The sequence below is a fragment of the Vibrio sp. IB15 genome, from assembly GCF_016406055.1.
GTDB lineage: Bacteria > Pseudomonadota > Gammaproteobacteria > Enterobacterales > Vibrionaceae > Vibrio > Vibrio chagasii.
Genome location: NZ_JAEFCE010000040.1, coordinates 1 through 49,654, shown reverse-complemented (window position 1 = coordinate 49,654; position 49,654 = coordinate 1). Strand labels below are relative to the sequence as shown.

Genomic DNA, 49,654 nt, shown 5'->3' with positions numbered 1-49,654 from the left:
AAAGACTCGCTACCCAATTAATCGCAAAGCAGCTCCGCTTAAGTGAACTACATTGTCCAATGTGAGGGCTTTTTTACGTCTAAAAATCGTTGTAAACACACTGGGCGTTGATGTGAGAAAAAGCAGACTAAATCAAAGAGTTTGGTATATTGGCGTTTGATTAATATTTATGTGTAAGGATCGCTACGTGAAACCAGTAAGTCGAGATTGGGACGAGTTCTGTTACCCGTTTATTTATGAAGAAAGCCCTATCTGTGATTTTGAGATTCTGTCGGATGAGCTTTGTTGCCGAGTTGGATTGGTTCTTTCATTGGAATTGGAACCACAAGTTCGCGAGATCCTGCAACGCCTGCAGCCGAACATCTATCATTTGAATGGTTCCGTACGTGGGAAGTTAGCGATTACTGAATCCGAACTGGTCGAGCTTAAGCAAGATTACCACCGCATCCGTGAGCAGTTAGAAGGTGGCTTCAAAGGGTTCGTATTACCTGGTGGGAATCGAATATCGAGTGAGCTTCATTTGTGTCGTTGCCAGGCTAAGAAAGTGGTGCGAGCTTTGGTGAGCATTGAGCATCATGAAAGTAAAAAGTCACCGGATCCGATTCTTTTTAAATACGCTAACTTAGTTGCGAACACACTGTATGCATTGGCGTCTTTCACCAATCATGTCAATGAAGTAGAGGAAGTGGAATTCGTGAGTAAGAGCTATTCTATGCCCAAAAGCTCTACGCAGAAAAAGAGTGGCTAGCGATTAGCTCTATTCTTATTGAGATTTGAAGAAATAAGAGACTTAGAAGCTAAACCATTGAGCATGATGCTGGTTTAGCTTCGTGAAGAGCCCTAAGCAACCGTAGAGGCGTCGTTTAAGACCTTTGCGCCGCGTAGCATGGCTTCGATTAACTCACCCGCATTGAACTTTTCAAGCGCTTCATGGGCACCCACCTGATTCGCACGATCAACACAGATCTCACTCGATAGTGAGGTATGTAAAATACAGTAAGCATGACTCAATGCACTGTCGTTTTGTACTTCAAATGCAAGTTCGTAACCATCCAATCCCGGCATTTCAATGTCACTGACAAGAAGGTCAATCGCTTTGCCCACGCTAGCTTGGCGTCGCATTAGGTCAATCGCATCCAAACCGTTATTACAGATGCTATAAGGAATGTTGATGCTGTCGAGAGCGTCAGATAGCTGCTTACGCGCAATCAAAGAGTCATCCACCAATAAGATGTTTAGTGCCTTGAGGCGCTCCCTTTCTACGTCGGTCAGCATTGGAATATGCGCGTTCTCGTAATCTGGGTAGATCTTAGAGAGCAGTAGTTCGACATCGAGCATTTGCACGATACGATCTTCAAAACGAGTAATGCCCGTCACAAATACATTACGACCGACACTCGCAGGTGGCGATTCAATACTCTTCCAATCACATTCAATGATTTTATCGATTGAGCGAACTAAGAATGCTACGACCGTTCTTAAGCAGTCGGTCACGATGAGTACACAATCATTGTATTCAGCGGGAGTGATCGGGCGAAAGCCAATCGCTGCAGACATATCAATCACTGGAACCGTAAGGTCGCGAATGGTCACGGTGCCAATCACATGGTGGTGAGAGTAGGGAATTTGGGTCATTGGTTGAAAAGGCACGATTTCCCTGACTTTAAGCGTGCCAATCGCAAAACTTTGAGTGAGGGACAATTTGAACATCAACATTCCCTGTGACTGACTCGCTTTACTGATCGGTTTGGCCATAATTGGCTCCTATTTACTACACGCTTAATTTATAAAGAATAATTTAAAGGGAAATAGCAGTCGCGGCAAGTAACTCTACTGTTTTTAGGGGCTTTAAGGCGGTTGTTTTCGGTTATAGAGTGAAGAATGGTGTTTCTTGGGTTAAAATCACGCTAAATACTCGCTGTCGACGAATGCAAGTCGGCAAGCAGACAGCAACAAACTGAGAGTTATTATGGCAAGAACAGCAGCAGCGCTTCATATTTTGGTGAAGCACAAAGAACAAGCAGAAGACATCATCAAGCAGCTAAAAAAGGGCGCTAAATTTCAAACATTAGCGAAGAAGCACTCAACGTGCCCATCGGGCAAAAAGGGCGGCGATTTAGGCGAGTTCCAAAAAGGTCAAATGGTGCCTCAGTTTGATAAGGTTTGTTTTTCTGGCGAGACGCTGGTCCCACATCTTGTTAAAACGAAATTCGGCTGGCACGTGGTTAAGGTTCTTTATAGAACCTAGTATAAGATATGTGTTAGATGGAATAGAAAGGAGCGTATATACGCTCCTTTTTTGTAACTTATCAGTGAATAATGGCTGAGTATTCATCCCAGACGTTATACGATAATTGTTGCTACGCCCTCAACTATCCGCCGTGACTAATCGGCAGGAGGATGAGGGTTTTTAATGAGTAACTCATATAATAAACACCATTCTTGAGGAAATTTAAGCAGCTTTGCCTTTTAGCCTTTGCCTTGATCTAGGGCGTGTTGATCTTTCGAGCTGATTTTTGCAGCGAGTTGCTGGGTATTTATACAAGGCAGAGGCTTGGATGTGTAGTTAGCCTACATGAGAAGCCGATAACGTAGTAGAAATGACCAGCAAACGCTGCCCGAAGGGTTCGAGCTGGGCGCCCCCGCAAAAAGCGTTTTACTCTTTGTTGAGGGAGATTTGCTTAGAATGACTAGGTTACTTCCCCCTCGCCGCTATTAAAACGCTTTTATCTCGAACAAAATTTAACCACGAAAGGTCAACACGCCCTACAAAGCTGTAAACGAGTTTGGTAGGAGAACAACATGGAGAGTTCAGCTATGTTAAGCAACCCAGCGACAGATGTTATTTTGCATGCCTTTGACTGGTGCTACGCTGACGTAATGAAGAACGCCCCACTGATCCAAGAGTTGGGTTATAAATCAGTTTTAGTTTCACCAGCGATGAAGTCGTTACGCGGCCCTCAGGGCGCTGATAGAGCGTCTGGCACTCAATGGTGGCAACGTTATCAGCCACAAGATTATCGTGTGATTGATAATCAGTTGGGTGACACACACGATTTTAAAGCGATGGTAGACACGTTAAAGCAACATGGGCTGCGTACCTATGTGGACGTGGTGTTCAACCACATGGCAAACGAGTCTGACATCCGTAGTGATCTGACCTATCCAAATGAACAAGATATGGCGTCTTACCAAAAAGACCCTGAATACTATGAATCTATCCGTTTGTTTGGTGATCTTTCTGAGTCGTTATTTAATGAAAATGACTTCGTAGAAGCGTTTGGAATCAAAAACTGGAAAGACACATGGGAAGTGCAGAATGGACGTATTACTGGCGGAGCCAGCGATCCGGGCTTACCAACCCTGTTAGACAACGACAATGTGGTTGAACAGCAGCGAGCTTACCTAAAAGCTATGAAAGCGATTGGTGTGAAAGGCTTCCGCATTGATGCTGCAAAGCACGTGACACTGTCACACTTGCGCAAGGTGTGGACGGATGATATCTGCGAAGAAATGCACATCTTTGGTGAGATCATCACCGATGGTGGCGCGACAGAGGAAGAGTACCAACTGTTTCTTGAGCCCTACCTAAAGCACACTCGTTTAGGAGCTTACGATTTCCCACTGTTCAATACTATCTTCAAAGCCTTTGAAGAGCAGGGCAGTTTTAAATCTTTGATTAACCCGTACTGTTTTGGGCAAGCTTTGTCGAACATGAGAGCGATAACCTTTGCAGTAACCCATGACATTCCAAACAACGAGGTGTTTTTGGAGCATGTAATGGATGAAGTGGACGAGCGTTTGGCTCATGCCTTCATTCTTGGTCGAGATGGCGGTGTACCACTGGTTTACAGTGAATTAAGCACAAGTGGTATCCTGGATCAGAATGGTCAGCCTCGTTGGCTCAATGATTGGCAAGCGCCTTACATGAAAAGCATGATTCAATTCCACAATCATGTTCATGGTGAAGCGATGCGTGTGGTTGAAGCAAATGATGACTTAATGGTGTTTGTTCGTGGAGATAAAGGCATTGTTGTGATCAACAAGTCGAAGCGCAGCAAAACTGCTTCGCTGACTTGGACTGGGCCTGTAACGGATTTATTGTCCGGTGATGTGATTGAGTGTGTTGATAACACCGTTACGATCAAGGTTGAGTCTAATCAATGCATGATGTTGATAACCAACTAATCTGAGCCTCATAAAGATCAATAGATCAGGCAGAAGGTGAAAAGACCAAAAGAAAGACCCGCATACTCGAGTGAGTAGCGGGCCTTTTTAATTTGAAGCTAAGAACCTAGTTCCTAGCAGCCAAAAGTAACTACACCGTAAACTTATTCAATAGCTCGTCTTGCTGGCGAACATTGTCGGTTTGTACTTGCATCGCGGTATTCGCTTCTTGAGCAGCAGTCGACACTTGTGTTGAAAGGTCTTTGATCTTAACTGTGTTGTTATTGATCTCTTCCGCTACTAAGCTCTGCTCTTCTGCTGCTGAAGCAATTTGAATGTTCATATCAGAGATACGCTGAATCGCGTCACGGATACGGTCCAGTGAAGAGTTTGCTTGCTGAGCACTTTCAACGGCATCGGTGGCAGTATCTTTACTTTGATTCATCGCGTTAGATACTGAGCTAGCACCGGCTTGTAGCTGTTCAATCATGTTACGGATTTCAGTTGTCGACTCTTGAGTACGCTGCGCTAGAGTTCGAACTTCATCGGCTACGACTGCGAAACCACGACCAGACTCACCCGCACGTGCTGCTTCAATTGCCGCGTTCAGTGCCAGTAGATTGGTTTGGTCAGCAATATCGTTGATAACTTTAAGAATCGTCTCGATGTTAGCTGTTGCTGATTCTAGAACTTGTACTTCAGCGACTGCTTGGTCGATACGCTCAGATAGGTTATCAATCGCTTGAGTGGTTTCACTTACTACAGAAGTACCGTCTAGTGTTGCGTCGTCGGCTTCACGAGCTGCTGCCGCTGCGCCTTGAGCATTGTTGGCTACTTCTGTTGCCGTTACTGCCATTTCGTTCATTGCGGTCGCTAGCTGTTCTAGCTCTTGCAGTTGCGTGTTCATCGCGCTTGCTGATTCTCCTGCACCTTTTACTGTGATTTCAGTACCACGTTTAATCTCCACACCAATCGCTTTCGATTGAATGATTTGATTTTGTAGGTTTTCAGTAAAGGTATTGAAGCCTCTAGCTAGGTCAGAGAACTCTTTATCTGTATTGGTATCTAGACGCTTAGTTAGGTCACCTTGGCCACTAGCCACGTCTTGAATCGCTTGGTTAAGAGCATCGAGTGGACGCATTAGCACACGAATCAGAACCGTGAGTGCAACGATACTAAGAATCACAGCGATCAAAGAATAGATCATTGAGCTGTTTTTCAAGTCTTCGACCGTTTGGTAAGCGATCTCTTCATCAAGGATGGCACCAATGTACCAATCTTCACTTGGGATATGAGTGAAGTTAACTAGGAACATTTTACCGTCGACTTCGATCTCTTGAGAGCCTTCGCGAATGGTTGCTTGTGGCATGTAGCTTGAAAGCTTTTCGCCGTTATTCTCAGCGTTTGGATGGGCAATCGTTGTGCCATCAGCAGTCACAAGGAATAGGTAACCGGCATCGAATAGGTTTACTTGGTTAACCAAGGTTGCCAGGTTTGTAAGCTCCAAATCGTAGAACATACCTGCTGTGAAGCGTCCGTTATCTTTAACTGGTGTACCAACCGAAATAATTACTTTTTTGCTTGATGCGTCCACATAAGGAGCGGTAACAACTAAACTGTTTTGGGATTTAGCATCAATATACCAAGGGCGAATTCGAGGGTCGTAATCCGGACCTGCTTCCCAACCGTCATCATTCTCGATAACGAAACCGTTTGCTTCATAACCAAAACCAACTGCTAGAAAGCTGTTTTTCAGTTTTGGTTTTTCTAGAATAGTTTTAACGTAGATGCGGTCTTGAGGGTTTATCTCGATGACTTCAGTCGTCGATTGCGCCAATGCTTTTTTGGCGTTCATTTCTGATACTACGGTGTTTTTTACACCAGATACCATTTCTTCTAGGCTCGCATTAACGTTGTTTTGTACAGCACTTCTCACAGTGTAAAGTTGTTGTATTGAAAGCAATGATACTGTCACTAGCAGCAAGGCTGATGATGCAGCAACCACCTTATGGCTAAATTTCATTGAATTTTCCCCTTCTCACAGGCTTTGCGAAGACTAAAGTTAATTGTGTTTTTGTATTTATATGTATCGACAGGATGGAAATTTACTTGAATGTAAATTCACAAAATAGACCACAAAAACACAACAATCTAAACAATACAAAATTCACTAAATCACATATTTGTTACTTTTAGTAATTGCTTCAATGAGTTGAAGAATAAGCAAACTGGGTGTTTAAGATGAAATTAAAAATGTATTAATTTTGCACTTATGCGTTTGGTTTTCTATATAAGGTAGGCATTTTAGATAAAAGATATGAACTTAAATGATATGCCATTTTTAAACATAAATGGGTTTGAATTTATAATTTGCCCATATTTTGGACAATAAAAAGCCCCACAAAAGTGAGGCTTTATAATTCGGGTTGCTTACTTAATTATATAAGTAGTATCTAATTTAGAATATTAGATGAGCAACGCCTGCAATAACTGGAAGTGTAATTAATGTACGCAGAATAAAGATAATAAACAGTTCTGCGATATTGACAGGAATCTTACTACCTAGAAGTAGAGCACCAACTTCAGACATGTAAATCAACTGAGTTACCGACATTGCTGCAATTACAAAGCGAGTCATTTCGTTATCGATAGACGCTGCAAGGATCGCTGGGATGAACATGTCTGCAAAACCAACCACGATGGTTTCTGATGCCGCTACCGCTTCAGGGACGCCTAATAGCTCAAGGAACGGAATGAAAGGTAGACCTAAGAATGAGAACACAGAAGTGTACTCTGCAATGACCAACGCCATTGTACCAAGACCCATAACCACAGGTAGTACACCAAATACCATGTCCACTGCGTTACGAACGCCTTCGCTAAATACAGACTTAACTGATTTAACTTGTGATGCTTTGTTTACTGCTAGCTCAAGGCCCCAAGAGAACGTTGAGTGACCTGCAGGGATTGCATCTGCGTCTTTCTCTGGCTTGCTGCCATCGATGAAAGTGTCTTTCTTCATGCTCAAAGGTGGTAGGCGAGGGATGATTACCGCCGCAACGATACCCGCTAGACAGATTGCTGCATAGAAAGGTAAGAACAGGTGCTCTAGCTCTACTTGAGCAATAACCACAAGACTGAACGTGATAGATACCGCTGAAAAAGTCGTACCTACAACCGCAGCTTCACGCTGTGTGTAGAACTTCTTCTCGTACTGTTTGCTTGTCAGCAGGATACCAACGCTGCCGTCACCTAACCAAGAAGCCATACAGTCGATAGCACTACGACCTGGCAGGTTGAAGATAGGGCGCATGACTTTACTTAGTAGTGTGCCGAACAATTCTAATAAACCAAAGTTAAGTAGAAGAGGCAGTAACAGGCCAGCAAAAATGAACACTGAAAATAGTGTAGGTAGCAGGCCTTCTAGCACTAAGCCGCCGGTGTTCTCTTCCCAAATAAACTCAGGACCTACTTGGAAGAACGCCATGAACGCTGCTGCACCGCCAATCAAACGAACCAACAACCACAGGGGAGAAGGGTTGAAAAGACCGTTTAAGAATGAATTCGATGTGATGAATGTAGGCTTGAAAATGGTGCTTAAAACGGAAGCTACAGACATGAAAGCGACGATTGCAGTGATAATTGAGACTAGGTATTCACCGAAAACTGCTTGAATTGACTTGGCTAGGATAGCAACAGGGATAGTGAGATCGCCTTGGTAGCTAATTGGAGCCATGAAAAGGAATAAACCAATCAATGATGGGATTAGGAAAACCCAGAAACTGCCTTTAGATTTCTCTGTTTGAGCAGTATTCGTGTTGTTAGACATGTTATTGTTCTCGAATTTCTACACGTAAAAAAGCCACTTCCTTGGCATTTTTATTCACTAAACGTCCGTGTTTTCTTAATGGATGCAAGATTACCCAGTATTAATATTGCTTGCAATACTATTCATCAAATATCGCTAAATATTCATGCTGGTTATTCTGCTAACCATTAAGAGTTTAGAATAAAGTGTTGCAGATGTTACGTAATTTGAGGATATATTGCCAGTTTTTTATAAATTCACTGGTGTATCAGTTCGATAGGACAGATAGAGCCAGTAGCTAAACGCAATAAAAAAGGCAAAAGAGGCAGGGAAAGCCAGAGCCAAAATCTCAAAACGCTGGAATAAGCAAGCACCCGTTAAGCCGCCAAATAGAAAACCCATGACGATGAACATCAGCAGTTTGGCTTTACGGCGGTCAAAGGGCATACCTTTGAGGCGCGCGCCAATCATGATACCAAGATCCGTGATGATCCCACTCATGTGAGTGGTACGGATAATGGCGCCACTGTAGGTAGTGATCATTGCGTTCTGCAGGCCACATGCCGCGGAAGCAAAGTACTGACCGGATGTGTAGCCTTGTAGCAGTGCCCATAATGCTAAAAATAGTAGGCCACCCTCAATGCACAGAGCAACGCCGTATCGACGACCTAATTTTAGAGCCTGGTTTTCAATGAAAAAACCACTGAAAGCAGCGCCTAGCATAAAGCTCATGATGACGAGTAATAGATGTACTGAAGCAGAGGTTTGAGTGAGCAAGCTACTCCCCAATAAAGAGACCGTACCTGAAATGTGCGAAATAGCTTGGTGTTGAAAGCCAAGTAGTCCGATAGCATTCACGCTGCCAGCAAGGGCTGCTAGTAGGAGAGCCCCGTATTCAACCCAACGTGGTAGCTTAGAAATCATGTTGTTCACCTTGGGTTGAAAAAGAGGGGCAAATTATAACGCTAGCGAAAAGATACGCTAGCGCTGTGGGGCTTGGATATTTGATCTTAGGCAACACTATTGCAGTTAGTTTCTTTGCAAATGTAATCTCAATATTGGGCAGATGAAAGCTACTAATTATAGTGGCTCATTTGATGGTCAAATTTGACCCAACCGTGTTTACGTTCTTCGTAGACAGAAAAGCTCGGTAACGGAAAGTCTTGTTCTTTAAACAATCCAAGCGGGATGATGTAAAAGTCAGCGGCAGCAACGGATTGGAGCAGCATAGTAGTGCCACATTTAGGGCAGAATTGATAAGTAACTTCATTGCCAGTATCGCTTATCCGTGAAAAAGAGGTTACCTCTCCACTCAAGGAAATTTGCTCTGTTAGAAATCGAGCTTGTACACCAAAAACACTGCCGGTTCGTTTTTGACATTCATAGCAGTGGCAGACTGAGGTTCGTTGAGGCTCTCCTCTACACACGAGATTGACCGCACCGCAGCGACATTCGCAACTTCTGATATTTTTATCTTTACTATGATTGATATCCATCCGTACTCCAGTTCTGATTAGCCCTGTATTGATAATTATACTAAAGCCCTTTATGGTCTGCACAACAGGATGAAAACAAAAGAATAAAATTGCTCATGAAAAAGAAAATCTTACCGATTCCCCTGATTTTACTCATTCCCATTGTGATGTTGGTGGTTGTCATCGTAGCTGGGGTTTACCGCTTTAGCTTAAGTGATGAAGAAATCTTGGCGAAGTTCCCTTCTTCTCAGGTCAGTTACGACCCGGTTGTGGAAACTGTGTTTGACTTGAAGACAACTAACCCATGGACAATCAAAGTACCTGAAACGAATGCTTACGCTTTTATTAATGAAGTAGATGAGCCTCAATCGCTGGCTTCTGGACGTTACGATTCAGGCGTGGAGCGCGGAGTGGTAACCGTTGATACTCAAAAGCTATTCGCTGCCAAATTGGGAGAAACTCACTTTTATGTCGCGCCAATGTCGGTGTCTAACCAAGGTAGCGGTGTCTTTTATTATCTAGGCTTGTTCAAGCATGACCAACAGCGCAGTCGTGTGGTGCTGGTGGATCAACTCTTCCTCGGCGATCGTGTTCAGATCCAAACTTTAGAGGTCGCTAAACAGGACGTCACTCAAGCAAAAGGTAAACAAAACGGGGAAGGTTTTATCGGTTTTACTCAGCATTCTGCGGAACAATCTTTTGTAGAAGCCCCATCTGAAAAGGTGTTAATGAGTTTTTCTTTTGATATGCAATCAATTGGTGAGCAATAACGTTTTCGTTAATGTGAGGATCTGTTGTTTATGTGAGCCAAATTACATATTATCTTAGGTAGATGAATGAAATTTAGACACTCATAGCTTTGTGTCTGCTTACTTTACAAATGGAGCTTGCGAATGATTAATAAACGTTTTTTTAAAACGAAAGATGAAGTGGAAGTGACTTTTGAGCTAGAGGCTCAAGAAGCGAATTCTGTATCCATTGTTGCTGATTTTCTTGATTGGAAAGCAACACCAATGAAAAAGTTGGCGAAGGGGAAGGTTTACAAATTCAAAACTCGCCTGCCTAAAGATGGCGAGTTTCAATTCCGCTACCTTGTTGACGACCAGCAATGGGTAAACGATGCTAATGCCGATCGTTACATCCCAAATGAGTTTGGTGAAGACAACTGTTTAGTGTCGACGGTGAGTGCTTAATCGCTCATTTTTGATATTAGTATTTTTACCAAACGTTGGTTGGTAGAGTCGCCGAAGTGCACTAGGCTATTCGCTGGAACCATCAACGAATTCGCTCCGGTTATTAATTAATCGAAACGGAATAACGTAAATCAATATAAAGCAGAAGCTAGCCGTTTCTGCTTTTTTATTTTCAAATTTAGCGGTTAATTTTATTTTAAGATAAGCACGGTTTCAGTCACGGCAACTCAATGACTTAGCGATACTGAGCAAGATTCGCGTCATATTATGACAATGCATTGATGATTTATGCGTTTGAAAAGCATATCCTATGCCTTTATGTCGTAGAAAGACCTGTTTACCGTGTATTCAAAAATATTTTCCTCTCCGTTTGCTGAGCTTTCACCTGTAAAAAAAGTTGCGATTTTAGGACTGCCACTTATTGCAGCAATTGGTGTTGCTTTGCAATCGTCACAATCGAATCTGACCAAAACGGTCGATTTAAATTTACCTGATTCAACTGTGATTGAGTCTATCTTGTCATCTTCTCCTGTTGTGGTTATTGAACCACCAACGTTTGAGTATCAAATTCAAACTGGTGACAACTTAAGTAGCATTTTCACTCAGCTTGGTTTCTCTTACAAATCGATGATGAGTGTGATGGAAACCGACTTAAACTTCCTTGCACTCGACACGCTTCGCCCTGGTAATACGTTACGTTTTTGGCGTGATGAAGCGACTGGCGATCTTTCCAAAATGGAACTTCAATTCAGCGTTGCCGACAAGGTGGTTTATCGTCTGCTTGAAGATGGCTCTTATGAATTTGAAGACATCTCGATTCCTGGTGAGTGGAAGCAAAAACCTTTAGTGGGTGACATTCAAGGCAGCTTCTCTGTTTCGGCAAACAAACTTGGCTTGAATAGCCTTGAGATCGACCACATTGTTACGCTGCTAAAAGATAAACTGAACTTTAGTCGTGATCTGCGTGCTGGCGACCAGTTTGAAGTGCTGCAAAAAGCGCAGTTTGTTGATGGTGTTGCCACAGGTAAGCGCGAGATTGAAGCGATTAAGATCATCAACAAGAACCGTGTTGTGTCTGCGTATCTGCATACCGATGGTCAATACTACGATGCCAATGGCGATAGCTTGCAACGAGCTTTCCAACGTTATCCTGTAAGTAGCAGCTGGCGCCAAAGTTCTCAGTTTAATCCTAAACGTTTACACCCTGTGACTGGCCGAATTTCACCACATAATGGTACTGACTTTGCCACACCGATTGGTACGCCCGTTCAGGCAACGGGTGATGGCAAAGTGATCATGACACGTAAACACCCTTATGCGGGTAACTACGTAGTGATCCAACATGGAAGCACTTATAAAACGCGTTACCTGCACTTGAGCAAGATTCTGGTTCGTAAAGGTCAAACAGTATCTCGTGGCCAACGTATTGGTTTATCAGGTAAAACAGGGCGTGTGACGGGCGCACATCTGCATTACGAATTGATTGAGCGCGGTCGTCCAGTCGATGCGATGAAGGCGAACATTCCAATGGCAGATTCTGTGCCTAAAAAGGAAAAATCAACGTTTGTCGCTGCTCGTGATGAAGCGGATGCCTTGTTACAAAAAGCGTTAGAAGCGCAATCAAGCAAGAGCTAATGAATGACGTTTAGTCGTTATCAATAAGCTTTGAAGAACAAGTTATTGAAGCAGCCGCGATACTTAGCTCAATATTTAATTATTGAGTTCAATATCGCGGCTTTTTTGCGCTCAAGAGTTTGCCCTTCTCTGGAGGTGGAACACCTTTAAGCGAGGGTTTCGGAGTGGGTCACGTAACTAACAATCGCTTCCGGTCTCATTGGTGGCGAATAGAAATACCCTTGAATTTTGTCGCACCCCATTGCGTGCAGCTTTTCTAACTGCTCATGTTTCTCTACTCCTTCAGCTACCAACGATACATCAAGCCGTTGGGCTAATTGGATTATCAACCAAACGACGCTCTCTGAAGTCGAATTCGTGAGTAAGTTTCGAATGAAGGTCGCATCAATTTTAATGCAATCGATAGGGTAGCTGTGTATGTAATTCAGACTGGAATAGCCAGTACCGAAATCGTCTAATGCAATAGTGAAACCTTGCTCTCTAAGATAGTTGAGGGCAGCTTTAGTCTCTTGAGTGTGCGACAGCAGCACGGTTTCGGTTAATTCGATAACAAACTCATCGGCGCGAAAATGATGCTGCTCAATGGTACGAGTAAGGTAAGATATGTAACGCTTGGTATCGGTTAGCTCATGAGCCGAACAGTTTATACCAAGTTTGATTTTGTAGCCTAAGCCTTGTTCTAACGTCTCCTTAGCACGACACACTAGTTCGATGATGCGCTCACCCAGTTCAACAATTAGCCCTGACTCTTCTGCCACTTGGATGAACTCCACAGGTGATATGTCACCATGTTGAGCGGTTTTCCAGCGAGTTAGCATCTCAAAGTATTCCCATCGCGTTTCTTTTTGACCAACAATCGGCTGGGCAACCACGTACATCCCATTTCCGTTGGGTACTAGATTATTTGAAATAGGGTTTTCAAGCTCATTTCGTAGAGCTGCGATCAGTTCTGTTTTTCTTTGGTAACGGAATCTAAGGTGTGTGTCATAGCACTGGATATGCGTATCAGGGCTCTGCTTACATTCTTTTAACGCCAAGCTGGTGTTGAAGATTATCTGTTCGACATCTTTGGTATCTCCTGCAGAGCGAGCCATTCCAATACTGACTTCGAAATCGATTTTGATATCAATGTTCGAGTAGCCTTGTTTTATCTTCGCCAATATCTGCTCACAGACCGCGATAGGGTCGGAATGGTAGGTGATGAAAGCAAATTCGTTGCCTGCGGTGCGGAACGTAAGGTTATTTTCCGGTAAGGTTCTGCGTAAGGTCTCTGCCACATATTGCAGCACTTTGTCACCAACATAGTTGCCGTACACGTCATTAATCGCCTTGAAGCTATTAATGTCGAGCAGAGCAACGGAGAAGGGCGTCACGCTCTGTTGAGTGATGGACTCTAAGGTGTCTGACAAGCAGCTCCGGTTGAGTAAGCTAGTTAAGCTGTCGTGTGATACTTCATAACTGAGTTGATTGACCAGTTGTTCAGAACGGTCGTTAAACCACATCTCTCTAAGTGTATGAATAATGATGTCGGCGAACAGTTGATGATGTTTGATCACTTCTTTTTGCTGAGCCGGGCTAAGTGGTGAGGTAAACGTAGAAAACAGTACCCCCATCACTTCACCGCTTTGAGTTCGTGTCGGGATTGCGATGGAGTTCTGTGAGGTGATCTCTTGTCGAAACGCTGATGTTGGCAGAGACTGAATAACGTATTGAGCAAACGAGCAGTCAGGGTGCCTCTGGTTTACGGCTTGTTGGTAAATCTGACCGTGACGAGCGTTTATCTTGTCGTGCAATACATGGTCTGAATGCGCAATCACGAGAGGAACGATTTGGTCAGGGAAGTATTTCTTCTCAATGATACTGGTGTATTGAGTATCAAACGTTTGGTGTAAGGTGAGCACAGCAGACTCAAGAAGGTCCACACCTTCAAGCTTTAACAAGCGGCCAATGCGCTCTGTATCTATTATGCTGTTCTGTGTATGTTGAGTCATAGTCACCATCCATAGTTAACCAGAATCACCGCGTACAATTGTGATATGCGTCTTGTTTATTATTGACCTCGCTGCATATTTTTTCAAATTTATTTGTGACTAATTTCACAAAATCTGAGAGCTACGCTCCTTATTGAGCCTATCTTTGAGGTGGTCTAAAAACAGTTTGGTTCGCGTATGCGAGTAATCAAGCTTAGGGTAGTAAGCGTAAACCATCACCTCATCTGCTGTGATATTTGGCAATACTGGAACTAATGTCCCTTGTTTCAGATCTTCTTTAATCATCGCTTTGATGGTCAACAACACTCCCATGCCTCTCTTTGCTGCATGGAATAGAGCTTCAGGGTTGGTTGTCGCAAAGTTTCCATTCAATGTGATTCGTTGTCCTTTCGTTAGCGTAACCTCACGAGTAGGACGCTCCCCCCAAATTAGCGAATTGTGTTGTTCCAAATCTTGTTCACAGCTTGGGTAGCCGTGTTTCGCCAAGTAACTCGGAGCGGCATAGAAACCGGCTTTGTGCTCGAACAAAGGTGTCTTTTTAAAGCTTAACGAGTTGAGTTGTTCAAGTTCGCGACTTATCACCAGATCTAAGCCAAGTTCAGGCAATTGTCCCGAGGTTGTGGTGATGAGCTGCACTTTAATATCCGGGTACTTTTCTAGGAAGTCGTCCATATGCTGGACCAAAAATTTAGAGCCAACTGCGATAGTCGCCCCAATTTTTAATAGGCCAGCAGGGGTTTGGTTAACTGAGCGAGTCTCATCAATGATCGACTGCCAGTTATCGAGCTGATCTTTGGCTCGTTGGTAAAAGAGTGCGCCTGCTTCGGTTTGGCTAATCGAGCGAGTCGTCCGTTTTAGCAGCTGAGTCCCGATACGCTCTTCAAGCCAGTTTACTCTTTTACTGATTGCTGAGCTGGTGGTATTGAGCTTGCGGGCAGCACCGTTAAAACTGCCTTCTTCCACCACTTTGACATAACTTTTTACGTTAAGTATCCAATCCATATTCTTTCCCGTTGGGACTTAATCAAATTCCAATTTGGTTAATTATCAATTGTTGGCTCTGAATGTAAACTCATCTTTGAACAAATAACAAACGAAAAGGAAATTTTTTGAGCCAATCGACCTTTAAAAAAACACCATTACTGTTGGCAATGATGATCATTGCTACTGGGCAAGTGGGTGTCAGTATTTACCTGCCATCACTGCCGCTGATTGCTGCTGACTTAAGTGTCACTCAAGTTGATGTACAGCTGCTCGTCACACTATTTTTAGTGGGCTTTGGTTTATCTCAACTATTTTACGGACCGATGTCTGATGCAGTTGGACGAAGACCTATCTTCTTGTTAGGTCAGGGTGTTTATTTGATTGGTACTGTTGTTTGTGTGGTCTTTTCTGACAACATGACAGCACTAGAAGTAGGCCGTTTGTTACAAGGCCTAGGGGCAGGTAGTGCCTCGGTGCTCGGGCGTAGCGTCCTCCGCGATAGTTATGATGGCGCTCAGCTTACTAAAGCGTTGTCTTATATTTCGATTACCGCTTCAATCATGCCGATCATAGCGCCTGTGTTCGGTGGCTGGATATCATTTCACCTTGGCTGGGAAGCGGTGTTCCTGTTTGTTTTGCTCTATCTACTCGCGATATTCACTCTGGGCTACTTTGTTCTTCACGAGACGCTCCCATATAGCAAGAGTCGTTTCCAGGTAAGCCAAGTCGTCAAGAACTACGGAAGTTTGATAACGAATCGACAAGTGTTGAGTAGTGCCAGTTACAACTGGATGAGCTATATGGCAAGTTTGGTGTCGTTATCTTTGTTCCCATTCTTAATGCAGGAGCAATTGGGGCTGACAGCTGCGGAATACGGCTCATTAATGATTGTGCCTTCGGCGGGCTTGCTGATTGGCAGTGTGGCATTGAATATTCTGAATCGTCGCTTTAGTACGCCTCAATTAATGAGCTTTGCAATCTTGATCATTTTGGCGTCTGGGGCTTGGTTGCTGACACATGAATTAACCATCTTTAACTTAGTATGGGCGTTTACTTGGCTGACCATTGCACAGGGCATCTCATTCCCCCTTTCTATTAGTATGTTGTTGGAACCACATAAGAAACAAGCGGGTGCGGTATCTGCATTATCTGGGTCTATTCAAATGTGCTTAGCGGGTTTGTTAGGCGGGTACTTGGTTGAGAGTTGGGTAACGAATCATCTACAACTTGGTGTGTTTTACCTGGTGATCGGCGCGGGTATGGGCTCGGTGTTATGGTCTTCAATACGAATGAAAAAGAAGCTTAGCGATACCGAAGTCGAATACAGTTAGTTTCCTGTGTTGATGTTTGTGTATACGACCTTTAAGACGTTGTATTTGGATAGATGGTTTTCTACAATACCGGCGTCCATTTAATAGGTAATAAAAAATGCAGCAAAATGAATTTGAAGTACTGGTAAAAGCTATCTGCGCACTAGATGGCCTGCCACAGGCACTTGAGCTATTGAAATCCAATGAGGATACTGAAGTCGCTGAGGCTGCCGCATCACTGACTGGCCAATTTGCGCTAGCTGAAGTGGAAGGCGAAAAGCGCATTTACCACGTGACGCTTCAAGAAAATGAACAAGGCGAAGAGCAAGAGTACATCGAGCATGTGATGAACGAAGGCGATGACTTGATCAAATTTGCCGCTTGGTTCTTTGAAACAATGTTCGAACTAAAGCAAAAAGAGACTTATCAAATTGCTGGTAAAACTTACCGACAGCCGAAGCGTAGCTAACAAGTGTAAGTAATGGTTGTAGCTTGAAAAGCCGATGCTATTAAGCGAAACATGTTAAAAAGCAGCCCAAGTGGCTGCTTTTTTGTGAATGTTCCAAGCCACTTCTTGAACCAAAAAAGGTGTTCTGAAATAAAGTTCTCAACTTGCAATAAAGTGTGATTTAGATCTTGTTTTTGGGCATTTTCAGTGTAGAATCCGCGCACAAGAAAGTTGATTATGTGCGGAGATAAGCATGAACTACGAACTAGGCCACGCATACCTTGGTCAAATGGCAGCAAAAAACATGATGCACGAAGCAATGTACGGCAAGTCAAAGCCGAAAAAAGCATCATTCATCAAGCGAATGATGAAGAAAATGGCTAAGTAACCATTTTCCCAAACGGAATTTTAAAAGGCCTTAAACTCGTTGAAGTTTAAGGCCTTTTTCGTATATGCGATAGGTGATTTTATCGCTTTGTTCTACTGTGGATGGACACAAAAAAACATTAATGGGTGACTGAAATTCTTTGAGGAAGATTAGCCTGTTGATTGGTTAGATAGGTCGACGACGTTATTTGGAATGCTGTCTAAACCGTTTTCCTTCATCCAAGCTTCCAAGTTATCAGCCCCGCCGATGTACTTACCATCAAGCCAAATCTGAGGCACGGTTACTGGCGTTTTTTGACCGATGTGTGCTTTCACCTCAGGAATCATTCGATATAGAGCTGCACTGTCTTTAACCACGTCATGGTAGGTATACTCGACACCCGCTTCATCCAACATTTTCTTTGCTTTTACGCAGTATGGGCAGGTCGCTTTACCGTAAACAATATTGCCTTTTAGGCTATCTCGTTTCGTCCACTCTTGGATTACCGATTGTACGAGTACGCCACGGTTAAGCGCTTCACCTTGGCTGACTACCTTACCTTCCACAACTAAGATAGGAGCGTGCCAAGCCCCAAGCTTTAGAGGCTCCCACCAGTGAGACAACCAATCTTTCACTTCTAGTTCGACATCGACATCTGCCAGTTCATTCTCAAAGGTGTCCTTCAGAATGTCTTTGGTAAGGGTACATTCTCCACATGGGATGTTTACTTTAAATGGACCCCAGCTGCCTGCCCAACGGTACAGTGTAATCTTGATTGGTTTCTTCATGGTTACGACCTCGCTTCAAATTCTCTTATCAATATAGAACGGACAGCAGAACTATTTATTTCAAACCTTCTAAATTTTCTTCGTTTTAGCTGGTTTTTTTGTTTCCCAGTGAGTGATGAAGGCGACAGACGCAATAATGATTGCCGCACCTAACCATAGACGACCTGGCGGTACCCAACTGAATACTAGCCACCCAGCCAGCACATTTAGAGGTAATTTTGCATGGTCAAACGGTTGGACAAAGGATGCATCAGCCACTGAGTAGGCTTTTACAATGGCCCATTGTGCGAGGGCGGTTAACACACCAATTACAGCCAGAATACCCCAAATAGTACTGCCACTTGGTGTTTGCCAGTCAGGCACGGCTAACATGATGTTGAACGGTGTAATCAACAGCAGTAGATAAACCACCATGGTTGATGGGCTATCTTGTGATGACAGTTTCTTCACCATCAGCGAGTAGCACGCCCAGAAAAATGCAGCGCCAACAGGTAATAAGGTTGCCCAACTAAAGTCTTCAGCCCATGGCTCTAGAATGATCATTGCACCAATGAAGCCCGCTAATGTTGCTCCCCAGCGTGCAGCACCAACTTTTTCTTTTAAGAACAGTCCCGAGCCTATCGTCGCAAACAACGGAGAGGTCATCAGCAGAGCGATACCTTGCCAAATCGGCACAGGGTAAGCGAGCGCCCATATCCAAAGCTGGATACCAATAACTGACAAAAAGACACGAAACACGTGCAGTTTGAGGTTGTCGGTTTGGAGTGCACGGCGAATGCCTAGTGTTTTCAAGTAAGGAAGAATGGCTAATAAAGCGATGGCGTATTGAATAACGGCAACGGTAGTAGAAGTCAGTCCGAAATGAATGCTAGCAATTTGAGTCAGGCTGTTAATTACGGCAAAGGCTAAGCCTGCGGTAAGCATCCAGCTAGCGCCTTGGATCGGATGGTGTTGTGACATGATGTTTCTAATTATTTGATGTGGTTTGCCTATGATACGGATTTAGCACCACTTAACCAGAAAAAGCATTGATGAAGTTTGTCAGAATATTCGAATATGAAAAAAGGTTGAGCAATTGCCCAACCTTTTTAGTGTCTACCTAAAGTAAATTTAGATTAGAAGTCGTAGCGAACACCTAGGCGAAGCGTATCTTCACCTTCAGTTGTTAGTCCTGTAGTTACGTCTTTCACTTCATCTAAGCCATTGATGTAGTAAGAAAGGTATGTACGGAAGTTGCTGTTTAGTTTGTAGTAACCAACAAGCTCGATACCATCCACAGAGTCGGCTGTAGAACCGTTTGCCGCTTCATTTTCTTGGTATGTGTATACTGCTGCAGCAGAAAACTGCTTAGTGATTTTATATTGTGCTGCGAATTCCATTGCAGTGAAGGACTCAGCGATAGGGCCAACGGCTTTATCGTTTAAGTCACCCGTTGAGTAAGTTGCTGCTAGGTAAAGGTTATCTAATGAATATGCTAGGCCAGCAAGGATTTGGTTTGCGCTTCCTTTACCCGCACCTAGATCCTGACCAGAGTATGCAAGACCAAGGTCTAGACCGATTGGCAATGAATAAACACCAGAGATGCCGTAACCATCAGTGTCTTTTTCACTATTTGCTTGGTAAGTTGCTTCTAACTGAAGGGCATCAAAGCCTCCGCGGTATGCAAATACGCTATCTTCTTTATCTGAAGCTGCATCGATTACTTGCTGAACACCTGAGAACTCAGTGATATCTGTAAAGTCAGATACAATGACTGAAGCCATGTCTTGGCGGCCTACTGAAACTGCTTGTCCATCGAAATCCACACCAGCGTACATGTAACGGTTATCAAACTTGCTATCGCCAGTGCTTTGCTCTGCTTCGTAGAAACCGAATGCAGTAACCGTATCGGTAAGTTCTGTTTTACCGCCAAGGTTTAAACGGAAACGAGTTTTATCTTCCATTGTACCTTCAACTTCAGCACCACCTGAACCAATGAAGTCACCACGGAATTCCGCACGACCACCAATCTTAAGCTCAGTACCGTCAGAGCTGTAAACGGTAGCTGCTAGAGATGAACCTGAAACTAGTGCTGCTACCACTGCAGAAGCTAGAACTGCCTTTTTCATAATCACTTACCTTGTATTTTAAAATCCGTGAGCGAAGTGCTCTCCGTTTCGATATGAAGCTAATTTAGAGCAGCTAAATTAAGCTTTCATTTCTATAAAATTACATTTCAGTGAATAGGGAACTTTTTTAAGTGTTGATTTTATTGCACTTTTGTTTCAACTGGTTGGGTGATTAGTGAATAGTTATCCAAATAGAGTAATTGGAGAGTGGTAACTGGGGCGGTCTCAATCTGAAAGATAAATTGAGGAAGTGGGAAGGGAGAGCAAACGAGTAGCGTCTCTTTGGCTGATTAACTGCTTGTACTGGTTACGATATCCTCTATGATGCAAAAACTGGCAACAGAATAGATTTTGTTCAAAAGCATGGAGAAGTTGGATGAGAACAGAGTACTTAGGCGATGTTTTACAAGGTAGGCAGGTTGTTGGCTCTTTGAATGTTGAGGACTTGCCGATTGGAGAGCATCAGTTTTGGTTTCAAGTCACTAGCGATGGATTAGGACAACCAAAAAATATGCCGGTCTCTGTTTTTAAAGGTAGCCAAGATGGACCTAAGTTGATGATCACCGCTGGTATCCATGGTGATGAACTCAATGGTGTGCTGGCTGCACAGCAAATTATCCGAGACTTAGTGGGGAAAGAGCTAAAAGGAACCGTGACTGTTGTACCAACGGTGAATCTGTCAGGTTTACTAAATCATAGCCGAGACTTTATCTCTTCGGACCCGGGTTCTTGCCCTGCGAACCTTAATCGACTTTTTCCCGGAGACCCACATGGCTTAGCAGCCGAGCGCTTTGTTGCTTCTTTATGGGAGCGCTTACTCAAGCACAATGCTACTTTTGCCGTCGACTTACATACCCAGACTCGTGGTGCGGTATACCCGCTATATGTATTTTCGGATTACAGAATTGATCAATGTTTAGAAATGGCAAGACTGATGCGACCGGACTGCGTGCTCAATGATCCTGGCGATCCCGGCATTCTTGAAACGGTTTGGAATCGAAGTGGAATCCCAAGTATTACGGTCGAAGTAGGGATGGGTAAATTCACTCAGCCCGATATGATTCAAAGAGCTGTAAACGGCGTTTTTAATATGCTCTCTTACTATGACATGTTTGAATCTGATCTAGCATCTGACCTCGTAAACAAGCAACTACCCAGAATGGATTGGGTAGAAGGCAACAACGTGGTGTCGATTCGTGCTGATATTGGTGGATTTGTCCTTCCTCAAGTTGAACTTCTACAAAGTGTAGAAAAGGAAGACTTGTTGGCTGTTCAATATGATGCGTTTGGTAATGAGTGTCGCCGCTATCATGCGCCATCAGCAGGGCGCGTTCTCAGTTACAACGTGGATGCGTTGAGGGAGCCTGGTGCGCTTGTCTGTCGTTTATTGAGTTAAGTTCTATCGAGTTTCACCTTTAAGCACTTGCTCTATCACCGTTGAAACACCTAAAAAAAGACCGAGCCAAGCTCGGTCAAAGGACAGTTGTCGCGAGTTAACACGTCTTCGCACTCTTCGACAGAACTGCTTTTAGGCTAACGAGAATAGATTAAGAATCCATTGCGAGACGGTGACACTTAGACTGTTTTTCTATTGCAAAATGATGACCTTACAGTCATGACTTCAAACCGCAGTGAAAATACTGGTAAACAAAAAACCTACTGTGAACTAAACAAATAGGCTTTTGGTTTTTACTGGGTGGCTTTGCCTTTACTTATTAGCGAGATTAAAACGCTTCATCCACGATCTCTTTCAAGCGATCGTAAGGAACATACCCTGGTAATATTTTCCCATTCATCATCAGTGTTGGTGTGCCTGTTAAACCGAGTGCACTAAACGTTTGGTGGTTGGTTAGCAGTGTTTGACTTTGGTCCGGCGTCATTTCTAATTGTGCTTCTGTTCCTGTTTTCTTCGCGACTGCTTGCAATGATGATTTGGTGTGAATACCACTTTTCGCCATCAGTAATCTGTCGACTTCTGGGAATGCTTCTGGCTTATCCTTCCAAACTTTCATCGCATATAACGCCGCATTGGTATCAAGGCCGCTTACTTGTTGCTGTTTGAACGACAGGTAAACATTGATGATCTTAATATCACTGTCTTCTGAGGCTAGTTGAACCAAGCCTTTTTCTAAACGCTTACAGAATGGGCAGTTGTAATCAGTGAAGTTAATGATCACCGACTTACCATCAGGGTTTCCGGTAATGGGATGAGCATCGTTGTTGTACAGCCAATCATGGCTCTCTGCTTGAGCTTTCTTTGCTTGCGCTTGCCCTGCAACATACTGCTCTAAGCTGGTATGTAACCCTGAAATTGTGGAAGGGTTCTCTTTGAGGAATTGGTTGATCTCCTCAAGTTGCTGTACTTGCTCTTTGTTTAGTTCTGCGAAAGCGCTTGCGCTCATCAATGAGCCTAAAATCAGTGTGCTAATTAGAAGTTTTTTCATGTTATTAATCTCAAATTCTTGTAATGGCGAGCGCCAATTGAGTTGCGCTCGCGCTAATGTTCTTTAGTTGGTTTAAATTGACCTAACGATCTATTTTGCAGATATATTATGCAAAGTAAGTTCTTAGCCAAAGTCCGATTGGAGAAGTAACGCCCGTTGCGATACTGCTTATCTTTCCATCTTTGATGATGACAATACTTGGTGTGACATTGATGCCCCTTGGTTTTGAATGATGCTGTTTAGTTTCATCCCCAATACAGGTAAAACACACGGCATAATATTCAAGATCAAGCCACCAATTAAGGCAAAACCGATCATCGCGATAAAGCCGTTACTGCTCTCTTGATAAGCTATCGGATCTGAGCATACTTGCGCAGTCATCTCCTCGGCAAAGTTCGTGTCCGAGACTGTAACACTTACCGTGCGATCGGTTAGATCGACTTCGCCAATCCAGTTACTCACGTCAAATACCGCAGTCATTGTATTGTCGGTAATATGAACGGTAGGCTGAGAGAAGAAGTCATCGATTACCTCTTCGCCGTCAATCAGTACCATAGGTTTATCCCAGCCATCTTTACTCGTCAGCTGAGTTACCAATTGTTGTTTGCTTTTGTCCCAGTACAGGCCATTCACAGAAGCTCGATTAGCTTCGCGTGGAGACTGACTCATGCCTTGGTTGAACAAGAACATGGCTTGCTCATCAAGTTGTAAAGAGTGAGGATCGATCGGCAGTTCAATGTCGTAGTCGGTTAAGACACAGATATTGGTACAAGACGGAAACGTGAGTGACGCCCTGAATACTGCTTGTTGCGTGTTGTCTTTCAATGTCAGCGTGATCGGAAAACTCACATGATGCTTGTAGCCTAGCGTCATAACATCGAGTTGTTCGTAATACTTAGGAATCGGCCAATGCCATTCCACAGACTTGATGTTGGTTGAACCAGACCAGTCCCAACTCGGCGGTATGCCACCTTCTCCTGGGCTACGCCAATAGGTTTTCCAATCACCGTCGAGCTCAACATCAAGAACGGTTTGAATCTTGGAACCGTCATCCGATTGCTCACCAGTCGACATCATGCGCATTTTTACAGGCGGGTGCTCAGGCACGCTAAGCCAGCCGGTCGTTTGTGCCAGAGCTGTGAATGACGTCATTACCAGTAGAGCCGTGACTATAGTTTTCGCGCATGTACGCATGCAGAATGCCAAAGAATCGACAAACTTAGTTATCAGTGTGTTGTACACAAATGTATCTCCAAAAAATAAATAAAAGGGTGTAATGGCCCGGTTATTTATTCTCTAAATATACAGTGCTTTAAGTGTAAGCGGTGCTTTGTTGGTCGAGCAGAGCGATGATTGTCTCTAGATAATCTCGATATGTGAGGTGGAAGGCTGAATGCTACAGCGATCAGAAGAATAAAAGGGATCAGCCAGCCAGTTTTCGGTGTCGCGAAGGTGAGCAATTGAGAGCTCAGGTCACAGGCACTTGAAGTTGGCGCAGACAGTGATTTAGATGCTTGAGACCCGAATACACTGGAATAAAGCTCAGACATTTTTTCCGACGAAGCCGTAGAGGCTTGTGGATCACTGCTTTCAGTACCAAGGCGTGTTGATTGACTAACAGAGTAGTTGGAAAACGTAACTTTATTTGCAGACAGCGTACTCGCCAGACAAGTTACGATAACCAGTCCGGTAAGGAAAAGCGCCCAAAGCGATTGCTTTTGTTGGCGGTTTTGTTGAGATAAAAAGAATCTAGGTGTGCTTAGCAAATCAATTAGTAATAGAGTCAGTTAGTATCTGGTCTTGGTCTTTAAATTGACGAGTTATCTTTACTCACCGAGTAATCAAACAGCTCGTTTCACGGCGGCTAGCTTAGATAACTTTGCTTCGTGCTACAAGTCATAAAACTGTCAAAGCCCAAAGATTTATCATCACCAAACCTAGACGTTAAGGCACCGCGATTAGAGTTAAGTTCATAAGAATCTGATCTTTTTTTAATATTTCTTTTTACGGTGCCGCTAACAAACGTTTGCGATGATTTCGGGTACAAAAAAGCCCAATCATTCACTTGGGAGCTGAGTGGGCTTGTTAAATTTTTATCTGTGGCTGAAGAAGCCTAGTATTCCAACTTCCTGCTAGCCGTTTTAGTTACTACGACGTGGGCCGTTACGCACTAGGTCTTTGCCGTTTTCAAAGACTTCGTCAGTAATCCAACGAGCAAGTAGAACCTGGTGGCTGCTATTGAATACAGCAACAAAGTGACGACCGTCAGAGTTATTGGTCGCCATACCAACGCCTTCAACACCTTCTAGGCCTAAACCGCCAGATTCTACTGAAATTAGGAATTGTTCTAGTTCTTCAAGCGTTTTAATTACATCAAGTTCGTTGTTCATTTTTTCATTCTCTTGCTGTAACCAATACCGGGTAATAAGGCGTGTTAAAGCATGCGCCTAAAGCCGATCTCAGTCGTTATTCTTTGTTGGATGCGTACTCTACAGATCATGGAGAGCGATTGGAACTCTCAAATATTAGATACGGGCTGATATTTTGCGAAGTTTTAACACAACATACGTTTAAATGCTTGTTATCCATCTTCTTTTTACTACTATTTATAGGGTCAATTTAGACAGTAATAGGAATTAATATGATGAAGGTTTGGCGTTGTCTATTGTTAATGTTGACGTTTGTCGCATTCGGAAGTTTCGCGCAAAGTGTCGATAAGATAGCACAAGTACAAGATCAGCTTATGCTCGATCTGGCAACATTAGAAACGGCGCATGATGCTGAGAAACCCTTTCTTGAAGATATTTTGAGACGCAAGAACCAAGGGCTACGTGAGGAGATATTTACACAACTCTCTTCAGACAAGAAAGAAGGGCTAGATGCCGTTCTGGCTCAGCAGGTAGAACTTTTACAGAAATTACTGACATTGAACGAAGATAAAATCGTTTCAATGAGTAAAGAAAATCGTTCGGCTGAAGGCGATGTTAAGAAGCGTCTTGAATTACGTATTCAGAAACGAACCGGGATGATGGACACCTACTACCAGCAGCTTGCGAAAACATTAGCATGGTCAAAAGAGCGTGGCGTCGATGTTACTGCATCGGAAGATACGCTGAAAAAGGCGTTAGTGTCTCGTTCTAAATACCTAACGAATGCGATTCTCTACACAGATACGCAGCGACAAGATTTAGAAGCACGCTTGTCGTTTGTTAATGAAGAAGAGAAAGCGACTATCAAGAAGGAGCTTGAGCGCTTCAGTGAGCGTACGAGCGTGATGGTTGCTAGCTTAGAAGAGACAATTTCTCTGATGGAGCCGTTTGGTGTCGACGTAACCTCATACAAGCGAGTGTTGTTGGCGACAACGGGAGACATTAACGCTGATGTGCTAGACGTTGATGTTGCATTGGAGCTTTTAGATGGCTGGCTTCGTTCATTTAGTGCGTGGGCGTTTGAGAATACGCCATCATTCATTGTTAAGCTGGCTTTGTTTTTAGGTATTTTGTATGTAACTCGTCTACTGTCGAACGTTGCGCGCAAAACCGTTCGTAAGAGTGTGTCGCATTCTAAAATGGACTTCAGTGTATTGATGCAGGATTTCTTTGTGTCAATTGCATCGAAAGCCGTCGTGTTTATCGGTTTGCTTATCGCGCTGTCGCAAATCGGGATAGAGCTAGCACCATTGCTAACCGGTTTCGGTGTCGCTGGTGTAATCATTGGTTTCGCATTGCAAGATACGCTATCTAACTTTGCTTCTGGTTTGATGATCTTGATCTACCGCCCATACGATGTGGGCGACATGGTGAAAGTGGCGGGTGTTCAAGGTACAGTAAAAGACATGAGCCTTGTATCAACCACAGTACAGACTATCGATAACCAGCGCTTGGTGATTCCAAATAATAAAATTTGGGGGGATGTGATCAACAACATTACAGCAGAGCGTGTTCGACGTGTCGATATGGTATTTGGCATTGGTTATTCTGATGATATTGATAAGGCGAAAGCCGTATTAAATGAAATAATTGTTGCGCATCCTCTCGTGCTAAAAAAACCAGAGCACATGATCAAACTGCACACCTTGAACACATCTTCTGTAGATTTCGTAGTAAGGCCGTGGGTTAAGACCGACGATTACTGGGATGTATATTGGGATGTGACGGAAACCGTGAAGAAACGCTTCGACGAAGAAGGCATCACTATTCCGTTCCCTCAACGTGATGTGCATATATACGACCACGAAGAGAGCTAATCGCTCATTGATTAACGTGGTAATTAAATGGACGCTGAATAGGCGTCCATTTTTTGTTGGTGTATCTTATTTTCATTCTTTTATCTCGCTTCACCCAACTGAGAATTACGTTATCATGGGGCTGGCTCAGTCTGGATAGTTGAAATCGAATGGATGATTCACAGCAAAACCCTAACACAAAAAAAACAACAGTAAGAAAAGCGCGACGAATCGAAAGCGTCATGAACTCTGCGATGTGGCATTTAACTCAGAGGGATATGACTGAAAGCGAGTTGACTGCGAAACTGAAAGTGAAAACGGACAATCAAGATTGGATCGACGAAACCTTGAGGAACCTGAAAGGTTATGGTTATCTAAAGTCTGATCAGGATTTTGCAGAGCAATTTGTCGAGCAAGCTTTCTTTGGCGAATTTGGATCGCGATACATCATTGAAAAGTTGAAGAAGAAAGGGCTAACCGACTCGGTCATTTCGGATGCGATTCATAAGGTATCTGCTGATAAAAACATCGATGAACAAATGATATTGATCGATCGAATCAATCATTACTATTCAGGCTTTACCATGAGCCGTGAAAAGCTTGTAGCGACACTGCAAAAACGTGGCTTCAGCTATCAACAAGTCAAAATCGCGATCGATCAGCATCCGCGAGCTCATGAGCTTAAGAGTAATATTCAGATCAAGGCCGAGAAAGCTGATTTGGAGAAAGAAGTGTTGAAATACGCACGAAAAGGGAAGGGTTTGACTGCCATTCAGCAAGAGCTGAAACAACGACAAATCGATACCAGCGAGCTATCTGCGTTAATCGATCGATTAATCAACGAAGAGCAGCTGGACTTCTACTCATCTTGTTTAGAACAGCTGCAGAAAAAGTCTTACGATCTTAACGACCACAAAGAGCGCTCTAAGGCTTATGCCATGCTAAGTCGTAAAGGTTTTTCATCTGATGAGATAAAGTTCGCGTTAAGTGAAGGCAACGAGTAACTGATGAGTAGCGGAACCAAGATAAACAAATCTATCGAGTCGCGTCTCTATTTTCAGTAATACCTAAGCCGTTACGCAAAGCAAATTGAACCAGTTCATTGTGATTATTCAGGTTCATTAATCCAAGCATTCGGTACTTATGTGATTCGATGGTACGTGGGCTTAAGTGCAATTTATCGGCACACTCCTTGGCAGTGTACCCTTGAGCGATAAGTGATAGCACCTTGGTTTGCTTCTTCGATAACAACAACAGCTTATCACTATCGTCTTCCCACAAGTTCTCACTTTGATTCAACGTTCTAGCTAATGTTGAATGCTGCCAATAACAAAGCCACATCTCACACACAAGCTTCAGACGCTTAATGTCTTCTAAGCCCAATGTGGTTTTATTGTCGTGGAAGTTAGTGAAAGAGAGTGCGCCCCAACGTTGGTTAAACAGTTGCAAAGGGATAATACAGTGCCACTTGCCACCTTGTTTATATATTCGGCGTAGCACATCGTTTTGAATTTTAGCGAGCTGTTCTTCTGAAAACTCTAAGTAAGTTTCTTGCGTTTTGAGGAGCTTCAAATACTCGAGATGGTTGCAGCCTAAAAAGTCTTGTTTATCGATAGGTGGAATATGTGACTTAGATACCGAGATTGTTTTCCCATCTTCGAGCAGAACCATAGAGTTTGGGTACAGGGTTAATCTGTCAATATCAAACCAGTCTAGAACGTCAAAGCTTGCAGTGGACCAAGTTGCAGTAAAATCTTTTGGATCACTATTGATCAAAGTTTCAGACTGATTCATCAACAATTGCTCAAAGCTCGGCTAGAGACGTTCACATTTTATCCTTATCAAAAGTTAGGTTATTCATTCACGCGGTGAAGATATTCGTTAAAACGCTCGAGAGCAAGTGAACATTAAAAGATCGTTAAGGTGTTCTTAGCTCGATTTTTTTAGAACACATTATTCTATGTATTTTAGCGAAAAGCAGTAAATTTGCTGCATTAATTGAACGCTGTTTTTAAGAGAATCGGACGTTTTAAACCATTGAGAAAGTTGTGACAGCGTTAAGAACATTTCTGACCGTATCCCTATCAATATTGCCTTTTCACAGTGCTGTAGCATCTCCAATGTTCGTCTATGCACAATCTCCCATTCACTCGAATGTGCTCTCTACACAGCTTCGTTCTGCTGAACCAAATAGGACTGGTACGATAGAGTTTAAGTCCTCTTATACGCAGGCCAGTATATGGGCACATACACAAGCTTATTCCTTAGATTATTATCAAAATCAGTCGAATATTGCTGTTCAATGGCAAGCGTCTCCGATTTGGAAAACTGAACTCGATTATCGTGTTGTCACAGCAAAAGATAACGGTTTAGATAGTTTTGTTATGGGATTTCATGATCTGTTTGGTGTTGGACAGAATGGCCGTGATGAGGTTGCAGAAGACCAGTTCACTATCGATTTTCATAATGCCGGTGTTCATGTGTCAGATTTCGAAGGTGACGACCTAACCAATGCAGTTACTTTCTACAATGAGTTACTACTGTATTCTCGAGGGCCGATGTCACTGTCGGCTGGTGGTTCACTGTTTTACAACAATGTTAGAAGTGGGCAGTTTGCGAGAACCAGTTTCGAGCAGGGTGTCCAACTCAACTACAGCTATATCACTCCAAGGCACAGTTTCTTTTCTACCATTGGCCTTGTGCATCGAAACAGCGATGGTCACTTAGTTAGTGATGAGAGGCTAGCACTTGAAAACGTGAGTGCTAGCTGGGCTGTTGGGTATGAATATCGATGGAATCAGCGCCATAGCTTGGTCCTTGAATCGCTCAACTACCAAGGCTGGTCGACCAATGATCCAGATTTCCCGGAGCCATCAAATGAGGTGGTTGTGGGGTATCGCTATCGTTTGTACCGCCTTGCTTTAGAAGCCTTGATGATTGAGAACATTCGTAACATGGATAACAGTACTGATATCGGTTTCACGCTTGGCTTACGTTTCTCAATATAAAAGCGATATCAACATATCATTATTTAATTAAATTCATCTTGGCTATAAAATTTCAGTAATTTTACGGTATATCAATAACTGTAATTTTTGAACAATAGCGCCACTCCAAAAGGCCGGACTAACAAGGCCGAATCAATATATAGGTAGTGGTAATCATGAAAAAAACATTAGTAGCACTTGCGATTGCAAGCATTTCAACTTCAGCGTTTGCTGTAAGCACAAGCAGCCAAAATAGCCAGAATGAAGAGATGTTTGCTTTTGATTCTATGCACAAAGATCAATTCTCAGTAGCAGGTTCTTTCGGTGTTGGTGGTTACTACGACACAGGCTCAAAAGCATTTTACGATGACTGGGCGACTGGTCTAACACTGGCGGTAAGCTACCGTAACAACCGTTTTGTTGGTTACTTCGAAACTGACATGATGCTGAACTACACAACTGACAATAACGTTGCAGCGAACGACGCAGCAACATCTGGTTGGGTGAATGGCATTGATACAGGCCCAGCGACAGACGTTGATAAAGCGTGGTTAGGTTTCGACACTGGTTACGGTATCGCTTCATTCGGTTGGGAAAACGATACGGCACTAGATAAAGTTGACGGAGCTGGTGATAACACTTACGAGTTTGGTGCTTCTGCTGGCGACGCTTCTGATGCATTCAACGTCGTTAAGTTCCAAGGCGCAACTAACGGTATTGCTTACGCAATCTCTTACTTTGAGACTGGTGATGACCATAACGACGCAGATAAAGGCGTTAACGGTTACATCGGTATCGAGCAAGAAGTATTTAGCGTATACGCGGGTTACGAAGCTCGTGACGATGAGAAAGATTACGAAGTATACACAGTAACTGGCAGCATGAAGTTAGGTTCAATGAAGCTAGGTCTTAACTCTTGGATCGATCAAAACGATGAGATGAAGAATACAGGTTTCTACTTCTCTTGCGGTTACACATTGTCTGATGACCTAACGATTGCAGCCGGTTACGCTTTCAATACCAACGAAGAAGATAACCTATCAGATGTAGATTCTTCGTACATCAACGTTGCAGCTATGTACCGTATTGCTGATAACGCAGACATGGGTATTGATATTAAACAAGATATCGAAGGTGCACGCTCAATTGGTAACACGCAATACGACGAAGAAACACACGTATTCGCAGCTGCTTACTACTACTTCTAAGAGTAGTGTCGAGGCTTAGGCGCGCTTGAGAGCCTAAGACTTTAAAACTCGAATATTGAGACTGAACGTCATGGTGTAATTACTGCCCGGTCTTTGCACCATATTCTCTTCTTTGCGCAGCTTAAGCATCCACTGTTCGACATGTGGTATGCCACTCAAGCGTTACGAGTGGATTATTATCTGGAGAAACAAAATGGTTAAGAGCATATCTGGCAAGGGTGTCATTTATGGCAATGAGACTCTGTTTACGTGCAAACCTAATCGAAATGGATTGTTCGAATTGGCACGTAAACATGGAAGAGCTGCTGGTACTCGTCCACAAGACTCACAAAACAAAGTCTACGCAGAATCTTTAGATGAAGCATGGGACTTACTGAAAACTGAAAAGTTTTATATTGTTTTGACTGGACAAGTATATGGCATTCATAGAAAGTCTTCGAGAAGCGTTGAATCGGTTGATATTGAATTTGATACCGAAACACGCTCGGCGTGCGCTACGGCGTAATGCCAATATTGAAAAGAAAAAGGACGATTAATATCGTCCTTTTTTACTTTTATCGTTTAATCCACGAGTGATAGTGAACGTTGGTTATCGTCCGTATTTTTCAATAATAAAACGCTCAAAATCATCACACATTTGTTCATTCGACTCTTCATTATTCGCTAATTCAGTTGCGCCGTCGACGATCGATATTTTCGCATTTAAATCTGCGACTTGTGCACGTTCACGAGAAGCCAGTTGTTTGATCTTTTTCTCTTCAATTGCCCATGCTTGATCAGGTGTTAAGTTGCACTCGTCAGCAAGGTATTTGGCATTGAAGCCCTCACCAGTCAGACTCTCTATTGTTCCATTGTGATTTACGCTATTGCCTTTATACCAATAGTGCTTAGCCAATAAAGGGCCGATCTCAGGGTTGTCTGTTAAGTAACCGAACTTGTCAGTGAAGTAAGCTCGCGTTTGATACACCGCCATGTGAGCCAGCAGGTAACCTTGGTATGCGCAAGAGGCTTCGTCTGATAACAGGTGCGGGATCGCCATTAATGGACGTGGGCTGCAATCCAAACCGAGTATGCTTTTTTCGCTACGACGAGCGAGTTCTGTGATCTTCTCAGGCGTAAGATCTTCATCAGCCATCTCATACAGCGCTCGTTCAAAGTAAGGCACCACAAGAATACTGCGCTCTTGGTAGGCTCTGAATGGCTGCTTGCTATTAATCATTGCTTTGATGAGCTCATCAGGCACTGGTTGGCCATCTGAATCGACCGCATACTGTTTTAGCCAATCGGCGTCATTCAACAAGCTGTCACAGAACATGGATTGCGTTTCCGCGTAAGCCATTGAGGTCGGTGCAAACTCTTGAGAGAAGCACGGCGCGTTCATTTTCACGTTAGCAAAGTGGGCTGCATGCCCACCTTCGTGAAACAGTGTGTTGATCCCATCATAGCCACTGCCGACTTGATCGGGCTTAGCATTACTCGTGAAGTTGACTTGAGCTGGCACCCAAGTGTCTTGGTCATAGAAAGAAGGAATAGGCCCGTGACAGAAACCATTAGGGTATTTACCTTTGCGATCTAGCAAATCTAACTTCAAGGTGGCTTGAGAGTATTCGATATTCAGGCGGCCAAAAGACTCAATCCAGCGTCTCAATGACTTTGAGAAAGGGACGTAAGGGTCGAGGTCATTCATCACGTCACCGGCAAAAGAGTAGGTGAAGTTATGGCCTTCGAGGGCGCTTTGATCCTTTTGTGCAGCTAAGTTGGTGAGACTTTTTTGGTGACTATCTCGGGTACGTGCCTCAAAGTCGTCCAAAATCGTAAACAGTTGCTCTGTGGTCATCTGCTCAGTTTTTACGACGGAATAATCGAAAAATGTTTTGAACCCCAGAGACTGGGCAAACTTATTACGTTTTTTGATAAGTTCAATAAAGCCGTTCACGAGGAGCCATTGTTCTAAACCTAGCAAGGCTTGGTGTGCTGAATGTCTAACTTGCTCACTACTGTTACTTCTCACAGCTGAACCTAGGACAGGAAGCGAGCCTTCTGTTTCTTGTCCCACTTCATTTACGTAAGTCATCACGTGGTTTTGCTTTTTCTCAAACAGTTCAGCTTCAAACTTGATGAGGTCTGCTTTTAGCGCTTGAGAATTCTGCGATTCAATAGCATGCGATTTGAACGTGGCTAACCAACCATTGAGCCCGGTTAAGGTGCTCTCTTTTTCTTGAAGGTCTTGAATTTGGTCAATGGTACTTAGTTGGGCTTCGATAGCCTTTATCTGCTCAGCAGAGCTTAGAAATTCGGTCCACTGAGTTTGAGCGAGGGTTGAGCCATCATGATCGTCACTGATGCCCATGTAAGTATCCCAAAAGAAGTCTTCTTTCGTTTTGTGAGTAGTAAGATACTTGTGATTCAGTTGGTTGAGATAGTTCGTTGCCGTCATGACATTCCTTGAAAATTAATCATTAATTTCAGTAATATAACACATCTATTAAGTGGTATTTGTGATGTCTGATTGAAGGTTTGCCGATTAGTGTTTGTTCAGCCTAGTCTTGCTTTTTAGCTTAAATCATAGTCTCAACAGGTTGTAGGTTGATTGGTTACGTATAATGAGTCACGTCTAGTGATTTGAATAAGCAACATTAATGAAAAGTCTTTCTGCCCTCACCATACTATTAGCTCTCAATATATTGTCTTTCTCTGTATACGCGAGTGAAAGCTGGTGGCTGCGAACCGTGTTTAATACGAGTCCCTCTCAGCCTAGTTCCCAGCACTATATTAACGACATAGATTTAATGGATTGTGGCGAAATCGAAGGCACTCATTTGTGCAGTGACCTAACGCAGTATTACGATCTTGATGTGTATGTAGAGTTAGACTTAAGAGAATCAAGTGTTGAAGCCGTTCGTTTCACCCTGCCATATTCCAAATTAAGTTATACCAAACTTCAAGCTTACCTACGCCAAGATGGTTTTGCGCTCAGTTCAATTCGTATTGGGGAAGATGAGTTCGATGTTGTGAGCCAACTTGAGCAGGCAGAAAGGGAAGGAGTAAGTGCTGACATCGTGGACAAGCGGTTGATCGAGTTTATGAATGGTTCGCACAACTCTTTGGAGCAAATAAGCCGGTGGAATGTCCCTAATGTTGAATCACCTTGGGTTGAGCTCATCAATGACGGTGCGAGTCTGACCGTGGAACTTAATCGCTTTTAATCACTCAAATTTATAGAAAGTGTTATTTTTCATTCGAGTAAACCACCTTTTTCGTAGAACGCCTGAGAGCCAGACAGCAAGCTATTATTGATTTGAGTGTTGGTTTTTCTGTTGCTCTCACAGTTTTAGCAAGCGTTTACCTTTGCCATTTGTTAAACGTTGAGCCCTCGGTAAAACGAGCATAGGATACGCTCAGTATTGATAAAGGAGACAACCCATGGTTGCAAAAGTAACGATAGCGCCACAAGGCCCAGAAGTATCTGAGCTGGTGCAAGGATACTGGCGTACAGCAGAGTGGGGCATGACCCCGAAACAACGTCTAGCTTTCCTTAAGCAACACATAGATCTTGGTATCACAACGGTGGATCATGCAGACATCTATGGTAACTACCAATGTGAAAAGTTGTTTGGTGAGGCACTCGCACTAGAGCCAGGCCTTCGTGACGAGATTCAAATTGTCACCAAGTGCGATATCAACCTGTGTGGTGACCACACTCCTGAGCGTAAGATCAATCACTACGACACCAGCGCACAGCATATCTACCAATCAGTAAATAACTCATTAGAGCGTCTAGGCGTTCACGATATCGATGTGCTGCTGATTCACCGTCCTGATGTATTGATGGATGCTGATGAAGTGGCGGAAGCGTTCGCTGAGCTGCACAAAGTCGGTAAAGTTAAACACTTTGGTGTTTCTAATTTTTCGCCACGACAGTTCGAGCTACTGCAATCTCGACTAGGCAAACCTTTGGTGACTAACCAAGTTGAAATCAACCCATTGAATTTCGACGTTGCCCATGATGGCACGCTTGATCAGCTGCAAATGAACCGCACTCGTCCAATGGCGTGGTCTTGCCTAGGTGGCGGTAGCATCTTCAGTGGTGATTCTGCACAAGCGGTTCGCGTTCGTGAAGAGCTTGAGGCGATTCGTTTAGAAGTGGGTGCTGATAGCATTGATCAAGTCATCTACGCGTGGGTACGTCGTTTACCGTCTAATCCTATTGCGATTATTGGCTCTGGTAAGATTGAACGCGTTAAGACAGCTGTTGATACACTGAAAATTGAACTGACTCGCGAGCAATGGTATCGCGTGTGGGTGGCTTCTAAAGGTCACGGTGTGCCATAGAAAGTAATTCATATAGAAGCGAAAGCCAGCTAAGAAAGCTGGCTTTTTTGTGTTCGCATAACCTATTTCTTCAAAACTGTGATTAAGGTGGAATAATTTTCAAAAACACTCATAATGCACTCTGTTTTTCACCAGTTGGATAATTCCATTGAGCACTTCAAAATTCTCTTCAATCGCCCTTAAACCTGAGCTTCTGCATACGTTGGATTCTCTTGGTTATACTGAAATGACGCCGATCCAAGCGTTAAGTCTTCCTACTATCCTAAATGGCAAGGACGTTATCGGTCAGGGTAAAACGGGTTCAGGTAAAACAGCTGCTTTTGGTTTAGGCGTGCTACAAAACCTGCGCGTTAAGCGTTTCCGTGTTCAGTCTTTAGTGTTATGTCCGACTCGTGAACTGGCAGACCAAGTAGCAAAAGAGATTCGCACTCTTGCTCGTGGCATTCACAATATTAAAGTGCTGACACTGTGTGGTGGTATGCCAATGGGGCCACAAATTGGCTCACTAGAGCATGGCGCACACATCTTAGTCGGTACTCCTGGTCGTATTCTTGATCACTTGGAGAAAGGCCGCATTGACCTATCTGAGCTGAACACGCTTGTGTTAGATGAAGCGGATCGCATGCTAGAGATGGGCTTTCAAGACGCGTTGGATGCAGTTATCGATGCAGCACCAAAAGATCGTCAGACTCTTCTGTTTAGTGCAACCTTCCCTAAACAAATTAAATCAGTTGCTGACCGCATCATGCGTAACCCAGAAATGGTGAAAGTTGAATCGACGCACGATCACTCGAGCATTCAGCAGCACTTCTACAAGCTTGAAGGTTCTGAGGCTCGTGACGATGCTCTAGAGTTGTTGTTACTTCATCATCAACCAGAATCAGCGGTTGTGTTCTGTAACACGAAGAAAGAAGTACAGAACGTGACTGACGAACTAAGCCACCGCGGCTTTAGCGTTATCGAGCTGCATGGTGATATGGAGCAGCGTGAACGTGACCAAGCTTTGGTCCAGTTCTCAAACAAAACCATCTCGATTCTAGTGGCGACAGATGTTGCGGCTCGTGGTCTAGATGTTGATAACCTAGATGCAGTATTCAACTTCGAGTTATCTCGCGACCCTGAAGTTCACGTACACCGAATTGGTCGTACAGGTCGTGCTGGTAGCAAAGGCGTCGCTATTAGTTTCTTTAGCGAAAAAGAGATGTACCGTGTTGCTCAAATTGATGAGTACATGGACATGCCGATTGAGCCATCTGAGTTACCGGCAAAACCAATTGCTAAGCCTTACTACTCAAACATGGTAACCATCCAGATTGATGGTGGTAAGAAAGCTAAACTTCGTGCGGGTGATATTCTTGGTGCATTGACTGGTCAAGGTGGTATCGATGGTAAATCAGTAGGTAAGATCAACTTGTTTGCAATGCGTGCTTACGTTGCTGTAGAACGCTCTGTCGCTAAAAAAGCACTGAACAAGATCGAATCAGGTAAAATGAAGGGTCGTCAATTCCGCGCCCGAATTCTGAAGTAATTCGAGATTCTAGCCCTTTACTGTCACGTTAAGCGCGGTGCAGTAAAGGGTCTTTCAAAATGGGTTGGTCTATTGACCCATTATATAAAACGATTAACTAGCTCTCTATTCATCAGGTCTTATCGAATAAAGGTCATTAAGATGTTTCCCTTCGTTAAGATACCAAGTCATCGCTTCTTGTCGGTTGCTTGCTAATATTGTGATGGTGGTTACTTTCCCATCGTCAAAATAGCAAAGCTCGTATTCCAACGCGCTGGTATTCTCTGGAATAGCGGCCATAGCGTGCCTCCCAAATACTGATCATTCCATACTCATTCAACCTAAACAAAATATTGACTGTTTGTACTCGGTTGCGAGTAATAAAAGCTGAATCTCATCACTACTATTAATATATTTTATTTTAATCATTTGCCGAAATTACTTATTTGGCAAGGCTAAGTCTCAAATTATCTCAAAGTTTTACGAGAACTTGCTTTTATAGCTAATGTTATAAGGTCAAGATTAAATCTATCAGTTCGCTTGTGTTTGCTGATGAGTAATAGGCTGTGAGAGGGTGTAATGAGAAAATGGCGTTGGTTACTTCTATTGGGTTGTTTCCTATTTGTCGGGTGCGGAACTAAATTCGCATATAACAATATCAGCTGGTTTGCGGTGAGCTATATAGAAGGCTTTGTTTCGTTATCCAATAGCCAAGAGTCTGAGTTAGAAGCGCGCTTAGATTCATTGCAAGCATGGCATAAAGAAACTCAGCTACCACTTTATATTGAACAGATAGAAGTGCTGCAAAGTATTAATCGTTCAGAGTTGAGCCCCGCTTTTATTGTTGAACAAAGTGAGCAAATAAAAAATCACATTCGAACCATCGTTAATAAATTCTCTCCTGACATTTACGCGTTAAGTATGCAACTTAACCCTAAACAAGATAGCGAATTCTTAAAGAACTTTAGAAAAAAGCAGCAAGAGTTTTACGAAGAGAGATTGTCTTTGAATGATGATGATTCTAGAGAGCGATATCGCGAGCGAATAGAGGAAAGACTTGAGCGATGGTTAGGATCGGTATCAAAAGAACAACAACAGATCATTGTGGCTTGGTCTCAAGAGTGGATAAATACCAATAATAGCTGGCGAGAGTATCAAAATAATACTTATCAAGATCTCACTCTACTGATGGAAAAGAAGAGTGACTTGCACATCTCTCAGCCGATTATTATGAAGTTGCTTTTGAACAATGAGTCTTATTACCCTGACGGTTTGGAATCTCAACTTAACAAGAATATGCAGATATCCGCCAAGTTTTTAGTGGATATCGCAGCGGTAAGTAGTGATAAGCAATGGTCTTATTTCATGAATGAATTAGAGAGCCTTGCGTCAACATTGATTACCTTGCAAGAGTAGGGCGCAAGTAAGCCTTGCCAATAAAAGAAAAGGCTACTCTAGAAATATAGAGCAGCCTTTACTTATTCTAATTATTGCGAATGCACTTAACCTCGGTTGCTCATCAGGAGCTTTGGAATTGCACCTTTGGCTGTCTTCGATATTTTCTGCATCAACTGGAAGCTAGGTTGATATATACCGTGGTCACTCTGCAGCTCATCAATCATTAATAACCATAGTCTTGCTGTCATTTCTGAATCGGCTAACGCTCTGTGGAAAGTACCATCGTTGTCGATACTCTTGAAACGCACAAGGTCACCTAACTTATGAGTTGGTGCGTCTTGGATAAGGCGGCGAGCGATCAGCATTGAGCATGCAAATTGTCCATTGTAATCACGACCAATATTATCTAACTCTGCATCAAGAAAGCGCTTATCAAATGAGGCATTATGAGCGACTAGTTGGCTGTCTTGAATGAAGTCTGCAAATTCATCCATCACTTCTCCGCAGCTTGCAGCACTGCTTAACATACGATTAGTGATTCCGGTATAGCCTTCAATGAACCCGCTCACGCGAAATCCCGGGTTCATCAGTTGTTGAAAGGTGTCGACCACTTCGCCGTTAACGAGTTTTACGGCACCAATTTCTATCGCTCGATCGCCCATATTTGGGGACAAGCCAGTGGTTTCGAAATCGAGAACGATAACGGAGTCTGTGGAGTGTGGAGCCATGGTGTTTCCTAATAACTGTTTATCTGTATCGCTTTATATAAGCGTTGGTATTGCCTTCGGTGTAGCCAGCTTATTGTGGGTTATCACTGATAGTGAGCTCAGTGTAACCTGTCGAATCATCATACTCTCTGCTGAAGGTCAAGGTATCGTAGCGATGAAGAATCAATTCAGCGGTGGTTGCGATGATGGTTCCTTCAAGTAAATGACCACCAATCACATCGCCATTCTCATCAGCTAGCGAAATGTGAACGTGCTGGTGGTTCGGCGTTAGTGTTGCCATGACAGACACAATTTCGAACGGTGCTTGAATTAACTTTGTGTGGTTTGCGTTTGCCAAGCGAATATTGAGTTGGGAAACGCAGCCCACACAAGATGCAATAGAGCCCGCTGCGACGTTATGTTTGGTCACTAGCTTTTGTAGCTCAAGCTTTAAGTCTTGGCCTCGGGTTAATCGTGTTGCAATTGGGGTGATCATTGCCTTCCCTCTAACTCTCACTGGTTTACAGAACAAAACGAAGCCTTAGTTGGCTTCGTTTTGTCATAATTTGGCAATACGCTGTGGCTTGAAATCAAGCTCGGTTAATTACTTGCCTTCTTTTTCTTGCTGTTCTCTTTTCTTCTTAGGAACAAAGTTCAGCACCGAAATAGGCACTTCTTTACGTGGTTCGAAACCTTCAACCACGCGGCGTTCAATCAAGTGACCAAGGCGCTTTTCAATAATGCATAGGTTCTTGAAGTTGTCTTTTGATAAGAAAGAGATCGCTTCACCTGTTGCATCAGCACGGCCTGTACGACCAATACGGTGAACGTAGTCGTCTGCTGGGAAAGGCATATCGTAGTTAACAACACGTGGTAGGTTATCGATATCAATACCACGTGCAGCAACGCCCGTTGCCACTAGGAACTTAAGGTGACCTTTCTTAAAGTCCGCTAAGATCTTTTCACGAATCGCTTGGCTACGTCCACTGTGGAACGCTTCAGCTTGAATGCCACGTTTCTCAAGTTGAGCAACCAATTTTGCTGCACCATGCTTGGTTTCGATGAAGATAAGCGCTTGATCCCAGTTACCTTCAGTAATCATGTGGCTCAGTAGTGCCGATTTACGGTCTTTATCTACTGTTACTAGCCATTGCTCAATGTTCGCTTTCGAAGCGTCTGTCTTGGCAATTGAAATCTCTTCAGCATCACTGATAGCACTCTTCGCTAGTGCACGAACCGGTGTAGAAAGCGTTGCTGAGAACAGCAGGTTTTGCACATCTTGCGGTAAGCGAGCGATGATCTTGTTGATGTCTTCGATGAAGCCCATGTCTAGCATACGGTCTGCTTCATCCAGTACTAACACTTCAACCTCATCAAAGTGAACCGCGCGCTGTCCGTACATATCGATCAAACGTCCCGGTGTTGCCACAAGAATATCAACACCTTCAATCAGACGATCTTTTTGATGTTGGTAAGAGACGCCACCGTACATCGCTAGTGACGTTAAGTTTAAGAACTTTGCGTACTTCTTGATGTTTTGCTCAACCTGAACCGCCAATTCACGCGTAGGTGTAAGGATCACCGCACGGATGCGTTTCTTACGTTGCGTTTCACCTTTGCTTAGCATTTCTAAGATAGGGAGAACAAAGCTCGCAGTTTTACCTGTACCCGTTTGTGCTGCCGCAATAAGGTTCTTACCAGAAAGTACAATCGGAATTGCTTTTTCTTGAATAGAGGTTGGCTTTTCGTAGCCTTGTTTTACAACGGCTTTAACAATAGGTGAGCTTAATCCAAGCTTGGAAAATGGCATAAGTTTCTCGGTATGATTTGGCTAAATAGCGATGGAAAGGTTCAACAATCTTATACAAGGATAAGATTAATGGCGGCATTCTACCATGTTGCTTGTGTATCGCTAGTATCAAACGCTTTTAGCTCTATCAGTGTTAAGTAAATGGTAACTAATCAGCAGTGGAATTCTCTCGGTCACTTTACATTACCTTAACTGAGCATATGTGCTAAACCAAAGCCTATTGTTAGTTCACAAGTAAAAGTTATGTTATTCATTTGTCTAGAAATAGCCTTGCTCAAAGTGATTCATACCTTATAATCCGGGCATATTACAGTCATAAGAAACTATTATTTTAGCTAGGATACTTTTATGGATATCAGTCATTTAGATACTCCTTCATTGATCGCGGATCTTAACGCAATGAGTATTAATATTCAGTTGATGCAGGAACGCATTAACGATTTAGGATTAGTTCTTCGTCCTCATACCAAAGCACACAAAATTCCTGCTGTTGCACAAATGCAAATAGACGCGGGAGCGCAGGGTATTTGTGTGGCCAAATTAGGCGAAGCGGAAGTGATGGCACAAGGTGGTATAAAGGATATTCTCATAACCACGCCTATTGCGGGGCAAAAGAAGATTCAGCGTTTAATCACTCTACATCAAGGTCATCCTGACGCCCGTTTTATTCAGGTGATTGACGATCATTATCATGTTGTAGAAATCGCCAAAGCCGCATCAGCGGCAAATATTTGTATTGAGCTGATGATAGAGGTTGAATGCGGTCAGCAGCGATGTGGTGTTCAGGTTGGTGACGATTTAGTGGAGCTTATCCAAGCGATTCAAATTACGGATGGCGTTAGCTATGCCGGAGTCCAAGCTTATAGCGGACACTTACAACATGTTAAGGGGTACTGTTCGCGAAATGAGCAGGCGAGATCTGTTGTGGTGCCTTTGTTTGATTTCATTAGATCTACTTTAGAGCCTAAAGGTATGGCTCCTCAGATAATTAGCGGAGGAGGAACTGGGACATACACTGCCTATCAAGGATTGGGGTACAGTGAAATCCAAGCCGGTTCGTATCTTTTTATGGATGCGGCTTATCTTGCAATTGGAGACGAAACCAATACAACCAAAAATCAGCAATTTTCTCCAGCCCTCAAAGTGCTAAGCACCGTGATTAGTCAGCCAACGCCTTCGCGTACCGTGATTGATGCAGGGATGAAATGTCTTTCTATTGATCTTGGCATGCCTATTGTTGAAGGTCGTGAAGGAGTAAGGTATCAAACTGGCGGGGATGAACACGGTATCCTTCATCATGAAGAAGGTTGCGAGATTTTTGAACTTGGACAGCAAGTTATTCTGTTGCCAAGCCACTGTGATACGACATTGAATAATTTCGATACTTTGTATGCCGTACAAGATGGAAAAGTGGTCTCCCAGTGGACAATAAAAGGGCGTGGCCGCTCAGATTAACATGTCTTAATAATCGTTTGGAACGTCTGAACAGCAACCTAAAAAGCAGTTTGTATAATGAAAACTCTATTATTTTACTTAGTACTTACTGCTATTTTTATGAAATGGTTTAATTTGATTTTCAGAAAGAGTTATAAATAAGTATTAATATGAAACGAAACTTTTGCTACTTACCTACAACATAATTACACCTTAAACTGATACTACTATCACCTTCTTTTTTTATGGAGTAATAGTTGGTGACATAATTTTATTTAACTGTTAGTGTTTTATTTTTCGTGCTTTTGAGCATGTTGGCAACCCTCCTTTATCTACATAATCCTCCTATATTTATTATCTTATCTTGCCAATCTTATACGTTGTAGTGATTTAGCATGAAGTGTTTAAAATTTATGGGAAATTAGCCTTGTATTATAGCCCTCTTTTTTATCTGGTTTCTATGATCAGGCTTTTTGGGTAGTTATAATTTTTGATGCACATTAATAACAAGTATTAATAAGTGTTGGAAAGTGAATAAAGAGTTTTAAATGTTTTTATAGCTTTATGGAGAATTATGAAATTACTAATAGCAATTACCACACTTTTCTTATCAACCTTCGCTCATTCATCAGTTTATTTTGGTCCCCCCGATGGGGAAAACATTATTGATATAGAGAGTAAAGACGGTTATTTATTTAAGGTAGAAAGTGGAATATATGTACAAGCACATTCGGAGGAGTTCGTTCTCGGAATTGCTACTTTATTTGAAAACTTGAAGCAGACTCGCACGGGGAGAGCCATTATCAACCAAACCTCTCACTATGCCCCGATTGCGCTGCCAAGCAAAGAACGTGCTTTAGCGTTCCATACCGAAGGTCTAGTTGATGGTACAATAGAAAAGATTCACGTTGTAATAAGGCCCCCTAGGGGCGGAAAGCAGTTTGTCACAGAACCTCTAATCGCCTCCCCTGAATTTGTGAATTATCAATCAAATGGGCTTGGTGTTCCTGCAGTAATCTATTTTGACATCGATAATGCAGTTTTAATCCCAGGTGACTCAACTATTATTGAACCTTCTATAGCACTCGGGCATGAACTTATACATGCTCGTGATTATTTAACTGGCGGCTTACCAACGGGTACGCAACGAATTCGTCATCGTGCACCTGTCGCTGGTACAACTCATAATGGAGAAGAGTTTACAGAGGGAGAGGTGGTTGAATTTAGCTTAATGAAACGTGAGATAGAGGCGACAGGACTCTCCTACCAAAAAGGGAGTACAAAGTTAAAAACACTCACTACTTCACGTCATTCGTCTATCGAAAGAAGAGAAAGCGTGATGAATGTTTGGGAAGAAGCATTAAAGAATAAATCGGTATCTAAGGCTGATTACGCTCGCGTTAAAACTAATATTCAACGTTTGAAATCTGAAGTGCCAGTATCCGAATATCATTTATCTAAAGAGTTTGGAAATGAAGCTCGTGACATGTATTGGCCGGGTTCTATGATTGATTACTCATCAACTCCGACCGATATAACGTTAAAAAGCGTAAAACAAACTACCTCTGGAGTATTGAGCTCAACATCACTCAGTACGACAAAAGTAAGTGAGGCACTCCATAGTAACCCTCAATCTCTTTTACTAATAAGCACAAGCTTAATTGAACGAAAAAATGGCTTCCCAAAACTCGATAAAGTGTTGCGTACCGCCCTTGAATTAGCCATCAAGGCGGATCGTAAAGTTATTCTTCTCGAAGGTGATAATTTTTCATCGTTAACAGAGGTTGAAAAGCGCCTAACAGTAGCAACGATTGAAAAGGCCGCGGATAGTATTAAAAAAGGCAATACCCCATCTTCTGTCATTCAAATAAACGCAGATGAAATTAGTAATGAGGGCAGAGATTTGTTAACTCAATCGGAACAAGTGGTCCTGATTTCGACCAATGACGATATTTCCGCGTTGACGATGTCCGAAAGTATTGCTGGTAGCTCTCAAAAACTATTAGTCAATCGGATCGTGAGATCTGACCAACCCAATCCAAGTGTGATATACGCGAATCGTTTGCGCTGGTCTAAGCTCGCAGAAAAAGACAATGTAACGCTAGTGGCAAACTCTAGATTACCTAAGTCAAAGAAGTGTTGGAGCCTATAATGAAGGTCAAAAATTTAATATTGTTCATTGGTCTTTGCGTAAGCTTGAATGCCAATGCATTGGAAACTTGTAATCTTGGAGCTGAAACACTTGAAGAAGAGCACGAGTGGCTGGCTCGGTTGGACTATGAATTTGAGAGTGAACTGACTGATGTTAAAGAAATTGCAGCATTGGATAAAATTCCAAGTCTAGTGCTTCCTATAAGCGACGAAGGTATGTTTGCTGAACATTGGGCTGGAGTTACAGATGTAATAGATAGTAAAAATAGTCAGCCCAACAGTGCAAAAAGAATTGCCCAACTGGAGCGTGTGTCTGAGCGCCAAGCTCTTTGGCAACTAGCTAAAAATGGAGGTAGGGCTTTTTCAAGCGTGTTAGATATTGTTTTTTTCGCACCTTGGGTTGAAGATTTAACGAGAACAATGTGGGATGACTCTGCAAGCGAATTACACCGACTGAGTGTTACTGCTGAGCCTATCCCTTTTGTCGGTTTTGCTATTGGGTACTATGATTACCTGTCTACATTGGACAACCCAGAAAAACGGCTTAATCAATGGCTGGAAAATGGGCACTACAGCTATGGACAAGAAACCGTGCTCCAAAGGCTAAACACCGCGTCTGCAGAATCCATTGAGCATCAACATGAACAATTAAAGCAGCATATTATCGAGTTGACTAAGAGACTTGCTTCTATTCAATTACTTCACTATGACGCAACGTATAGTGCAAAAGTATTAGAGTTGCAGGAGGTCATCAATAAAATGTTTTCTGCAATTGATATCGAATACGCCAGCACAATGTTGGATTTGTATAACCGTCCACCGCACGTGATTCAGAAATTTGGTGAGCAAGCTTGTATCAACCAAAAGTTAGAGGTTCGGGAGGAACTTAATAATTTGGGTGTTGTATCTAGTGGAGCTATTAACAATTTGAGGGCATGTAGCTATCGAATGTTAATGGGAAATGTCGGGCAACTTTATGGTATCGGAAAATATCCACATATCGACAAAGTCCGTGGCGATATCCTCGCTTATAAACAAAATATTATAGAGAATGCAGTGAGCCATATTATTGAATGGCGAGAAAAGATATTCGAAATTCAGCGCAATAGTATTGACACTCTAGTGCGTGACACTTTAAACAGCGGAAGTATTCGAAGTTATCGACTGTATTTGTATCAAAGTGCGCGGCGAATTGCGATTGATAACTTTTCTTTGTCGATTATACAGCGACGTGCTACCGAAGAGGAGCAGCGAACAGGGCGATTTCTTGTTGGGGAAGGAGAGCTGATCTGCGGAGTGTACTCTTGCCAAGTTTATCAAGGCAGAGAAGTCTTTTTTGATGAAGACTCTGATCCACTTTTACAAAAGCTGTCTGAGCCCTTGGACAACATCGATTTGAGCAGTTACATCAACGAGCGTGTTAGGCGTGGATGGACAAACGTTGAGCTTGATGAGCCTTATATAAATCTTTGGCAACAGTGGCAAAATAGAGAAGATGTAAGTCTGTCAGCTTTGCCTTATAAAGGTAACCCTTCATTGGGAGTGATTAAAAAAGACATGCCAGAGTTGTTTGAGATTTTAGAGAAGATCCCAAGTCACTTATCAGCGGAACAGGCTAAACCTTTTTTGTTTCAATTGATAAGAAATAGGATGTTTAAAGAAGATATCCAAACCGCTTGGACGAAACTTGGCGATTTTATATTTCGATTTCAATATGAACAGCGTCAACATCAATCGCTCAACTTCCTACCTTTGCAGTGGCAGCAAGCCATTTGGCCTTCTCAGCCTCAAGGTGTGTTGTTTAGTGCATTTTTAGACAAAACATACATGTACTACTCTCGTCAGCCTTGGGCTCAATCCTTACCGTATTCGGATGAGAAAAATGCTACCTCTAACTGGACGCTATATCAGGGAGAGGCACATCGCTACTATTTGACCCAGTCGGTGCCCGAGGATGTCTATCTCGGAGACCAATATTGGATAGAGGTAAATGAACAACTCAGTCACGTTTTATCATTGCCCGAAATTCGCTGGCGGCCGTTTGAGCAGATGATTCTTATGGATATATGGTCTCAGGTTACAGAGATTGAATCTTTGGTAGAGGTGTCGAACCGCCTGTAGCGTTTACCCAGTGCTGACAACGCAGAAATACCGACCGTGAGAGGTCGGTATTGTTATTGAAAACTTAATTCCTTTTGCTCTTGTACCTTTAGTGATGCTTTATAACGGTATTAGGGACCAAGTCTAGATTATGACGTGGGTATTTAGAATGTAGCTATTCGTTACCTAATCTAAATCGCCTCATAGCTGCTTATCGAAAGCATAATGGCTGCGACGACTATTAGTGAGATTTGCTTTATTTGGTGCGTCAGCATCCAATCATCCCCCCTCCTTAGGTACACTAATGCCACTTGTCGGTTTTTTCACAATCTCAGAGTGGAAATTCTAGAGTGCAATGATGACGAAGCCTTATGCCTTATCAGCACTAAAAGAAGGCAGGGTAGGTTTTGCTATTGTATTAGACAGTGAGGATTTAGGTTTTATATTAATTAAAGGGGGAAGTGAACCACTGATAAAAGAGTGGTTTGGCTGTTTATACTCTAAATTAACAATTCAACACACTGCAGTGCAGTTGACAGCAATACTTTTCCTAATTGGGCAAGTTTAAGCATTCCCCTCATAGCAGAGCTGGCTTTTCTGACAAACATTCGTATGAAAACGAAATCTGGAGTGCAGTTCCCTCAAGTAAGGGGGGCTTGTAGAGATACATAAAACCGCGTATACCATTGACAATGGTATGCGCGGTTTGACACTCCAAATAAGCTCTGTAAGCTAACAATGTATAACGTGTTTGGGCATAAGCCTTACAGTTAGGCTTTCATCTGGAGAGTTATTTAATAAGCTCTATCTTCTCTGCTTGATTCTGCTCTACCATAGACAGTGCAAGTGCTTCTGCAACCTTAATACCGTCGATACCAGCAGACAGGATACCACCTGCGTAACCTGCACCTTCACCAGCAGGGTAGAAGCCCTTCAGGTTGATGCTTTGGAAGTCTTTTCCACGCTTGATACATACCGGAGAAGACGTACGAGTCTCAACACCTGTTAGTAGGCCATCTGGAGTAGAGAAGCCTTTGATCTTCTTCTCGAACGCAGGGATTGCTTCACGAATCGCTTCGATTGCAAAGTCAGGCAGCGCTTTTGAAATATCTGTTAGGTGGATACCCGGTGTGAATGATGGTTGTACATCACCCAGAGCACTTGGATCACGACCTTTCAGGAAGTCGCCAATTTTCTGTGCTGGAGCATCGTAGTTCTCACCACCTAGTACAAACGCGCCACTTTCTAGTTCACGTTGTAAACGGATACCCGCTAGCGCGTCACCTGGGTAATCGCGTTCTGGATCGATACCAACAACGATTGCGCTGTTTGCGTTACGTTCTGCACGAGAGTATTGGCTCATGCCGTTCGTTACAACTCGGCCTTCTTCAGAGGTTGCAGCAACCACCGTACCACCAGGACACATACAGAAGCTGTATACAGTGCGGCCATTCTTACAGTGGTGAACCAGTTTGTAGTCTGCTGCACCTAGAATTGGGTTGCCCGCGTTCTTACCGAAACGAGCTTCATCAATCATTGACTGTTTGTGTTCGATACGGAAACCAACAGAGAAAGGCTTCGCTTCCATGTAAACACCACGGTCATGCAGCATTTCAAATGTGTCACGAGCACTGTGACCAACAGCCAATACAACGTTGCGAGATTTGATCTCTTCACCGTTAGAAAGTGTTAGACCAGTGATTTGGCCATCTTCCATGTGAAGGTCATCTACACGAGTGCTGAAGCGGATTTCGCCACCTAGTTCGATGATAGAAGCACGCATTTTTTCGATCATGGTAACCAGTTTGAAGGTACCGATGTGCGGCTTACTTACGTATAGGATCTCTTCTGGTGCGCCAGCTGCAACGAACTCTTCGATTACTTTACGGCCGTAGTGTTTTGGATCTTTAACTTGGCTGTATAGCTTACCGTCAGAGAATGTACCTGCGCCACCTTCACCAAACTGTACGTTTGATTCCGTGTTCAAAGTACGCTTACGCCAGAAACCAAAGGTATCTTTAGTACGTTCACGAACTTCTTTACCGCGTTCAACGATGATTGGGTTGAAGCCCATTTGAGCAAGCACTAGGCCAGCAAATAGACCACAAGGGCCAAAGCCGATAACAACAGGACGCTCAGTCTGGTTTTCTAGCGCTTTAGCCACGAATTTGTACTCCATGTCAGGAGTCACTTTTACGTGTGGGTCGCTGATGAAGGCTTCTAATAGCTCAGCTTCGTTTTCAACGAGAACATCCAGCGTGTAGATAAGCAGGATCTTTGATTTCTTACGAGCATCGTAGCCACGTTTAAAGATATTAAAAGAGATAACCTGATCTGAGTTGATGCCAAGCTTTGCTTCAATCGCTTCTTGAATGGCAGACTCTTCGTGGTCTAGTGGAAGTTTAATTTCGGTTAAACGTATCATTTCGATGTCTCGTTAATATAGGTGTCTTAGCTAGACCGCTTCTAGTGAATGCAGAGTTTTGTGTAACACTGATGTTGGGAAGAAGCGGTAAGCTCACAATGGCGCGCATTTTACGAGAATTTGATTTATCTGTCATACTAATTTGGAAACATGGAGCAAATAGACATGATATTAGAGTCGTATGATGTTGAATTTTGCTTTGGGATGAGTATTATCCCCATTCTTCAATTTTGACTAACTTATAGAGCAGAGCATCATGGCATTTGTCGTAGGCGATAATTGTATTCAATGTAAATACACAGACTGTGTGGCAGTGTGTCCCGCAGATGCGTTCCATGAAGGCCCAAACTTCATGGTAATTAACCCGATCGAATGTATCGATTGTGGTTTATGTGTACCTGAATGTGATGCTCAAGCGATCTTCCAAGAAGACGAACTGCCTGAAGATCAAAAGATCTTCATCGAAGTGAACGCAGAACTTGCTGAGATTTGGCCTGTGCAAACAGAAGTAAAACCAGCAATGGATGATGCAGAAAAATGGAATGGCGTGCCTGATAAGTTGGCGATGCTAGAGAAGTAATTCTTAAAAGCTCAAATAAAAAGGTTCATCGCGGCTTTCCGGGGAAAGCCGCTTTTATCTTCAAGAAGAAGT

44 protein-coding genes and 2 pseudogenes are annotated in these 49,654 nt (G+C 43.1%); 24 read left to right on the top strand and 22 right to left on the bottom strand.

Annotated features, from left to right (window positions below):
- Window positions 1–187 precede the first annotated feature (187 nt).
- Window positions 188–748 carry an ATP:cob(I)alamin adenosyltransferase gene (locus JC606_RS15180; protein ID WP_137406698.1) on the top strand — a complete coding sequence of 187 codons (561 nt, stop codon included), beginning with the start codon at window positions 188–190 and terminating at the stop codon, window positions 746–748.
- Between the two features lie 92 nt (window positions 749–840).
- Here the strand turns inward: JC606_RS15180 and JC606_RS15175 are convergent, their stop codons facing one another.
- Window positions 841–1,755 carry a chemotaxis protein gene (locus JC606_RS15175; protein WP_198778904.1) on the bottom strand — a complete coding sequence of 305 codons (915 nt, stop codon included), beginning with the start codon at window positions 1,753–1,755 and terminating at the stop codon, window positions 841–843.
- Window positions 1,756–1,918: 163 nt separating this feature from the next.
- Here JC606_RS15175 and ppiC point away from each other — a divergent pair, with 163 nt between their 5' ends.
- Both ppiC and JC606_RS15165 read left to right on the top strand, forming a co-directional pair.
- Window positions 1,919–2,248: a peptidylprolyl isomerase PpiC gene (gene ppiC, locus JC606_RS15170; RefSeq protein ID WP_081090320.1), complete on the top strand. Its 330-nt coding sequence runs from the start codon at window positions 1,919–1,921 to the stop codon at window positions 2,246–2,248.
- A gap of 554 nt (window positions 2,249–2,802) precedes the next feature.
- On the top strand, window positions 2,803–4,188 hold the full coding sequence (locus tag JC606_RS15165) for an alpha-amylase family glycosyl hydrolase (protein ID WP_198778903.1): 1,386 nt from the start codon (window positions 2,803–2,805) through the stop codon (window positions 4,186–4,188).
- Window positions 4,189–4,318: 130 nt separating this feature from the next.
- On the opposite strand, the gene JC606_RS15160 is transcribed toward JC606_RS15165, so the two are convergent.
- From JC606_RS15160 to JC606_RS15145, 4 genes are all read right to left on the bottom strand, one after another.
- Complete coding sequence (locus JC606_RS15160) at window positions 4,319–6,190, bottom strand: methyl-accepting chemotaxis protein (protein ID WP_137406701.1); 1,872 nt, start codon at window positions 6,188–6,190, stop codon at window positions 4,319–4,321.
- Window positions 6,191–6,625: 435 nt separating this feature from the next.
- Window positions 6,626–7,996: a YjiH family protein gene (locus JC606_RS15155; protein WP_198778902.1), complete on the bottom strand. Its 1,371-nt coding sequence runs from the start codon at window positions 7,994–7,996 to the stop codon at window positions 6,626–6,628.
- Between the two features lie 228 nt (window positions 7,997–8,224).
- Window positions 8,225–8,899, bottom strand: a complete 675-nt coding sequence (locus JC606_RS15150) for a YoaK family protein (protein WP_137406703.1) — start codon at window positions 8,897–8,899, stop codon at window positions 8,225–8,227.
- Window positions 8,900–9,051: 152 nt separating this feature from the next.
- Window positions 9,052–9,534 (bottom strand): GFA family protein, encoded by a 483-nt coding sequence (locus tag JC606_RS15145; protein ID WP_198778901.1) that lies wholly within the window; start codon window positions 9,532–9,534, stop codon window positions 9,052–9,054.
- Window positions 9,535–9,566: 32 nt separating this feature from the next.
- Between JC606_RS15145 and JC606_RS15140 the strand changes: the two genes are divergently transcribed.
- From JC606_RS15140 to JC606_RS15130, 3 genes are all read left to right on the top strand, one after another.
- A complete protein-coding gene (locus tag JC606_RS15140; protein ID WP_137406704.1) occupies window positions 9,567–10,220 on the top strand; it encodes a hypothetical protein in 654 nt (217 codons plus the stop codon).
- 123 nt (window positions 10,221–10,343) lie between these two features.
- Window positions 10,344–10,643, top strand: coding sequence for an isoamylase early set domain-containing protein (locus tag JC606_RS15135; RefSeq protein ID WP_004737771.1), 300 nt, complete (start codon window positions 10,344–10,346; stop codon window positions 10,641–10,643).
- 342 nt (window positions 10,644–10,985) lie between these two features.
- On the top strand, window positions 10,986–12,278 hold the full coding sequence (locus tag JC606_RS15130; RefSeq protein WP_137406705.1) for a peptidoglycan DD-metalloendopeptidase family protein: 1,293 nt from the start codon (window positions 10,986–10,988) through the stop codon (window positions 12,276–12,278).
- Between the two features lie 146 nt (window positions 12,279–12,424).
- Here JC606_RS15130 and JC606_RS15125 read toward each other — a convergent pair whose 3' ends face one another.
- Together JC606_RS15125 and JC606_RS15120 are read right to left on the bottom strand one after the other, a co-directional pair.
- A complete protein-coding gene (locus JC606_RS15125) occupies window positions 12,425–14,269 on the bottom strand; it encodes a putative bifunctional diguanylate cyclase/phosphodiesterase (protein WP_198778900.1) in 1,845 nt (614 codons plus the stop codon).
- Between the two features lie 105 nt (window positions 14,270–14,374).
- Window positions 14,375–15,271 carry a LysR family transcriptional regulator gene (locus JC606_RS15120; protein ID WP_198778899.1) on the bottom strand — a complete coding sequence of 299 codons (897 nt, stop codon included), beginning with the start codon at window positions 15,269–15,271 and terminating at the stop codon, window positions 14,375–14,377.
- Window positions 15,272–15,378: 107 nt separating this feature from the next.
- Between JC606_RS15120 and JC606_RS15115 the strand changes: the two genes are divergently transcribed.
- The 3 genes from JC606_RS15115 to JC606_RS23545 all read left to right on the top strand — a co-directional run bounded on the left by JC606_RS15115 (window position 15,379) and on the right by JC606_RS23545 (window position 17,399).
- A complete protein-coding gene (locus JC606_RS15115; RefSeq protein ID WP_198778898.1) occupies window positions 15,379–16,584 on the top strand; it encodes a multidrug effflux MFS transporter in 1,206 nt (401 codons plus the stop codon).
- A gap of 97 nt (window positions 16,585–16,681) precedes the next feature.
- On the top strand, window positions 16,682–17,032 hold the full coding sequence (locus JC606_RS15110; protein WP_004737776.1) for a hypothetical protein: 351 nt from the start codon (window positions 16,682–16,684) through the stop codon (window positions 17,030–17,032).
- A 232-nt stretch (window positions 17,033–17,264) separates the two neighbouring features.
- Window positions 17,265–17,399 (top strand): hypothetical protein, encoded by a 135-nt coding sequence (locus tag JC606_RS23545; protein ID WP_004737777.1) that lies wholly within the window; start codon window positions 17,265–17,267, stop codon window positions 17,397–17,399.
- Window positions 17,400–17,548: 149 nt separating this feature from the next.
- Here the strand turns inward: JC606_RS23545 and JC606_RS15105 are convergent, their stop codons facing one another.
- The 3 genes from JC606_RS15105 to JC606_RS15095 all read right to left on the bottom strand — a co-directional run bounded on the left by JC606_RS15105 (window position 17,549) and on the right by JC606_RS15095 (window position 20,274).
- Entirely contained in the window at window positions 17,549–18,166 is a 618-nt protein-coding gene (locus JC606_RS15105; protein ID WP_128164883.1) for a glutaredoxin domain-containing protein, read from the bottom strand.
- A 69-nt stretch (window positions 18,167–18,235) separates the two neighbouring features.
- Entirely contained in the window at window positions 18,236–19,126 is an 891-nt protein-coding gene (locus JC606_RS15100; protein ID WP_004737779.1) for a DMT family transporter, read from the bottom strand.
- A 155-nt stretch (window positions 19,127–19,281) separates the two neighbouring features.
- Window positions 19,282–20,274, bottom strand: coding sequence for a porin (locus JC606_RS15095; protein ID WP_137406710.1), 993 nt, complete (start codon window positions 20,272–20,274; stop codon window positions 19,282–19,284).
- 376 nt (window positions 20,275–20,650) lie between these two features.
- Between JC606_RS15095 and JC606_RS15090 the strand changes: the two genes are divergently transcribed.
- Complete coding sequence (locus tag JC606_RS15090; protein WP_137406711.1) at window positions 20,651–21,670, top strand: succinylglutamate desuccinylase/aspartoacylase family protein; 1,020 nt, start codon at window positions 20,651–20,653, stop codon at window positions 21,668–21,670.
- Window positions 21,671–21,998: 328 nt separating this feature from the next.
- On the opposite strand, the gene JC606_RS15085 is transcribed toward JC606_RS15090, so the two are convergent.
- From JC606_RS15085 to JC606_RS15070, 5 genes and pseudogenes are all read right to left on the bottom strand, one after another.
- Entirely contained in the window at window positions 21,999–22,718 is a 720-nt protein-coding gene (locus JC606_RS15085; protein ID WP_198778897.1) for a DsbA family protein, read from the bottom strand.
- Window positions 22,719–22,824: 106 nt separating this feature from the next.
- Window positions 22,825–22,947: pseudogene (locus JC606_RS23405) on the bottom strand (protein disulfide oxidoreductase); the annotation flags it as partial.
- A pseudogene (locus tag JC606_RS15080) lies at window positions 22,920–23,912 on the bottom strand (protein-disulfide reductase DsbD domain-containing protein); the annotation flags it as partial. The pseudogenes JC606_RS23405 and JC606_RS15080, both read right to left, overlap by 28 nt.
- A 95-nt stretch (window positions 23,913–24,007) precedes the next feature.
- Window positions 24,008–24,484, bottom strand: a complete 477-nt coding sequence (locus JC606_RS15075) for a hypothetical protein (protein ID WP_198778896.1) — start codon at window positions 24,482–24,484, stop codon at window positions 24,008–24,010.
- 375 nt (window positions 24,485–24,859) lie between these two features.
- A complete protein-coding gene (locus JC606_RS15070) occupies window positions 24,860–25,108 on the bottom strand; it encodes a hypothetical protein (RefSeq protein WP_198778895.1) in 249 nt (82 codons plus the stop codon).
- A 251-nt stretch (window positions 25,109–25,359) separates the two neighbouring features.
- Here JC606_RS15070 and JC606_RS15065 point away from each other — a divergent pair, with 251 nt between their 5' ends.
- Both JC606_RS15065 and JC606_RS15060 read left to right on the top strand, forming a co-directional pair.
- On the top strand, window positions 25,360–26,964 hold the full coding sequence (locus tag JC606_RS15065) for a mechanosensitive ion channel family protein (RefSeq protein ID WP_198778894.1): 1,605 nt from the start codon (window positions 25,360–25,362) through the stop codon (window positions 26,962–26,964).
- Between the two features lie 149 nt (window positions 26,965–27,113).
- On the top strand, window positions 27,114–27,947 hold the full coding sequence (locus JC606_RS15060; RefSeq protein ID WP_198778893.1) for a RecX family transcriptional regulator: 834 nt from the start codon (window positions 27,114–27,116) through the stop codon (window positions 27,945–27,947).
- A 31-nt stretch (window positions 27,948–27,978) separates the two neighbouring features.
- Here JC606_RS15060 and JC606_RS15055 read toward each other — a convergent pair whose 3' ends face one another.
- Entirely contained in the window at window positions 27,979–28,737 is a 759-nt protein-coding gene (locus JC606_RS15055) for a response regulator transcription factor (RefSeq protein ID WP_198778892.1), read from the bottom strand.
- Window positions 28,738–29,030: 293 nt separating this feature from the next.
- Here JC606_RS15055 and JC606_RS15050 point away from each other — a divergent pair, with 293 nt between their 5' ends.
- The 3 genes from JC606_RS15050 (at window position 29,031) to JC606_RS15040 (ending at window position 31,643) form a co-directional block, all read left to right on the top strand.
- The gene (locus JC606_RS15050; RefSeq protein ID WP_137406797.1) at window positions 29,031–29,951 is read left to right on the top strand and encodes a DUF3187 family protein; all 921 of its coding nucleotides are present in this window, start codon (window positions 29,031–29,033) and stop codon (window positions 29,949–29,951) included.
- Window positions 29,952–30,106: 155 nt separating this feature from the next.
- Window positions 30,107–31,138, top strand: a complete 1,032-nt coding sequence (locus JC606_RS15045; RefSeq protein ID WP_198778891.1) for a porin — start codon at window positions 30,107–30,109, stop codon at window positions 31,136–31,138.
- Between the two features lie 193 nt (window positions 31,139–31,331).
- Complete coding sequence (locus JC606_RS15040) at window positions 31,332–31,643, top strand: hypothetical protein (protein ID WP_198778890.1); 312 nt, start codon at window positions 31,332–31,334, stop codon at window positions 31,641–31,643.
- Window positions 31,644–31,727: 84 nt separating this feature from the next.
- On the opposite strand, the gene JC606_RS15035 is transcribed toward JC606_RS15040, so the two are convergent.
- Entirely contained in the window at window positions 31,728–33,575 is a 1,848-nt protein-coding gene (locus JC606_RS15035) for a M3 family metallopeptidase (protein ID WP_198778889.1), read from the bottom strand.
- A 202-nt stretch (window positions 33,576–33,777) separates the two neighbouring features.
- Between JC606_RS15035 and JC606_RS15030 the strand changes: the two genes are divergently transcribed.
- The 3 genes from JC606_RS15030 (at window position 33,778) to dbpA (ending at window position 36,998) form a co-directional block, all read left to right on the top strand.
- On the top strand, window positions 33,778–34,344 hold the full coding sequence (locus JC606_RS15030) for a hypothetical protein (RefSeq protein WP_137406721.1): 567 nt from the start codon (window positions 33,778–33,780) through the stop codon (window positions 34,342–34,344).
- 217 nt (window positions 34,345–34,561) lie between these two features.
- On the top strand, window positions 34,562–35,470 hold the full coding sequence (locus JC606_RS15025) for an aldo/keto reductase (protein WP_198778888.1): 909 nt from the start codon (window positions 34,562–34,564) through the stop codon (window positions 35,468–35,470).
- A 148-nt stretch (window positions 35,471–35,618) separates the two neighbouring features.
- Window positions 35,619–36,998, top strand: a complete 1,380-nt coding sequence (gene dbpA, locus JC606_RS15020; protein WP_137406723.1) for an ATP-dependent RNA helicase DbpA — start codon at window positions 35,619–35,621, stop codon at window positions 36,996–36,998.
- A 105-nt stretch (window positions 36,999–37,103) separates the two neighbouring features.
- Here dbpA and JC606_RS15015 read toward each other — a convergent pair whose 3' ends face one another.
- Window positions 37,104–37,277: an RNA helicase gene (locus JC606_RS15015; protein WP_137406724.1), complete on the bottom strand. Its 174-nt coding sequence runs from the start codon at window positions 37,275–37,277 to the stop codon at window positions 37,104–37,106.
- Window positions 37,278–37,556: 279 nt separating this feature from the next.
- Here JC606_RS15015 and JC606_RS15010 point away from each other — a divergent pair, with 279 nt between their 5' ends.
- Window positions 37,557–38,393 (top strand): DUF6279 family lipoprotein, encoded by an 837-nt coding sequence (locus JC606_RS15010; protein ID WP_198778887.1) that lies wholly within the window; start codon window positions 37,557–37,559, stop codon window positions 38,391–38,393.
- 86 nt (window positions 38,394–38,479) lie between these two features.
- Here the strand turns inward: JC606_RS15010 and JC606_RS15005 are convergent, their stop codons facing one another.
- From JC606_RS15005 to JC606_RS14995, 3 genes are all read right to left on the bottom strand, one after another.
- Window positions 38,480–39,103 carry a 3'-5' exonuclease gene (locus tag JC606_RS15005; protein ID WP_198778886.1) on the bottom strand — a complete coding sequence of 208 codons (624 nt, stop codon included), beginning with the start codon at window positions 39,101–39,103 and terminating at the stop codon, window positions 38,480–38,482.
- A 70-nt stretch (window positions 39,104–39,173) separates the two neighbouring features.
- Window positions 39,174–39,578 carry a PPC domain-containing DNA-binding protein gene (locus JC606_RS15000; RefSeq protein ID WP_137406727.1) on the bottom strand — a complete coding sequence of 135 codons (405 nt, stop codon included), beginning with the start codon at window positions 39,576–39,578 and terminating at the stop codon, window positions 39,174–39,176.
- Window positions 39,579–39,686: 108 nt separating this feature from the next.
- Window positions 39,687–40,892, bottom strand: a complete 1,206-nt coding sequence (locus JC606_RS14995) for a DEAD/DEAH box helicase (RefSeq protein ID WP_137406728.1) — start codon at window positions 40,890–40,892, stop codon at window positions 39,687–39,689.
- Between the two features lie 348 nt (window positions 40,893–41,240).
- Here JC606_RS14995 and JC606_RS14990 point away from each other — a divergent pair, with 348 nt between their 5' ends.
- The 4 genes from JC606_RS14990 to JC606_RS14975 all read left to right on the top strand — a co-directional run bounded on the left by JC606_RS14990 (window position 41,241) and on the right by JC606_RS14975 (window position 47,145).
- Entirely contained in the window at window positions 41,241–42,347 is a 1,107-nt protein-coding gene (locus JC606_RS14990; RefSeq protein ID WP_137406729.1) for a DSD1 family PLP-dependent enzyme, read from the top strand.
- A gap of 553 nt (window positions 42,348–42,900) precedes the next feature.
- On the top strand, window positions 42,901–44,478 hold the full coding sequence (locus tag JC606_RS14985; RefSeq protein WP_198778885.1) for a hypothetical protein: 1,578 nt from the start codon (window positions 42,901–42,903) through the stop codon (window positions 44,476–44,478).
- Window positions 44,478–46,598, top strand: coding sequence for a hypothetical protein (locus JC606_RS14980; protein ID WP_198778884.1), 2,121 nt, complete (start codon window positions 44,478–44,480; stop codon window positions 46,596–46,598). Before JC606_RS14985 ends, JC606_RS14980 begins: the two co-directional genes overlap by 1 nt.
- Window positions 46,599–46,932: 334 nt before the next feature.
- Window positions 46,933–47,145, top strand: a complete 213-nt coding sequence (locus tag JC606_RS14975) for a hypothetical protein (protein WP_137406732.1) — start codon at window positions 46,933–46,935, stop codon at window positions 47,143–47,145.
- A gap of 222 nt (window positions 47,146–47,367) precedes the next feature.
- On the opposite strand, the gene JC606_RS14970 is transcribed toward JC606_RS14975, so the two are convergent.
- Complete coding sequence (locus JC606_RS14970) at window positions 47,368–49,002, bottom strand: NAD(P)/FAD-dependent oxidoreductase (RefSeq protein ID WP_198778883.1); 1,635 nt, start codon at window positions 49,000–49,002, stop codon at window positions 47,368–47,370.
- Between the two features lie 256 nt (window positions 49,003–49,258).
- Here JC606_RS14970 and fdxA point away from each other — a divergent pair, with 256 nt between their 5' ends.
- A complete protein-coding gene (fdxA, locus tag JC606_RS14965; RefSeq protein ID WP_004737806.1) occupies window positions 49,259–49,582 on the top strand; it encodes a ferredoxin FdxA in 324 nt (107 codons plus the stop codon).
- Window positions 49,583–49,654 lie beyond the last annotated feature (72 nt).

Excerpts from the sequence above, each read along its gene's own strand:
- fdxA (WP_004737806.1), top strand. The coding sequence starts at position 49,259 with ATGGCATTTGTCGTAGGCGATAATTGTATTCAATGTAAATACACAGAC.
- JC606_RS15150 (WP_137406703.1), bottom strand. The coding sequence starts at position 8,899 with ATGATTTCTAAGCTACCACGTTGGGTTGAATACGGGGCTCTCCTACTA.
- JC606_RS15035 (WP_198778889.1), bottom strand. The coding sequence starts at position 33,575 with ATGACGGCAACGAACTATCTCAACCAACTGAATCACAAGTATCTTACT.
- JC606_RS15140 (WP_137406704.1), top strand. The coding sequence starts at position 9,567 with ATGAAAAAGAAAATCTTACCGATTCCCCTGATTTTACTCATTCCCATT.
- JC606_RS15175 (WP_198778904.1), bottom strand. The coding sequence starts at position 1,755 with ATGGCCAAACCGATCAGTAAAGCGAGTCAGTCACAGGGAATGTTGATG.
- JC606_RS14990 (WP_137406729.1), top strand. The coding sequence starts at position 41,241 with ATGGATATCAGTCATTTAGATACTCCTTCATTGATCGCGGATCTTAAC.
- JC606_RS15090 (WP_137406711.1), top strand. The coding sequence starts at position 20,651 with ATGAGAACAGAGTACTTAGGCGATGTTTTACAAGGTAGGCAGGTTGTT.
- JC606_RS14975 (WP_137406732.1), top strand. The coding sequence starts at position 46,933 with ATGATGACGAAGCCTTATGCCTTATCAGCACTAAAAGAAGGCAGGGTA.
- JC606_RS23545 (WP_004737777.1), top strand. The coding sequence starts at position 17,265 with ATGAACTACGAACTAGGCCACGCATACCTTGGTCAAATGGCAGCAAAA.
- JC606_RS15025 (WP_198778888.1), top strand. The coding sequence starts at position 34,562 with ATGGTTGCAAAAGTAACGATAGCGCCACAAGGCCCAGAAGTATCTGAG.
- JC606_RS15070 (WP_198778895.1), bottom strand. The coding sequence starts at position 25,108 with ATGAACAACGAACTTGATGTAATTAAAACGCTTGAAGAACTAGAACAA.
- JC606_RS15120 (WP_198778899.1), bottom strand. The coding sequence starts at position 15,271 with ATGGATTGGATACTTAACGTAAAAAGTTATGTCAAAGTGGTGGAAGAA.
- JC606_RS15160 (WP_137406701.1), bottom strand. The coding sequence starts at position 6,190 with ATGAAATTTAGCCATAAGGTGGTTGCTGCATCATCAGCCTTGCTGCTA.
- JC606_RS14995 (WP_137406728.1), bottom strand. The coding sequence starts at position 40,892 with ATGCCATTTTCCAAGCTTGGATTAAGCTCACCTATTGTTAAAGCCGTT.
- JC606_RS15000 (WP_137406727.1), bottom strand. The coding sequence starts at position 39,578 with ATGATCACCCCAATTGCAACACGATTAACCCGAGGCCAAGACTTAAAG.
- JC606_RS15100 (WP_004737779.1), bottom strand. The coding sequence starts at position 19,126 with ATGTCACAACACCATCCGATCCAAGGCGCTAGCTGGATGCTTACCGCA.
- JC606_RS15125 (WP_198778900.1), bottom strand. The coding sequence starts at position 14,269 with ATGACTCAACATACACAGAACAGCATAATAGATACAGAGCGCATTGGC.
- JC606_RS15065 (WP_198778894.1), top strand. The coding sequence starts at position 25,360 with ATGATGAAGGTTTGGCGTTGTCTATTGTTAATGTTGACGTTTGTCGCA.
- JC606_RS14970 (WP_198778883.1), bottom strand. The coding sequence starts at position 49,002 with ATGATACGTTTAACCGAAATTAAACTTCCACTAGACCACGAAGAGTCT.
- JC606_RS15045 (WP_198778891.1), top strand. The coding sequence starts at position 30,107 with ATGAAAAAAACATTAGTAGCACTTGCGATTGCAAGCATTTCAACTTCA.
- JC606_RS15095 (WP_137406710.1), bottom strand. The coding sequence starts at position 20,274 with ATGAAAAAGGCAGTTCTAGCTTCTGCAGTGGTAGCAGCACTAGTTTCA.
- JC606_RS15110 (WP_004737776.1), top strand. The coding sequence starts at position 16,682 with ATGCAGCAAAATGAATTTGAAGTACTGGTAAAAGCTATCTGCGCACTA.
- JC606_RS15040 (WP_198778890.1), top strand. The coding sequence starts at position 31,332 with ATGGTTAAGAGCATATCTGGCAAGGGTGTCATTTATGGCAATGAGACT.
- JC606_RS15015 (WP_137406724.1), bottom strand. The coding sequence starts at position 37,277 with ATGGCCGCTATTCCAGAGAATACCAGCGCGTTGGAATACGAGCTTTGC.
- JC606_RS14985 (WP_198778885.1), top strand. The coding sequence starts at position 42,901 with ATGAAATTACTAATAGCAATTACCACACTTTTCTTATCAACCTTCGCT.
- JC606_RS15085 (WP_198778897.1), bottom strand. The coding sequence starts at position 22,718 with ATGAAAAAACTTCTAATTAGCACACTGATTTTAGGCTCATTGATGAGC.
- JC606_RS15055 (WP_198778892.1), bottom strand. The coding sequence starts at position 28,737 with ATGAATCAGTCTGAAACTTTGATCAATAGTGATCCAAAAGATTTTACT.
- JC606_RS15165 (WP_198778903.1), top strand. The coding sequence starts at position 2,803 with ATGGAGAGTTCAGCTATGTTAAGCAACCCAGCGACAGATGTTATTTTG.
- JC606_RS15005 (WP_198778886.1), bottom strand. The coding sequence starts at position 39,103 with ATGGCTCCACACTCCACAGACTCCGTTATCGTTCTCGATTTCGAAACC.
- JC606_RS15155 (WP_198778902.1), bottom strand. The coding sequence starts at position 7,996 with ATGTCTAACAACACGAATACTGCTCAAACAGAGAAATCTAAAGGCAGT.
- JC606_RS15060 (WP_198778893.1), top strand. The coding sequence starts at position 27,114 with ATGGATGATTCACAGCAAAACCCTAACACAAAAAAAACAACAGTAAGA.
- JC606_RS15105 (WP_128164883.1), bottom strand. The coding sequence starts at position 18,166 with ATGAAGAAACCAATCAAGATTACACTGTACCGTTGGGCAGGCAGCTGG.
- JC606_RS15135 (WP_004737771.1), top strand. The coding sequence starts at position 10,344 with ATGATTAATAAACGTTTTTTTAAAACGAAAGATGAAGTGGAAGTGACT.
- JC606_RS15030 (WP_137406721.1), top strand. The coding sequence starts at position 33,778 with ATGAAAAGTCTTTCTGCCCTCACCATACTATTAGCTCTCAATATATTG.
- JC606_RS14980 (WP_198778884.1), top strand. The coding sequence starts at position 44,478 with ATGAAGGTCAAAAATTTAATATTGTTCATTGGTCTTTGCGTAAGCTTG.
- JC606_RS15010 (WP_198778887.1), top strand. The coding sequence starts at position 37,557 with ATGAGAAAATGGCGTTGGTTACTTCTATTGGGTTGTTTCCTATTTGTC.